The organism is Nocardioides ginkgobilobae (assembly GCF_054781275.1).
In genome coordinates this window covers 1-55,878 of sequence record NZ_BAAGUS010000011.1, presented here as the reverse complement: position 1 = coordinate 55,878, position 55,878 = coordinate 1, and the positions used below count along the sequence as shown (strand labels likewise).

57 protein-coding genes, 1 tRNA gene, 1 rRNA gene and 1 riboswitch are annotated in these 55,878 nt (G+C 73.9%); of the genes, 11 read left to right on the top strand and 48 right to left on the bottom strand.

What is annotated here, in order from left to right; all coding sequences use genetic code 11:
- The first annotated feature begins 15 nt into the window (after positions 1-15).
- From ACYVID_RS11685 to ACYVID_RS11665, 5 genes are all read left to right on the top strand, one after another.
- A complete protein-coding gene (locus ACYVID_RS11685) occupies positions 16-1,218 on the top strand; it encodes an exonuclease SbcCD subunit D (RefSeq protein ID WP_460737183.1) in 1,203 nt (400 codons plus the stop codon).
- A complete protein-coding gene (locus ACYVID_RS11680) occupies positions 1,215-4,394 on the top strand; it encodes an AAA family ATPase (RefSeq protein WP_460737181.1) in 3,180 nt (1,059 codons plus the stop codon). Before ACYVID_RS11685 ends, ACYVID_RS11680 begins: the two co-directional genes overlap by 4 nt.
- 22 nt (positions 4,395-4,416) lie before the next feature.
- Complete coding sequence (locus ACYVID_RS11675; protein WP_460737179.1) at positions 4,417-5,958, top strand: TldD/PmbA family protein; 1,542 nt, start codon at positions 4,417-4,419, stop codon at positions 5,956-5,958.
- A gap of 8 nt (positions 5,959-5,966) precedes the next feature.
- The gene (locus ACYVID_RS11670) at positions 5,967-7,355 is read left to right on the top strand and encodes a metallopeptidase TldD-related protein (protein ID WP_460737177.1); all 1,389 of its coding nucleotides are present in this window, start codon (positions 5,967-5,969) and stop codon (positions 7,353-7,355) included.
- 128 nt (positions 7,356-7,483) lie between these two features.
- Positions 7,484-8,098 (top strand): hypothetical protein, encoded by a 615-nt coding sequence (locus tag ACYVID_RS11665; RefSeq protein WP_460737175.1) that lies wholly within the window; start codon positions 7,484-7,486, stop codon positions 8,096-8,098.
- A 78-nt stretch (positions 8,099-8,176) separates the two neighbouring features.
- Here ACYVID_RS11665 and gcvP read toward each other — a convergent pair whose 3' ends face one another.
- The 14 genes from gcvP to ACYVID_RS11595 all read right to left on the bottom strand — a co-directional run bounded on the left by gcvP (position 8,177) and on the right by ACYVID_RS11595 (position 21,109).
- Complete coding sequence (gene gcvP / locus ACYVID_RS11660) at positions 8,177-11,029, bottom strand: aminomethyl-transferring glycine dehydrogenase (RefSeq protein ID WP_460737173.1); 2,853 nt, start codon at positions 11,027-11,029, stop codon at positions 8,177-8,179.
- A gap of 70 nt (positions 11,030-11,099) precedes the next feature.
- A riboswitch (glycine riboswitch) is annotated at positions 11,100-11,201 on the bottom strand.
- Between the two features lie 122 nt (positions 11,202-11,323).
- A complete protein-coding gene (locus ACYVID_RS11655; protein WP_460737171.1) occupies positions 11,324-11,926 on the bottom strand; it encodes a MerR family transcriptional regulator in 603 nt (200 codons plus the stop codon).
- Between the two features lie 227 nt (positions 11,927-12,153).
- The gene (locus ACYVID_RS11650) at positions 12,154-12,627 is read right to left on the bottom strand and encodes a bifunctional nuclease family protein (protein ID WP_300642751.1); all 474 of its coding nucleotides are present in this window, start codon (positions 12,625-12,627) and stop codon (positions 12,154-12,156) included.
- A gap of 56 nt (positions 12,628-12,683) precedes the next feature.
- Positions 12,684-13,379, bottom strand: a complete 696-nt coding sequence (ftsR, locus tag ACYVID_RS11645) for a transcriptional regulator FtsR (RefSeq protein WP_300642753.1) — start codon at positions 13,377-13,379, stop codon at positions 12,684-12,686.
- Between the two features lie 47 nt (positions 13,380-13,426).
- On the bottom strand, positions 13,427-13,948 hold the full coding sequence (locus ACYVID_RS11640; protein ID WP_300642754.1) for an FHA domain-containing protein: 522 nt from the start codon (positions 13,946-13,948) through the stop codon (positions 13,427-13,429).
- 157 nt (positions 13,949-14,105) lie between these two features.
- Complete coding sequence (gcvH, locus tag ACYVID_RS11635; RefSeq protein ID WP_300642756.1) at positions 14,106-14,489, bottom strand: glycine cleavage system protein GcvH; 384 nt, start codon at positions 14,487-14,489, stop codon at positions 14,106-14,108.
- 66 nt (positions 14,490-14,555) lie between these two features.
- Positions 14,556-15,344 (bottom strand): DUF881 domain-containing protein, encoded by a 789-nt coding sequence (locus ACYVID_RS11630; RefSeq protein ID WP_460737168.1) that lies wholly within the window; start codon positions 15,342-15,344, stop codon positions 14,556-14,558.
- Positions 15,337-15,669, bottom strand: coding sequence for a small basic family protein (locus ACYVID_RS11625; RefSeq protein ID WP_460737166.1), 333 nt, complete (start codon positions 15,667-15,669; stop codon positions 15,337-15,339). Before ACYVID_RS11625 ends, ACYVID_RS11630 begins: the two co-directional genes overlap by 8 nt.
- Positions 15,666-16,574: a DUF881 domain-containing protein gene (locus tag ACYVID_RS11620; protein ID WP_460737164.1), complete on the bottom strand. Its 909-nt coding sequence runs from the start codon at positions 16,572-16,574 to the stop codon at positions 15,666-15,668. The genes ACYVID_RS11625 and ACYVID_RS11620 overlap by 4 nt, the downstream gene beginning before the upstream one ends.
- A 3-nt stretch (positions 16,575-16,577) precedes the next feature.
- Positions 16,578-17,192 (bottom strand): CDP-alcohol phosphatidyltransferase family protein, encoded by a 615-nt coding sequence (locus tag ACYVID_RS11615; RefSeq protein WP_460737160.1) that lies wholly within the window; start codon positions 17,190-17,192, stop codon positions 16,578-16,580.
- A gap of 10 nt (positions 17,193-17,202) precedes the next feature.
- Positions 17,203-18,306, bottom strand: coding sequence for a hemolysin family protein (locus ACYVID_RS11610; protein ID WP_460737158.1), 1,104 nt, complete (start codon positions 18,304-18,306; stop codon positions 17,203-17,205).
- Entirely contained in the window at positions 18,299-19,660 is a 1,362-nt protein-coding gene (locus tag ACYVID_RS11605) for a hemolysin family protein (protein WP_460737156.1), read from the bottom strand. The genes ACYVID_RS11610 and ACYVID_RS11605 overlap by 8 nt, the downstream gene beginning before the upstream one ends.
- A 205-nt stretch (positions 19,661-19,865) precedes the next feature.
- Positions 19,866-20,345 (bottom strand): hypothetical protein, encoded by a 480-nt coding sequence (locus ACYVID_RS11600; RefSeq protein WP_460737155.1) that lies wholly within the window; start codon positions 20,343-20,345, stop codon positions 19,866-19,868.
- A gap of 5 nt (positions 20,346-20,350) precedes the next feature.
- Positions 20,351-21,109: a spermidine synthase gene (locus ACYVID_RS11595; protein ID WP_460737153.1), complete on the bottom strand. Its 759-nt coding sequence runs from the start codon at positions 21,107-21,109 to the stop codon at positions 20,351-20,353.
- An 87-nt stretch (positions 21,110-21,196) separates the two neighbouring features.
- Here ACYVID_RS11595 and ACYVID_RS11590 point away from each other — a divergent pair, with 87 nt between their 5' ends.
- Together ACYVID_RS11590 and ACYVID_RS11585 are read left to right on the top strand one after the other, a co-directional pair.
- Positions 21,197-22,207, top strand: a complete 1,011-nt coding sequence (locus ACYVID_RS11590; RefSeq protein WP_460737151.1) for a hypothetical protein — start codon at positions 21,197-21,199, stop codon at positions 22,205-22,207.
- A gap of 35 nt (positions 22,208-22,242) precedes the next feature.
- Positions 22,243-22,530, top strand: coding sequence for a DUF1330 domain-containing protein (locus ACYVID_RS11585; protein ID WP_460737149.1), 288 nt, complete (start codon positions 22,243-22,245; stop codon positions 22,528-22,530).
- Here the strand turns inward: ACYVID_RS11585 and ACYVID_RS11580 are convergent.
- Positions 22,527-23,792: an oxidoreductase gene (locus ACYVID_RS11580; protein WP_460737147.1), complete on the bottom strand. Its 1,266-nt coding sequence runs from the start codon at positions 23,790-23,792 to the stop codon at positions 22,527-22,529. The genes ACYVID_RS11585 and ACYVID_RS11580 overlap by 4 nt on opposite strands.
- Positions 23,793-23,883: 91 nt before the next feature.
- Positions 23,884-24,129 (bottom strand): hypothetical protein, encoded by a 246-nt coding sequence (locus ACYVID_RS11575; protein ID WP_460737145.1) that lies wholly within the window; start codon positions 24,127-24,129, stop codon positions 23,884-23,886.
- Positions 24,130-24,392: 263 nt separating this feature from the next.
- Between ACYVID_RS11575 and ACYVID_RS11570 the strand changes: the two genes are divergently transcribed.
- Positions 24,393-25,124 carry a YwiC-like family protein gene (locus tag ACYVID_RS11570; protein WP_460737143.1) on the top strand — a complete coding sequence of 244 codons (732 nt, stop codon included), beginning with the start codon at positions 24,393-24,395 and terminating at the stop codon, positions 25,122-25,124.
- Between the two features lie 303 nt (positions 25,125-25,427).
- Here the strand turns inward: ACYVID_RS11570 and ACYVID_RS11565 are convergent, their stop codons facing one another.
- Together ACYVID_RS11565 and ACYVID_RS11560 are read right to left on the bottom strand one after the other, a co-directional pair.
- Positions 25,428-26,765 (bottom strand): lipase family protein, encoded by a 1,338-nt coding sequence (locus tag ACYVID_RS11565; protein WP_460737141.1) that lies wholly within the window; start codon positions 26,763-26,765, stop codon positions 25,428-25,430.
- A 9-nt stretch (positions 26,766-26,774) separates the two neighbouring features.
- Positions 26,775-27,008, bottom strand: a complete 234-nt coding sequence (locus ACYVID_RS11560; protein WP_460737139.1) for an FAD-binding protein — start codon at positions 27,006-27,008, stop codon at positions 26,775-26,777.
- Between ACYVID_RS11560 and ACYVID_RS11555 the strand changes: the two genes are divergently transcribed.
- Entirely contained in the window at positions 26,995-27,312 is a 318-nt protein-coding gene (locus ACYVID_RS11555) for a hypothetical protein (protein ID WP_460737137.1), read from the top strand. The genes ACYVID_RS11560 and ACYVID_RS11555 overlap by 14 nt on opposite strands.
- An 86-nt stretch (positions 27,313-27,398) precedes the next feature.
- Here ACYVID_RS11555 and ACYVID_RS11550 read toward each other — a convergent pair whose 3' ends face one another.
- The 3 genes from ACYVID_RS11550 to ACYVID_RS11540 form a co-directional block, all read right to left on the bottom strand.
- Positions 27,399-27,809, bottom strand: a complete 411-nt coding sequence (locus ACYVID_RS11550) for an FAD-binding protein (RefSeq protein WP_460737135.1) — start codon at positions 27,807-27,809, stop codon at positions 27,399-27,401.
- Positions 27,806-28,303, bottom strand: a complete 498-nt coding sequence (locus ACYVID_RS11545) for an FAD-binding protein (protein WP_460737133.1) — start codon at positions 28,301-28,303, stop codon at positions 27,806-27,808. Before ACYVID_RS11545 ends, ACYVID_RS11550 begins: the two co-directional genes overlap by 4 nt.
- 59 nt (positions 28,304-28,362) lie before the next feature.
- Positions 28,363-28,436, bottom strand: a tRNA-Pro gene (locus ACYVID_RS11540).
- A 113-nt stretch (positions 28,437-28,549) separates the two neighbouring features.
- Here ACYVID_RS11540 and ACYVID_RS11535 point away from each other — a divergent pair.
- Positions 28,550-29,281 carry a group I intron-associated PD-(D/E)XK endonuclease gene (locus ACYVID_RS11535; protein WP_460737131.1) on the top strand — a complete coding sequence of 244 codons (732 nt, stop codon included), beginning with the start codon at positions 28,550-28,552 and terminating at the stop codon, positions 29,279-29,281.
- Between the two features lie 79 nt (positions 29,282-29,360).
- Here the strand turns inward: ACYVID_RS11535 and ACYVID_RS11530 are convergent, their stop codons facing one another.
- The 25 genes from ACYVID_RS11530 to ACYVID_RS11410 all read right to left on the bottom strand — a co-directional run bounded on the left by ACYVID_RS11530 (position 29,361) and on the right by ACYVID_RS11410 (position 54,170).
- Complete coding sequence (locus tag ACYVID_RS11530) at positions 29,361-30,653, bottom strand: methyl-accepting chemotaxis protein (RefSeq protein WP_460737129.1); 1,293 nt, start codon at positions 30,651-30,653, stop codon at positions 29,361-29,363.
- On the bottom strand, positions 30,650-31,192 hold the full coding sequence (locus ACYVID_RS11525; protein WP_460737127.1) for a PAS domain-containing protein: 543 nt from the start codon (positions 31,190-31,192) through the stop codon (positions 30,650-30,652). Before ACYVID_RS11525 ends, ACYVID_RS11530 begins: the two co-directional genes overlap by 4 nt.
- A 145-nt stretch (positions 31,193-31,337) precedes the next feature.
- A complete protein-coding gene (gene der / locus ACYVID_RS11520; protein WP_460737125.1) occupies positions 31,338-32,702 on the bottom strand; it encodes a ribosome biogenesis GTPase Der in 1,365 nt (454 codons plus the stop codon).
- The gene (locus tag ACYVID_RS11515; RefSeq protein WP_460737123.1) at positions 32,699-33,583 is read right to left on the bottom strand and encodes a lysophospholipid acyltransferase family protein; all 885 of its coding nucleotides are present in this window, start codon (positions 33,581-33,583) and stop codon (positions 32,699-32,701) included. Before ACYVID_RS11515 ends, der begins: the two co-directional genes overlap by 4 nt.
- A complete protein-coding gene (gene cmk, locus ACYVID_RS11510; protein ID WP_460737121.1) occupies positions 33,580-34,275 on the bottom strand; it encodes a (d)CMP kinase in 696 nt (231 codons plus the stop codon). The genes ACYVID_RS11515 and cmk overlap by 4 nt, the downstream gene beginning before the upstream one ends.
- Before the next feature lie 11 nt (positions 34,276-34,286).
- Positions 34,287-35,408 carry a prephenate dehydrogenase gene (locus ACYVID_RS11505; RefSeq protein WP_460737119.1) on the bottom strand — a complete coding sequence of 374 codons (1,122 nt, stop codon included), beginning with the start codon at positions 35,406-35,408 and terminating at the stop codon, positions 34,287-34,289.
- Positions 35,401-35,790, bottom strand: coding sequence for a chorismate mutase (aroH, locus tag ACYVID_RS11500; RefSeq protein ID WP_460737117.1), 390 nt, complete (start codon positions 35,788-35,790; stop codon positions 35,401-35,403). Before aroH ends, ACYVID_RS11505 begins: the two co-directional genes overlap by 8 nt.
- Before the next feature lie 92 nt (positions 35,791-35,882).
- Positions 35,883-36,653 (bottom strand): pseudouridine synthase, encoded by a 771-nt coding sequence (locus ACYVID_RS11495; RefSeq protein WP_460737115.1) that lies wholly within the window; start codon positions 36,651-36,653, stop codon positions 35,883-35,885.
- Entirely contained in the window at positions 36,650-37,324 is a 675-nt protein-coding gene (gene scpB / locus ACYVID_RS11490) for an SMC-Scp complex subunit ScpB (RefSeq protein ID WP_460737113.1), read from the bottom strand. Before scpB ends, ACYVID_RS11495 begins: the two co-directional genes overlap by 4 nt.
- Positions 37,317-38,249: a segregation and condensation protein A gene (locus tag ACYVID_RS11485; protein ID WP_460737111.1), complete on the bottom strand. Its 933-nt coding sequence runs from the start codon at positions 38,247-38,249 to the stop codon at positions 37,317-37,319. Before ACYVID_RS11485 ends, scpB begins: the two co-directional genes overlap by 8 nt.
- A complete protein-coding gene (locus ACYVID_RS11480; RefSeq protein WP_460737109.1) occupies positions 38,246-38,614 on the bottom strand; it encodes a hypothetical protein in 369 nt (122 codons plus the stop codon). Before ACYVID_RS11480 ends, ACYVID_RS11485 begins: the two co-directional genes overlap by 4 nt.
- Complete coding sequence (locus tag ACYVID_RS11475; RefSeq protein WP_460737329.1) at positions 38,599-39,489, bottom strand: ParA family protein; 891 nt, start codon at positions 39,487-39,489, stop codon at positions 38,599-38,601. The genes ACYVID_RS11480 and ACYVID_RS11475 overlap by 16 nt, the downstream gene beginning before the upstream one ends.
- Before the next feature lie 104 nt (positions 39,490-39,593).
- A complete protein-coding gene (locus ACYVID_RS11470; RefSeq protein ID WP_460737107.1) occupies positions 39,594-39,923 on the bottom strand; it encodes a GNAT family N-acetyltransferase in 330 nt (109 codons plus the stop codon).
- 19 nt (positions 39,924-39,942) lie between these two features.
- The gene (locus ACYVID_RS11465; protein WP_460737105.1) at positions 39,943-41,118 is read right to left on the bottom strand and encodes a CDP-glycerol glycerophosphotransferase family protein; all 1,176 of its coding nucleotides are present in this window, start codon (positions 41,116-41,118) and stop codon (positions 39,943-39,945) included.
- Positions 41,119-41,149: 31 nt separating this feature from the next.
- Positions 41,150-43,753 (bottom strand): DEAD/DEAH box helicase, encoded by a 2,604-nt coding sequence (locus ACYVID_RS11460; RefSeq protein WP_460737103.1) that lies wholly within the window; start codon positions 43,751-43,753, stop codon positions 41,150-41,152.
- A 48-nt stretch (positions 43,754-43,801) separates the two neighbouring features.
- A complete protein-coding gene (locus tag ACYVID_RS11455; protein WP_460737327.1) occupies positions 43,802-44,731 on the bottom strand; it encodes a site-specific tyrosine recombinase XerD in 930 nt (309 codons plus the stop codon).
- 65 nt (positions 44,732-44,796) lie between these two features.
- Positions 44,797-45,912 (bottom strand): alanine dehydrogenase, encoded by a 1,116-nt coding sequence (gene ald / locus ACYVID_RS11450; protein ID WP_460737101.1) that lies wholly within the window; start codon positions 45,910-45,912, stop codon positions 44,797-44,799.
- Positions 45,913-45,949: 37 nt separating this feature from the next.
- The gene (locus ACYVID_RS11445) at positions 45,950-46,828 is read right to left on the bottom strand and encodes an MBL fold metallo-hydrolase (RefSeq protein ID WP_460737099.1); all 879 of its coding nucleotides are present in this window, start codon (positions 46,826-46,828) and stop codon (positions 45,950-45,952) included.
- Positions 46,829-46,859: 31 nt separating this feature from the next.
- The gene (locus ACYVID_RS11440; RefSeq protein WP_460737097.1) at positions 46,860-47,504 is read right to left on the bottom strand and encodes an NUDIX domain-containing protein; all 645 of its coding nucleotides are present in this window, start codon (positions 47,502-47,504) and stop codon (positions 46,860-46,862) included.
- A 7-nt stretch (positions 47,505-47,511) separates the two neighbouring features.
- Positions 47,512-49,203, bottom strand: a complete 1,692-nt coding sequence (locus tag ACYVID_RS11435; protein WP_460737096.1) for a CTP synthase — start codon at positions 49,201-49,203, stop codon at positions 47,512-47,514.
- Positions 49,204-49,286: 83 nt separating this feature from the next.
- Complete coding sequence (gene recN, locus ACYVID_RS11430) at positions 49,287-51,041, bottom strand: DNA repair protein RecN (RefSeq protein ID WP_460737095.1); 1,755 nt, start codon at positions 51,039-51,041, stop codon at positions 49,287-49,289.
- A complete protein-coding gene (locus tag ACYVID_RS11425) occupies positions 51,038-52,024 on the bottom strand; it encodes an NAD kinase (protein ID WP_460737094.1) in 987 nt (328 codons plus the stop codon). Before ACYVID_RS11425 ends, recN begins: the two co-directional genes overlap by 4 nt.
- Positions 52,021-52,863: a TlyA family RNA methyltransferase gene (locus ACYVID_RS11420; RefSeq protein WP_460737092.1), complete on the bottom strand. Its 843-nt coding sequence runs from the start codon at positions 52,861-52,863 to the stop codon at positions 52,021-52,023. The genes ACYVID_RS11425 and ACYVID_RS11420 overlap by 4 nt, the downstream gene beginning before the upstream one ends.
- Before the next feature lie 7 nt (positions 52,864-52,870).
- On the bottom strand, positions 52,871-53,146 hold the full coding sequence (locus tag ACYVID_RS11415; RefSeq protein WP_460737090.1) for a hypothetical protein: 276 nt from the start codon (positions 53,144-53,146) through the stop codon (positions 52,871-52,873).
- Between the two features lie 10 nt (positions 53,147-53,156).
- Entirely contained in the window at positions 53,157-54,170 is a 1,014-nt protein-coding gene (locus ACYVID_RS11410) for an HAD-IIA family hydrolase (protein ID WP_460737088.1), read from the bottom strand.
- A 22-nt stretch (positions 54,171-54,192) separates the two neighbouring features.
- On the opposite strand from ACYVID_RS11410, the gene ACYVID_RS11405 reads away from it, so the two are divergent.
- Positions 54,193-55,227: a DUF1015 family protein gene (locus ACYVID_RS11405; protein WP_460737086.1), complete on the top strand. Its 1,035-nt coding sequence runs from the start codon at positions 54,193-54,195 to the stop codon at positions 55,225-55,227.
- On the opposite strand, the gene ACYVID_RS11400 is transcribed toward ACYVID_RS11405, so the two are convergent.
- Both ACYVID_RS11400 and rrf read right to left on the bottom strand, forming a co-directional pair.
- Positions 55,202-55,531, bottom strand: a complete 330-nt coding sequence (locus ACYVID_RS11400) for a single-stranded DNA-binding protein (protein ID WP_460737325.1) — start codon at positions 55,529-55,531, stop codon at positions 55,202-55,204. The two genes, ACYVID_RS11405 and ACYVID_RS11400, sit on opposite strands and share 26 nt — an antisense overlap.
- 224 nt (positions 55,532-55,755) lie before the next feature.
- Positions 55,756-55,872: ribosomal RNA gene (rrf, locus tag ACYVID_RS11395) — 5S ribosomal RNA — on the bottom strand.
- Positions 55,873-55,878 lie beyond the last annotated feature (6 nt).

Sequence of the window (55,878 nt, the reverse complement as noted above, 5' to 3'; positions counted from 1 at the left end):
TCCTACGGTCGTCCCATGCGCCTGCTGCACACCTCCGACTGGCACCTGGGCCGGTCCTTCCACCGCGAGGGGATGCTGGCGCACCAGGCGGGCTTCGTCGACCACCTGCTCGAGGTCGTGGAGTCCGAGCAGGTCGACGTCGTGCTGGTCGCCGGCGACGTCTACGACCGTGCGCTGCCGCCGGTCGACGCGGTCGCGCTGGCCGACGAGACGCTCTCCCGACTGGCCGCCTCCCGGGCCCGCGTGGTGGTCACCAGCGGCAACCACGACTCCGCACGACGCCTCGGGTTCAGCTCCCGGCTGATCGACGCCGCCGGCGTCCACCTGCGCACCGACCCGGCCGGCGTCGGCACCCCGGTGCTGCTCGAGGACGAGCACGGCCCCGTGGCCTTCCACGGCCTGCCCTACCTCGACCCCGAGGCGGTCCGCGAGCCGTGGGGCCTGGCCGAGCGCTCCCACGAGGCGGCGCTGGGCGAGGCCATGCGGCGGGTCCGCGCCGACCTCGCGGGGCGCCCCGGCACCCGCTCGGTGGTGCTGGCGCACGCCTTCGTCGGCGGCACCGGCCGCCCCGACGAGCAGCGGGACATGGCCAGCGACTCCGAGCGCGACATCTCCGTCGGCGGGGTCTCCCTGGTCCCGCTGCCCACCTTCGACGGCATCGACTACGTCGCGCTGGGCCACCTGCACGGTCGCCACGTCCTGGCCGAGCACGTGCGCTACTCCGGCTCCCCCCTGGCCTACTCCTTCTCCGAAGCCGACCACCTCAAGGGCTCCTGGCTGGTCGACCTCGACGCCAGGGGCGGGGTGCACGTCGAGCTGGTCGAGGCCCCGGTGCCCCGCCGGCTGGCACGCCTGCGGGGCACCCTGGAGGAGCTGCTGGGCGACCCCCGGCACACCGAGCACGAGGACTCCTGGCTCCAGGTCACCCTCACCGACACCGAGCGCCCCGCGCAGGCCATGGAGCGCCTGCGTCGACGCTTCCCGCACACCCTGGTGCTGGGCTTCGAGGCGGCGCTCCCCGTGGTGGGCGGGCTGCCCGCCGCCCGCACGACCGGGCGCACCGACCTCGACGTGGTCACCGACTTCGTCACGACCCTCCGGGGCCGGGGTCCCTCCGAGGCCGAGACCGCCCTGCTCCGCGAAGCCGTCGACGCCTGCTGCGAGGACGACGACCTCGCCGCCGAGCTCCGCTCCGAGCGCCGGGTGGAGGCCGGGTGAGGCTGCACCAGCTGGAGGTCACCGCCTTCGGTCCCTTCGCCGGCACCGTCGAGGTCGACCTGGACCGGCTCTCCGAGGGCGGCCTGTTCCTGCTCACCGGCGCCACGGGCGCCGGCAAGACCAGCATCCTCGACGCCATCTGCTTCGCGCTGTACGGCGACGTGCCCGGTGACCGGGGCAAGGCCAAGAGCCTGCGCTCGGACCACGCGGCACCCGGCGTACGCCCTCGGGTCGAGCTGGAGCTGAGCGTCGGCGGCCGCCGGTTGCGGCTCGTCCGGTCGCCGTCGTGGGACCGGCCCAAGAAGAAGGGCACCGGCTGGACGACCGAGCAGGCCTCGGTCGTCGTCTCCGAGCGCGTCGGCACCCCCGACGGCCCCGAGTGGCGCACGCTTTCGACCCGGCTCGACGAGGCCGGGCAGCTCGTGGGCGACCTGCTGGGCATGACCCGCACCCAGTTCACCCAGGTGGCGATGCTGCCGCAGGGGCAGTTCCAGGCGTTCCTGCGCGCCCGCTCCGAGGAGCGGCACGCCCTTCTGCAGCAGCTCTTCCGCACCGGCCGCTTCGAGGACGTCGAGGCCTGGCTCAAGGAGCGGCGCCGCGCCCTGCGCCAGGAGTCCACCCAGGTCGAGGAGCAGCTGGCCGACCTCGCCAGCCGGGTCAGCGAGACCGCGGGCCTCCCCGCACCCGGGCCCGACGAGTGGGCCGCGCAGCTCCTGCCCTGGGCGAGCGACGCCCGCGCCGACGTCGCCGCCTCGCTCGCGAGCACGACCGAGCAGGTCGCCGCTGCGGCCCACGCCGAGGAGCAGGCCCGCGAGCAGCTCGCCGTCGCCCGGGCCGCCGAGGAGCGGCACCGCCGTCGCGCAGCCGCCGCCGCCGAGCACGCCCGGTTGCTCGAGCGCGCCGAGCAGCACGCCGACGACGTGGCGTCGCTGGACGCCGCCCGCCGCGCCGCACCGGTCGGGGTCGCGGCCGCTCGCCGCGACGAGGCACGGCACGAGGTCCAGCGGTGGGCGCGACGGGCCGCGACCCTGCACGAGGGGCCGCTCGCCCCGGTGCCGGCCCTCCGCTCGGCCTCGACGGGTGCCCTCGCCCGCCTCGAGGACTCCCTCGGCAGCGCGCTGGGGTCCGTGCGAGCCGCCCTCCCCCGGTTGACGCTCCTGCAGCGCACCGAGGCCCGGCTCCCCGCGCTGTCGGCCGCGTGCACCGCTGCCGAGGAGCGGCTCGCCGACTGCGAGGCCACCGGCGCCGGTCTCCCCGACCGCATCACCAGCGCCCGCGAGCGCCTCTCGACCCTGCGCGAGGCCGCGGCCACCCTGCCGGTCCACCAGGCCGCGCGCACGGCCCTGCTCGAGCGGCGCGACGCGGCGCTCGAGGTGCGCCGCGTCGAGCGCGACCTGGAGGTGGCCCGGCTGGCCCACCTGGAGGCCCGCGAGCGCGCCGCCACCTCGCACGAGCACCTCCTGGCCGTCCGCGAGGCCCGGATCGAGTCGATGGCCGCCGAGCTCGCCGGGTCGCTGGCCGTCGGGGCGTGCTGCCCGGTCTGCGGCTCGGCCGAGCACCCGGCCAAGGCCCAGGCCGCGCCGGGCGACCCCGACGCCGCCCGCGAGCGGGACGCGCAGCGGCGCCTCGACGACGACAAGTCCGCCGAGCACCTGCGGGCCATGGACGTCCGCGACCTCGAGACCCGACGCACGCTCCTGCTGGAGCGGGCCGACGGCGTGGACCCGGCCGACGCCACCGAGCAGCTGGCGGTCCTCGACGAGCTCGTCACCGAGGCCGGCCGCGCCCGCGACGCGGTCACCGCGGCCGCCGAGGCGCTCGACCGGCTCGAGCAGCAGCTGGCCGAGCACGGCCAGACCCTCGAGCACGCCCGGGCCGCCCTCTCCGAGGCCCGCGAGCAGCACCGCGCCGCCGAGGGCGAGGTCGCGCGGCTGGACTCCGAGCTCCGCGAGACCGCCCTCGCCGCCCTCCGGGCGCTCGCCGACGACGGCACCGAGGTCGTCGACCTCGTCGAGGAGGCACGGCCGACCGACCCACCTGATGCCGAGGAGCCCGACCTCCTCGACCTCCTGCTCGCCGCCGAGCCCTCGCCGGCCCGCTCGCAGGTCGCCGGTGCCCTCGACGTCGACCTCGACGCGGCGTACGCCGAGGGGCACCCGGACCTGCCTGCGCTCGAGACCGCGCTGGCCGAGCGGCAGCGCGCCGTGCGCGACCTGGTCGCCGTGCTGGTGGCGCGCGCCGCCGCGGACGAGGCTCTTGCCGGCGCCGAGGCCCAGCTCGTGGACGTGCTCGCTCGGGCCGGGTTCTCCGCCCTCGACGACGCGCTCGAGGCCGTCCTGCCCAACCCCGACCTGGCGCGCCTCGAGGAGGCGGTGCAGCACCACCGCACCCGGCTCGCGGCCGTGACCGAGGTCCTCGCCGACGACCAGCCGGAGCACACCGAGGATGCGACGGTCCCGGCCGACCTCGCCTCCCTGGAGCGCACCCATGCCGACGCGCTCACCGCCCTGAGCCGCACCCGCGCGGCCGCGACCGGCCTCACGGAGCGCACCGGGCGGCTCACCGCCCTGCTGGGCGAGCTCGAGCGCACGCTGGAGGCCTGGCAGCCGCTCCGCGAGCGGCTGGTGCTGGTCTCCCAGCTCGCCGCGTTCGTCGAGGGGCGCTCGTCCGACAACAGCCTGCAGATGCGGCTCTCGGCGTACGTCCTGGCCTGGCGGCTCTCCCAGGTGGTGGCCGCGGCCAACGAGCGGCTCGCGGGCATGACCGACCGCCGCTACGCCCTCGAGCACACCGGGCGCCGCGGCGCCGGTGAGACCCGCGGCGGCCTGAGCCTGCGCGTGCGCGACGACTGGTCCGGGGAGAGCCGCGACCCCGTCACGCTCTCCGGCGGCGAGACCTTCGTGGTCTCGCTGGCCCTCGCCCTCGGCCTGGCCGACGTGATCAGCCAGGAGGCCGGCGGCACCGAGCTCGACACGCTGTTCGTCGACGAGGGCTTCGGCTCGCTCGACGCCGACACGCTCGAGGACGTCATGGACACCCTCGACTCCCTGCGCGAGGGCGGCCGGGTGGTCGGCGTGGTCAGCCACGTCGCCGACATGCGGGACCGCATCCCGGTCCAGCTGCACGTGGCCAAGGGACGCTCCGGCTCGACGGTCGTCCTGCGCCACGGCGTGTAGTCGCGCGTGTAGGTTGCCGCCCATGAGCCGACCCGAGGTCGATCCCTCGTTCCTCGCGCTCCCGTTCCGCCACCTCGGCGAGGTATCCCTCGCCCGGGCCGTGGAGCTGGGCGTGACCCATGCCGACTTCCGCTTCGAGCGGGTGCGCTCCCAGCACCTGCGGGCCCGCGACGGGGTGCTGCAGTCCGCCAGCGACGTCGAGGACCTCGGGTTCGCCGTGCGCGTGGTGCACCGCGGTGCCTGGGGCTTCGCCTCCGGCGTGGTGCTGACCCCCGAGGAGGCGCGCCGGGTCGCCGAGGCCGCGGTCTCGGTCGCCGAGGTCGCCGCCGCGATGACGACCACGCCCGTGCGGATCGCCCCCGAGCCGACGTACGACGACGTCACCTGGGTCTCCTCCTACGCGGTCAACCCGTTCGACGTCCCGACCGCCGAGAAGGCCGCCGTCCTCACCGGCTGGACCGACCGGCTGCGCACCGGCGCGGCTGTCGACCACGCGACCGCCTTCGTCATGGCCGTGCAGGAGAACAAGTACTACGCCGACACCGCCGGCACCCGCACGACCCAGCAGCGGGTGCGGATGCAGCCCGGCTTCGAGGCGATGGGCACCGGCGCCGACACCTTCGACTCGATGGCCTCGATCGCCCCGCCGGTCGGCCGCGGGTGGGAGTACGTCGCGGGCAGTGCCGCCGACGGCGCCTGGGACTGGGACGCCGAGATCGAGGAGGTGCCCGAGCTGCTCGCCGAGAAGCTCAAGGCGCCCAGCGTCGAGGCCGGCACCTACGACCTGGTCATCCACCCCTCCAACCTGTGGCTGACCATCCACGAGTCCATCGGCCACGCCACGGAGCTGGACCGTGCCCTGGGCTACGAGGCCAACTACGCCGGCACGTCCTTCGCGACCTACGACAAGCTCGGCACCCTGCAGTACGGCTCGCCGGTGATGAACGTGACCGGCGACCGCACCGTGGAGCACGGCCTGGCCACGGTCGGCTACGACGACGAGGGCGTGCAGACCCAGGCGTGGGACATCGTCAAGGACGGCGTGCTCGTGGGCTACCAGCTCGACCGGCCGATGGGCGCGATGAAGCCCGAGCTGGCCGGCCCCGAGCACCCCGAGGGCCGCTCCAACGGCTGCGCCTACGCCGACTCCTCCGGCCACATCCCGATCCAGCGGATGGCCAACGTCTCGCTGCAGCCGGCCCCCGACGGGCCCGGCACCGAGGAGCTCATCGGCCGGGTCGAGCGCGGGCTGTACGTCGTCGGCGACAAGTCGTGGTCGATCGACATGCAGCGCTTCAACTTCCAGTTCACCGGGCAGCGCTTCTTCGCCATCCGCGACGGCGAGCTCGCCGGCCAGGTCCGCGACGTCGCCTACCAGGCGACCACGACCGACTTCTGGGGCTCGATGGAGGCCGTCGGCGGCCCGCAGACGTGGGAGCTGGGTGGTGCCTTCAACTGCGGCAAGGCCCAGCCGGGCCAGGTCGCGGCAGTCAGCCACGGCTGCCCCACCGCGCTCTTCCGTGGCGTGCGCATCCTCAACACGACCCAGGAGGGCAGCCAATGAGTCGGCCAGTGACCATCTCCCCCCAGAGCCTGGTCGAGCAGGGCCTGCACGCCACGACCGCCGACGACTGCATGGTCGTGGTCACCAACGGCACCGACGCCAACCTCCGCTGGGCCAACAACACCCTGACCACCAACGGCGTCATGCACGGCGTCGATGTCGCGGTCATCAGCTTCGTGCGCGGGCCCGAGGGCACCAGCGTCGGCACGGTCTCCGGCAGCGCGGCCACGCAGGCCCAGGTGACCGAGCTGGTCCGCGCCGCGGACGCCGCAGCCCGGGCCGGCTCCCCCGCCGAGGACGCGGCCGACCTGGTCCGCGACCGGGTCAGCCCCGACTGGGACGAACCCCCCGCCGCCACCGACATCCACGTCTTCGACACCTTCGCGCCCGCCCTGGGTGAGGCCTTCGGCCGCGCCGGTGCGGCTGGTCGGGTGCTCTACGGCTTCGTCGAGCACCGGGTCAGCACCACCTACCTCGGCTCGACCACGGGGCTGCGGCTGCGCCACGTCCAGCCGACCGGTCACTACGCCTGCACCGGCAAGGACGCCGCCCTCACCCAGTCCGCCTGGGTCGGCGGCGCGACCCGCGACTTCGCCGACGTCGACGCCCTGGCCCTCGAGGCCGAGCTCGAGCAGCGGCTCGGCTGGGGCGCGCGCCGCGTCGACCTGCCGGCTGGCCGCTACGACACGATCCTGCCGCCCACCTCGGTGGCCGACCTGATGATCGACGCCTACTGGTACGCCGGCGCCCGTGCCGCGCACGAGGGCCAGTCGGTCTACTCCCGCCGCGGCGGGGGCACCCGGATCGGCGAACGGATCGCCGCGCCGGGCGTGCGACTGCACTCCGACCCGGCGTACCCCGGCCTGGAGTCCGCGCCCTTCGCGGTGACCGGCTCCTCCGACGACGAGCGCTCGGTCTTCGACAACGGGCTCGAGCTGGGCCCCACCGACTGGATCCGCGACGGCGAGCTGACCTCGCTGATCCAGACCCGACAGACCGCCGCGATGACCGGCCAGCCGCTGACGCCGTACGTCGACAACCTGGTGCTCGAGGTCGAGGGCGGTTCCGGGGACGTGATGGACCTCGTGCGCGGCACCGAGCGCGGGCTGCTGGTGACCTGCCTGTGGTACATCCGCGAGGTCGACCCGCAGTCGCTGCTGCTGACCGGGCTGACCCGCGACGGGGTCTACCTGGTCGAGGGCGGCGAGATCACCGGGCTGGTCAACAACTTCCGGTGGAACGAGAGCCCGGTCGACCTGCTGCGGCGCTTCAGCCACGCGGGCGCGACCGTGCCGAGCTTCAGCCGCGAGTGGGGCGACGACTACTTCAACCGCACCGCCACCCCAGCGCTGCGGGTGCCGGACTTCAACATGTCCAGCGTCTCCCAGGCGCAGTAGCCGCACCCCACCCGCTGGTCCAGACCACCTCGGGACCGTGCAACCGGACCCCCGGGTGGGGCGTATCCCCCGTGACAGCACACCAGGCGCCGGCGATCCCGGCACCGCCAGCACGGGAGAGACCCACCATGTCCAGCAGCACCACCATCCGCCGCACGCGAGGCACCCTCGGCGCGATCCTCGGTCTGACCGCCACCGCGGTGACCGGGCTCGCCCTGGCCCTGCCCACCGGGGCGACGGCGACCGCCTCGGAGCCGGGCGACCCGACCCCGACTCCGACCGGTACGCCCACCAGCGAGCCCACCGAGCCGACCAGCGAGACCACCCAGGAGAAGGGCGTCCTCATCGAGTGCGCCGGCACCTGGAGGGACCAGCCGGTCACGGTGTCGGTCTACGAGAACCGCACCTACGGCAACGAGCTCCTCGTCGCCGTCGGGGCCGAGGACGCCGAGTCGTTCTGGATCACCAACCCGGAGGGCCGGATGGTCCGTCGCGGCGAGCTCCAGCAGGAGGGCCGGATGGACGGCAGGCGGGTCGTCCTCGCCGGTCAGGTCGTCCGCGACGGCGAGCCCGTCGAGGTCCACGAGGAGCGCGAGGACGCCGGTCAGCACATCGTCGTCGACGGCGTGCACACGCCGCTCGCGGCCGACCTCGTCCTCACCTGGAAGAAGCGCAACGCCGACCTCGACTGCGACAACGCGTTCCGCTACGACCTCACGGTCACCAAGACACCGATCGCCTGATCGGCCGGGCAGCAGCGGCAGTACGCAGGACGGGCCCGTCCCCGCGATCGTGGGGACGGGCCCGTCCGGCGTCGTGCGCTACTCGGCGAACGCCTCCAGCGGCGGGCACGAGCACTGCAGGTTGCGGTCGCCGTAGGCCTGGTCGATCCGGGCGACCGGCGGCCAGTACTTGTCCGGGTCGATGCCGGTCGGGAAGACGCCGAGCTCGCGGGAGTAGGGCCGGTCCCACTCGCCCACGAGCGCACGCGAGGTGTGGGGAGCGCGCCGCAGCGGCGAGTCCTCCGGGGTCCACTCCCCCGCCGCCACCCGGTCGATCTCGCCCTTGATGGCGATCATCGCGTCGCAGAACCGGTCGATCTCGGCCAGGTCCTCGGACTCGGTCGGCTCGACCATGAGCGTGCCGGCCACCGGGAAGGACATGGTCGGGGCGTGGAAGCCGTAGTCGACCAGCCGCTTGGCGACGTCGTCGACGGTGACGCCGGTGTCCTTGGTGATCTCGCGGACGTCGAGGATGCACTCGTGGGCCACCAGACCGTTGTGCCCGCGGTAGAGCACCGGGAAGTGCTCGCCGAGCCGCACGGCGACGTAGTTGGCGGCCAGCACCGCCGTCGCGGTCGCGCGGATCAGCCCCTCGGCCCCCATCAGCCGCACGTAGGCCCACGAGATCGGCAGGATGCCGGCCGAGCCGTAGGGCGCCGCGGAGATCGGGCCGATGCCCTCGCGCCGCGCCGGGTCCGGGTGCATGCCGTGCGTCGGCAGGTACGGCGCGAGGTGCTCGCGCACCGCCACCGGACCGACCCCGGGGCCGCCGCCGCCGTGCGGGATGCAGAAGGTCTTGTGCAGGTTGAGGTGCGAGACGTCCCCGCCGAACTCACCGGGACGGGCCCACCCGACGAGGGCGTTGAGGTTGGCGCCGTCGACGTAGACCTGGCCACCGTGGTCGTGCACGATCTTGCACAGCTCGGTGATCCCCTCCTCGTAGGCGCCGTGGGTCGAGGGGTAGGTCACCATGATCGCGGCGAGGGTGTCCGCGTGCTCCTCGCAGCGGGTGCGCAGGTCGTCGAGGTCGACCGAGCCGTCCTCGTTGGACCTCACCACGACCACGCGCATGCCGGCCATGACCGCCGAGGCGGCGTTGGTGCCGTGCGCGGACCCGGGGATCAGGCACACGTCGCGCTGGGTGTCGCCGTTGCCGCGGTGGTAGCCGCGGATCGCCAGCAGCCCCGCGAGCTCGCCCTGGGACCCGGCGTTGGGCTGGATCGAGACCCGGTCGTAGCCGGTGACCTCGGCCAGCCAGCCCTCCAGGGTCGAGACCAGCTCGTGGTAGCCCTCGGCGTCCTCGGCCGGGACGAAGGGGTGCAGGTCGGCGAAGCCGGGCAGGCTCACCGGCTCCATCTCCACGGTGGCGTTGAGCTTCATCGTGCACGAGCCCAGCGGGATCATCCCGCGGTCCAGCGCGTAGTCGCGCCCGGAGAGCCGGCGCAGGTAGCGCAGCATCTGGGTCTCGGAGCGGTAGGCGTGGAAGGTCTCGTGGCTGAGGTAGTCGGTCGTGCGTACCAGCGCGGCCGGCAGTGCGTCGGCCACCTCGTCGGCGCCCGCTGCCGGGTCCGTGACCCCGAAGGCGCTCAGCACCGCGACCAGCGTCTCCTCGGTGCTCACCTCCGAGAAGGACAGCCCCACGGTGTCTTCGTCGACGCGCAGCACCTGCAGCCCCTGCTGGCGGGCCGCGACCACGACCTCGTCTGCGCGGCCCGGCACCGAGACCCGGATGGTGTCGAAGAAGGCGCCGGTGGGCACCTCCAGCCCGGCCGCGCGCAGCGCGGCGGCCGCGCGCACCGCGAGCCCGTGGGTCTGCTGCGCGATGGCGCGCAGCCCCTCGGGACCGTGGTGGACGGCGTACATCCCGGCGACGACGGCGAGCAGCACCTGCGCGGTGCAGATGTTGGAGGTCGCCTTGTCGCGGCGGATGTGCTGCTCGCGGGTCTGCAGCGCCAGCCGGTACGCCGGGCGGCCCTCGGCGTCGATCGAGACGCCGACCAGGCGACCCGGCAGGTGCCGCTCCAGTCCCTCGGACACCGACATGAACCCGGCGTGCGGGCCGCCGTGGAACAGCGGGACGCCGAAGCGCTGCGAGGAGCCGACGGCGACGTCGGCGCCGAGCGTGCCGGGCGACTCCAGGACCGTGAGCGCCAGTAGGTCGCAGGCCAGCACGGCCAGTCCGCCGCGCTCGTGCGCGGCCTCGATCGCCGGACGCGGGTCGCGGACCTCGCCGGAGGCGGCCGGGTACTGCACCAGCACGCCGCAGACCTGCTCCAGCCCGTCGGGCAGCCCGGCGGAGACGTCGGCCACGACGACCTCGATCCCCATCGCCTCGGCCCGGGTGCGCACGACCTCGATGGTCTGCGGCAGCGCGTCGGCGTCCACGACGAAGGGCGCGTCGGCCTTGCCCCCCCTGATCCTGGGGAGTGCGCGGCGCACGAGCGTCATCGCCTCGGCCGCGGCGGTGCCCTCGTCGAGCAGCGAGGCGTTGGCGGTCGGCAGACCGGTGAGGTCGCCGATGACGGTCTGGAAGTTGATGAGAGCCTCGAGCCGGCCCTGCGAGATCTCCGGCTGGTACGGCGTGTAGGCGGTGTACCAGGCCGGGTCCTCCAGCACGTTGCGGCGGATGACCGGCGGCGTCGTGGTGCCGTGGTAGCCCAGGCCGATCATCGGCTCGGCGGGGCGGTTGCGCGCCGCGAGGTCGCGCAGCTCACGGGCGACCTGGGTCTCGGTGGCCGCCTCGGGCAGCGAGAGCGCGGCCGCGGAGCGGATGCCGCCCGGGACCGCGGCGCTCATCAGCGCCTCGAGGGAGTCGAAGCCGACCGCGGCGAGCATCGCCTCGACCTCAGCGGGACGGGGGCCGATGTGGCGGTCGGCGAAGGCTGCGCTCATGGGTGAAGGGCTCCTGGGGATGGGCGTCCGGGTTCCCTCCCCCTCTGTCACGCACGCGCTCCAGAGTCGCCTGTCCTGCGCGGTCCGGGTGCCTGAGAGGTTCCGGGGAGGAATTGCCCCTTCGGCGCCCCCTGCCCGACGGGCAGCAGGAGGACTCTCCCGCGCGGGATGGTCAGCTGCGGTGAATCTACCAGTGGCGCAGGCCCGGGACGCAGCGATCCCGTGCCGCCGGGCGGCACGGGATCGGTGTCGGAGGTGCGGGGGCCGGACCGTGTGGTCCGGTGGTGGGCAGGCTCAGCCGGCGGAGCGGGCTGCCCGACGCGCGGCCAGCTCGTCGTTGGCGCTGGGCTCGGCGGCCGCGTCCTCGCTGGTGCGCTCGGAGGGCAGCTCGGCGAGGGTGCCCTCGATCTCACGCCAGACACCGCCGATCGCGATGCCGAAGACGCCCTGGCCGCCCTGGAGCAGGTCGATGACCTCGTCGTTGGAGGTGCACTCGTAGACCGAGGCGCCGTCGCTCATGAGGGTCACGCGGGTCAGGTCGTCGGTGCCGCGCTCGCGCAGGTGCGAGACGGCGGTGCGGATCTGCTGAAGCGAGATGCCGGCGTCCAGCAGCCGCTTGACGACCTTGAGGATCAGGATGTCGCGGAAGGAGTAGAGCCGCTGCGAGCCCGATCCCTTGGCGCCGCGCACGGTCGGCTCGACCAGGCCGGTGCGGGCCCAGTAGTCGAGCTGGCGGTAGGTGATGCCGGCGGCGTTGCACGCGGTGGGGCCGCGGTAGCCGAGGTCGCTCGGCAGGGGCGAGACGTCGTCGGTGAAGAGCAGTCCCTGCTCGTCGGCGGCCTCGGCCGCACGTTCCACGTCGACGCTGTCGCGCAGTTCCTGCTCGTGCTCGTTCACGCGGTCCTCCGGGGGTCTACTCCGTTGGGCGTAGCTCCGGGGAAGGTGCCGACGGTCCGGGGTGAACCACGGCGGTGGAGTTACAACGAAGACAGTTCAAGGTAGGCGGTGCCAGCACCCCGGTCAAAGAACTCACCGGCGTGTCGAACCCTCAACCTGAGCCTGAGACTTTCTCGCCGAGCCGCCCGGTCCTTCCGGAAGAACGGGGCGGCTGGGCGGCACTCGGGTCAGTCGGAGGGGGCCTCGAAGTCCTCGGGGGTGACGTGGTCGAGGAACTCGCGGAACTTCTCGACCTCGTCCTCCTGCTCCGCCGGCACGGCCAGGCCGGCCTCGTCGAGGACCTCCTCGGCGCAGACGATCCGGGAGCCGGTGCGCAGCGCCAGGGCGATGGAGTCGGAGGGGCGCGCGGAGACCTCGGTGCCCGAGGCGAGCACGAGGGTGGCGAAGAAGACGCCGTCGCGCACGTCGGTGATCCGCACCTCGTCGAGGGTGTTGCCGGTGGCCTCGAGCACGTCCTTGAGCAGGTCGTGGGTCAGCGGCCGCGGCGGGGTCACGCCCTGCTGGGCGAAGGCGATGGCCGTGGCCTCCACGGCACCGATCCAGATCGGGAGGTACCGGTCACCGGCCACCTCGCGCAGGAGCACGATCGGCTGGTTCGAGGGCATCTCGACCCTGACTCCCATGACGTCGACCTCGCGCATGGCACCACCCTACGCGCACGTCCACGACGTACGGCGGGGACGGGCCGTGACCTCGATCAGCGCGACAGGCCGGACTTGACCAGCGTCGCGTGCAGCCGCACCGACAGGGCGGCGATCTCCGAGGCGGCCTCGGCCACCCGGGCGCTCGCGGCGGCGTCGCGGCTGCGCTGCAGCGGCGCGACGGCCTGCTGGACCAGGCCGACCTCGCGGTCGGCGGCGGCCTTGTAGGCGCGCAGGTGGCGTGGCTCGATGCCGTAGTCGGCCAGTTCGCGGGCGGTGCGCACGACCACCAGGGCGTCGGTGTCGTAGTGCCCGGTGCCCGGGCGCGGACCCACGAGGCCGAACTGCTCCAGCTGCGCGAGCAGCTCCTCGCCGACCTCGGCGACCTTGAGGAGCTCCTTGCGCGAGAGCCTCAGGTCGTCGGTGCGCCGGAAGGACTCCGGGCTCGGCGTGCCGTCGGCAGCGAGCGCCACCGTGGGCACCGTCGGCACGACCGGCTCGATCGGCGGCGGCTCCAGGCCGCGGTCGATCGCGTCGAGGTGCTCCCCGATGACCTTGAGAGGGAGGTAGTGGTCGCGCTGCATCCGCAGCACGTAGCGCAGCCGCGCCACGTCGGCATCGGAGAACTTGCGGTAGCCCGCGGGCGTGCGCTCGGGCTTGATCAGCCCCTTGTCCTCGAGGAAGCGGATCTTCGGGATGGTGACGCCCGGGAAGTCGGGGCGCAGCTGCTCGAGCACCTGCCCGATGTTCATCCGGGCAGTGCTCGACCCGAGCGGGGCGGTCGAGCCGGTCACCACGCTCAGCCCTGGACCTCGTGGCCGGAGAAGAAGACGAGGCGGTACTTGCCGACCTGCACCTCGTCGCCGTCCTTGAGCTGCACGGTGTCGATCCGGTCGCGGTTGACGTAGGTGCCGTTGAGGCTGCCCACGTCGGAGACGGTGAAGGTCGAGCCGTCGCGCTTGAACTCCGCGTGCCGGCGCGAGACGGTCACGTCGTCGAGGAAGATCTCGCTGTCGGGATGGCGACCCGCCGTCACCGTGTCGGTGTCGAGCAGGAAGCGGTTGCCCGACCCGGGCCCGCGCTGCACCACCAGCAGGGCGTGGCCCACCGGGAGCGCGTCCACGGCGGCGGCGTCGACCGGGTTGAGCTGGCGGTCCGAGGTCTCCACCCGCGCGTCGCCGGCCGCGATCGAGATCGTCGCGGTGGTCTCACCGCGCGAGGCCTCGGGGGCGGGGTCGGCGGTGACGAGCCGGGTCCCGCACTGGGAGCAGAAGCGGGCGTCGTCGGGGTTCTGCCGGCCACAGGCGGTGCAGAACGGCATCGGGGTCTCCTCGTGCTGCGCTGGACGATCCGGTCGCGGAACCCTCACCGCCGGGTGGAGAGTGAGGGTTCCGCCGAACCTACCAGTGATGGAGGGTCGGGCAACCCCGGACCGGGGAACCCGCTCGGGTGGGGCGAGGGCTGGTCGACAGGTGGGTTCAGCCCTCGAGGGAGGCCTGGTAGGCCGCCGCGTCCATGAGCCCCTCACCCACCTCGCCGGCGGGGACGACCTCGAAGAGCCAGCCGCCGCCGTACGGGTCGTCGTTGACGAGCTCGGGGGTCGCGTCGAGCGCCTCGTTGCGGGCCACGACCTCACCGGTGACCGGCGCGTAGACGTCGGAGACCGACTTGGTCGACTCCAGCTCGCCGCAGGTGCTGCCGGCGGTGACGCTCTCCCCCACCTCCGGCAGGGAGACGTAGACGATGTCGCCGAGGGCGTCCTGGGCGTAGTGGGTGATGCCGATGCGCACCGCGCCCTCGTGCTCGCCCGGGGTGCGGACCCACTCGTGCTCCGCGGTGTACTGCAGGTCGTCGGGGTACAAGGTGTCTCCTCCAGGTCGGGCTGTCCGGCGGGTCAGGCAGGTCGGGTGAGGCTACTGCGACGGGGGCTACTGCGGGTCCGCGGGCTGGGCGAACTCCGGCTCGACGGGCTCGCGCACCGACTCGATGTCGAGGGAGGGCAGCGTGACGACCTCCACCTCGGCACCGTCGTCCTGCAGGTCCAGGCGGGGGCCGTCGCCGGGGAACGACATGGCCCCGCTGAGCGCGACAGGGTCGCCGATCACGTCCACGACGTACGGCGCTGCCAGCTGCTGCCCGTCGACCACGAGACCGCCCTCGGCGTCGGTGAAGGAGGTCTGCGCGACGACCCGGACGGTGCCGTTGATCTGCATCGCCTCGGCCGAGGCGATCCGCAGGCCCTGGACCATGTTGAGCATCGTGTCGGCGCGGACCCGGCCGGTCACCTCGGTGATGGTGATCCGGATGCCCGGGCCGGTCACGGGCACCAGGCCGGCCAGGATGCTCAGGCTGTCGGCCTCGCTGGTCGCCTGCTCCAGCGCGACCCGTTCGGCGTCGGTGTCGGAGACCAGCTCGTCGCGGGCGGTCTCGAGCCGGGTGATCTCGGCGCGCGCGCGGCGCGAGGCGCCGGCCAGGCCGGACAGGACGTTGACCAGGTCCTGCTCCCGGTAGCCGGCGTAGGTGTCGTCGTCCTCGACGGTCTGCACCTGCACGATGGCGGCGAAGGCCACGACCGCCAGCAGGACCGCGACGACGACCTGGCTGCGGGAGGGCCGCAGCAGCGCCCGGCGCAGGCGCGCACGCCCGGTCTCCTCCGCGGGCACCGGGTCCTGGCCCGACCCGGGGCCCGGGCTCGTCGGCGTCGTCGGCTCAGGCATGGAACAGGTGCCGTCTGATCGCGGCGACGTTGGAGAAGATCCGGATGCCGAGCACGACGATGACGCCGGTCGAGAGCTGGCCGCCGACGCCGAGCTGGTCGCCCAGCCACACGATGGCCGAGGCGATCACGACGTTGGAGACGAAGGAGACGACGAAGACCTTGTCGTCGAAGATCCCGTCGAGGTAGGCACGCAGCCCGCCGAAGACCGCGTCGAGCGCGGCGACCACCGCGATCGGCAGGTAGGGCTCGAGGGACAGCGGCACGTCGGGCTGGAGCACCAGCCCCAGCACGATCCCGACGAGCAGGCCCAGTGCGGCGATCACGGGGTGTCTCCCTCGGGGTCTCGGGGGCTGCCCTGCACGAGCAGCTCGGCGTGGCGCAGCGTCCGGGGCGCGGCCGCCGGCAGGACCAGCTCCTCGACGGGGACCATCTCGAAGCCGAACCCGAAGCGGGTGACCAGGTCTGCGACCGCCAGGCCGCTCGGGCTGGCCAGCAGGTCTGCCTGGAGGGTACGCCGGTTGCCGACCACCGAGAGCACGTAGGGGGATCGCAGCGGCTGGCTGTTCACGTTGACGACGGTGCCGGAGTTCTCGATCGCGGTGCGGACCGTGAGGCGCTGGCCGTTGATGCTGATGGCCTCCGCGCCGGCCTGCCACAGCCCGTTGACCAGCAGCTGCAGGTCGGTGTCGCGGATCAGCTCACCACCCGCGGGGGCGTCGGTGATCGTGACCCGCGCGCCCTCCCCGCGCACGCCGATGAAGCCGGTGCGGACCTGGAGCCGCCGCAGCCGTCCCTCGGCGGTCAGCCGGTTGCCGGTGACGGTGGCCAGCAGCTGCTCGCCGTCCTCGACCTCGCCGCGCAGCTCCTGGATCCGGTCCTGGAGGGCGGTGACGGTGTCGCGGCGCTCGACGACGCGCTCGACCAGCACCACGCGGCTGGACTGCGCCTCGTCGGCGCCCCGGGCCGTCTGCACGGCTGCGGTGGCGACGAGCACGCCGAACACGGCGACCACGACGGCCGCGGTGCGGTGGGCCCGGGCGCCACGCGGCGGTTCCTCCCCCGCGGCGGCCCGACGCCGGGCCACGTGGACGTAGTCCTCGTCCAGGGACTGCTGGGTCAGCAGGTCCAGCAACGGGGTGGCCGCGCGGCTGCGCGCGTCGTCCACCGTGCCGGGGGCGCGCTGCTGCCGCGTCGCGGGCCCTGCGGGGGGCCGGTCGCTGCCCGGCACGGCTCAGGCCGCCGTACCGGACTGGCGCGCGCGGCGCGGCGTGGTCATGAGCAGCTTGCGCACCTGCCAGGCGTAGAGCACCCCGGCCCACCAGTAGAGGCCGACGCCCCAGATGGCGAAGGCCCAGCCGAAGACCTGCGCGAGGTCGGCCACCACGCCCTCCCCGTCACCGAGCAGCAGCAGCGGGAAGGCGTAGAGCAGGTTGAAGGTCGCGGCCTTGCCGAGGAAGTGGACTGGCAGGGCGCTGTAGCCGCGGGTGCGCAGCAGCGGGACCAGCAGCCACATGAGGGCGTCGCGCAGCGGCAGCGAGACCGCGAGCCACCACGGGATGACCTCGCGCAGGGCGAGGCCGACGACCACGGCCAGGATGTAGAGCCGGTCGGCCACCGGGTCGAGCACCTGGCCCAGCACCGAGGTCTGGCCCCAGCGACGCGCCAGCCACCCGTCGAGCCAGTCGGTGACACCGGAGACCACGAGCAGGCCCAGGGCCCAGCCGTCGGCCTCCGGTCCGAGCACCAGCCACAGGAAGACCGGGATGAGCGCGAGCCGGACGGCGCTGAGCAGGTTGGGCAGGGTCCACACCCCGGCGTCCGCCTGCCGCGCCGCGCTCTCCGTCACGCCCCGGACCCTAGGGCATGGGACCCGACGCGGACTGCGCGGCGGGCCCGGTCGGCGCAGGTGCGTCGGTCGGCTCGTCGTGGTGCGCGGCGTCGCGGATCTCGCCGACCAGCTCCTCGATGACGTCCTCGAGGGTGGCCAGCCCGACCGTCACCCCGTCGGGCCGCACGACGCGGGCCATGTGGGCACCCCGGCGCTGCAGCTGCTCGAGCACGTCGTGGAGCAGGTCGCCGGGCGAGACCGGTGCGAACGGACGCACCCACTTGTCCTCGACCGGGCGCAGCCGTCGCTCCTCGTCGGGCTCCAGCACGTCCTTGATGTGGAGGTAGCCGACCAGCTCGCCGGTGTCGGAGGCGACCGGGAAGCGGCTGAAGCCCGTCGCCGCGCACAGCGCCTCGACGTCCGCGGCGCTGGAGCCGCGGGTGACGGTGGTGAGCGACCCGGCCTCGAGCAGCACCGCGTCGACGGTCTTCTCGGTGAACCCGAGCGCACCGGCGAGACGGTCGTACTCGTCGTCCTGCAGCAGGCCCTCGCCGCGCGACTCCTCGACCAGCGCCGCGACCTCCTCACGGGTGTACGCCGAGGACAGCTCGTCCTTGGGCTCCACGCCCAGCAGCCGCAGCGTGCGGTTGGCGATCGCGTTGAGCGAGACGATGAGCGGGCGCAGCACGGTGACGACCGCCAGCAGCGGCGGGCCGAGCACGAGGGCGGCCCGGTCGGGGCCGGCGATGGCGATGTTCTTGGGCACCATCTCCCCCAGCACCACGTGCAGGAAGACCACGATGGTCAGCGCGACGACGAAGGCGACCGGGTGCAGCAGCGACTCGCTGACCCCGGCCCGCTCGAAGAGGGGCTCGAGCAGGTGCGCCACGGCAGGCTCGCCGACGGCACCGAGACCCACCGAGCAGATCGTGATGCCCAGCTGCGCGCCGGCCATCATGAGGGAGACGTTCTCCATCGCCGTCAGCGTGGTGCGGGCGATCCGGGAGCCCGACTGGGCCAGCGGCTCGATCTGGGAGCGCCGGGCGGAGACGAGCGCGAACTCCGCCCCCACGAAGAAGGCGTTGGCCGCCAGCAGCAGGACGGCGACGAGCAGGGCGGTGAGGTCACTCATCGCGCCCACCCCCCGTCGAGGCGGGACCGAGCAGGCGCAGCGAGACGCGGTCGACGCGCAGGCCGTCCATGTGCTCGACGGTGAGGCTGGCCAGCTGCTCGCGGACCTCCTCGGGGTCGCTGCGGTCGGGCACCGGGACCTCGGCGACGTCGCCGCTCTCCGGGACCTTGCCGAGCGCGCGCATCACGAGCCCGCCGACGGTGTCGTAGGCCTCGTCCTCGGGCAGCTCGATGCCGGTGAGGTCCTCGACCTCGTCGGGTCGCAGCATCCCCGACAGCGTCCAGCTGCCGTCGAGGCGCTGCCGGCCCCGGGCGCCGAGCCGGTCGTGCTCGTCGGCGATGTCGCCGACGATCTCCTCGATCACGTCCTCGAGGGTCACGATGCCGGCGTGCCCGCCGTACTCGTCGAGCACGACGGCCATCTGGAAGCCGTCCTCGCGCAGCAGCGCCAGTAGCGGGTCCAGACGCAGGGAGTCCGGCACCACGATCGGCTTGACCATGAGGTGCTTGACCTTGGTGGTGGCGCGCTCGTGCAGCGGCAGCGCCACCGCGTGCTTGACGTGGACGGTGCCGGCGACGTTGTCGTCCTCGTCGAGGACCGGGAAGCGCGAGTGGCCGCTGGAGCGGGTCAGGTCGATGACCGCCTGGGCCCGGTCGTTGAGCTCCAGCGAGAGCGTGCGCACGCGCGGGGTCATGATCTCGCCCGCGGTGCGGGTGCCGAACTCCACCGAGCGCTCCATCAGCTCGGCGGTGTCGGCGTCCAGGGTGCCCTCGTCGGCCGAGCGCGCGATCAGCGAGGCGAGCTCGGAGGAGCTCCGCGCCGAGCGCAGCTCCTCCTGGGGCTCGATGCCCAGGCGGCGCACGATCTTGTTCGCGGAGCCGTTGAGGAGGCGGATCGGGTAGGTGTTGACCGCGGTGAAGAAGCGCATCGGGCCCTGCGTGGCCCGCGCGGTGGCCAGCGGCACGGCGATGGCGAAGTTCTTGGGCACCAGCTCGCCGAAGAGGATGGTCAGGATGGTGCTGATCACCAGGGCGAGCGCCAGCCCGACCGGGGAGACCGCACCGTCGGGCACGCCTGCGGCGGTCAGCGGGTCGCGCAGCAGCTCGGAGATCGCGGGCTCGGCGAGGAACCCGATGCCGAGGTTGGTCACCGTGATGCCGACCTGGGCGCCGGAGAGCTGGGTCGACAGCGAGCGCAGCGCCCGCTGGACACCGAGCGCACCCTGGTCGCCCTCGGCGACGAGCTGGTCGACCTTGTTGCGGTCGACGGCCACGAGCGAGAACTCCGCGGCCACGAAGATGCCGCACGCCACCACGAGGAGCAGCGCGACGAGCAGGAGCAGGAGGGGGGTCATGGTCGCTCTCCCCTCGCCGGTGCCACCTCAGCGCCGCGACGGGCAGATCGAGGGGCGGGGGGCGGGGAGAGCGGGCGACTTTGGGAGCCGTCCATCAGCGGAGCTCTGGGTCCTTTGCGTCAGGGGGGTGCGGGCGCCGACCGGTGGCCGACGCCCGCCCAGTGTAGGGGGCGGCAGGGCACCGCCCACCGCCCCCGCAGCCGGGCTACTCGCCCAGCGTGATGTCGCACTCCTGCTCGGCGTGCTCGGAGATGGCGTCGGAGGCCTCGTTGAACTCCGGGCTGTCGAGCTCCTCGAGCGTGGTGTCCAGCTGCTCGAGCTTCTCCATGTCGACGCCCTCGGGGATCTCCCCGGTCATGACGTCGCCGAGCTCGTTGAGCTCCAGGCCGGCGTCGGCGAAGGCGTCCTCGATCTGCTGGACACCCTCGTTCATGGTGGCCCACTCGTCGGCGACCTCCTCGGGGGCCTCCTCCGAGAGCGTCTCGAACGCCTCGAAGGCGGTGCTGAAGGCACCGGGGTCGCCCGCCTCGAGCGCGTCGATGTCCTCCTTCGCGGTGGACAGGGTGTCGCAGTAGGCCTCGACATCGTCGCCTCCGCTGCAGCCGGTGAGTGCGAGGGAGGCGGTGAGCAGGCCGGCTCCCAGGAGCGCGGCGGGTCGGGTCAGGCGTCGGTTCGTCGTCTTCACTCGGCTCAGCATGCCGTGTCCGGGTCCTCGAGGGGAGTCCCCCCGCCGAAGGACGCCGAGACTCCGTCGGCGTCCAGCACCCGGTACGGCGCCGCGCCGGTGCTCGAGCGGCTGCGCCAGGCCGCCACCGGGAGCGGTCGCCGGCTGGCCAGCAGCAGCACGTTCCCGGGCCGCCGGGCCCGCCTGGTGGCGGGCTCCATCCCCGCGGCCACGTGCGGCAGCACCGGGCGCAGCCCGGCCACCGCCGTGCGCACCAGCGGGAACGGGGCCTGGTCGGCGACGTTGAACAGCGCCGACCCGGTCGGGGCCAGCACCCGCGCCACCTCGGCCAGCGCCGGGGCGCTCAGCAGCTCCGGCGGCACCCGGCCACCGTCGTACGCGTCGAGGACGAGGAGGTCCGCGCGGGCATCGGGCAGGGCCGGCAGCCCGGTGCGGCCGTCGACCGGGCGGACCTTGATGCCGCTGCGCGGGGGCAGCGGCAGCTCGCGGCGCACCAGCTCGGTGAGCTCCTCGTCCGGCTCGAGCACGACCTGGGAGGAGCGCGGTCGGGTGGCGGCGACGTAGCGGGCCAGGGTCATGCCGGCGCCGCCGACGTGGACGACCCGCAGCGGGGTGCCCTCGGGTGCGAGCACGTCGACCAGGTCGCCGAGGCGGCGGACGTAGTCGAAGACGAGGCGTCGCGGGTCGTCCAGGTCGACGTGGGACTGCAGGTGCCCGTCGACGACCACCACGTGCCCACCGTCACCCGGCCTGATCTCGCGCATGCGGCCAACCTCCCACGCACCCCCTGCGCGACCAGGCATCATGGGGTGTCCGTCCACCGACGGACCCACGCGCGACGAAGAGCGAGCATGAGCGCCACCTCCCCTGCCGACCACCCCGGCACCCCCGCAGCCGACGGCGACTGGCAGGTGGAACCGCCCCTGCCCGCCGACCGGGGACTGGTGGCGCGCCTGCTGGAGGAGTGCGTGCGCGAGGACCACGCCCTCGCCGCCCTGGCCCCCGGTGTCGCCGACGGCACCCAGCGCGCCGGCGCCTGGCTCGCGAGCACCCGACCCGCGTGGTCCGGGGTCGTCGCGGAGCCCGGGCGGGCGCCCCGCCGCCTGCTGGGGTACGCCGACGTGCTGGCCACCCCCGGCCCGACCCCCCGTCACCGGGTGCGGCTCGTGCTGCTGGCCGCAGCCGCCGACGGCACCCCGGTGGCCGGGCTGCTCCGCGCCGCTGCCGAGGAGGCCGTCGCCACGCTCGACGTCGCAGCAACCGCAGCCGCTCCCCTCCTCGACCCGGAGGAGGCACCGCCCACCCGTTTCGCGGTACCGGTGCCCGTGCGCCGACGCCCCGTCGCCGCCCTCGCCGGTGCCGCCGCGATCGCGCTCGGCGGCGTGGCGGCCGTGCTCGCCGTGCAGGTCGGGGTGGGGCCGCTGGGTGGGGTCCTGCCCTTCCTCGCCCCGGACGACCCGTCACCGGTCTCGGGCACCGCACCCGAGAGCGACCCCGACGACCCGACGACGCCCGCTCCGGCCCAGCCCGTGGCCGGTGCCGGTGCCCCCATCGCCCCGCTCCCGGCGCCCGCGACCGACGGCGGCCCCGGCGCCTCCGACGGCACCGACCCGAGTGGCCCCCAGGGTCCGGCGACTCCCCCGCCCGGGCCGCCGCCCGTCCCTCCGGGCGACCAGCCCGGCCTGACCTCCTCGCTCCTCGACCCCGTCGTCGCCACGGTCGTCGCGGTCGTGGACGGAGCCACCGGTGAGGCGCTCGCCCCTGTCACCTCGCTCGTCGAGGGCACCGCCGACGGCGCCACCGACCTGCTCGACCAGACCGTCGACGGCGTGCTCGGCCTGCTGCCGCAGCCTGCCCGCTGACGCCCAGGTTCCCCCGGGCCGGGCAGGATGGCCCCATGAGTGCCTACTGGGTCAGCAGCTACCTCGAGATCACCGACGAGGCGAAGCTGCGTGCGTACGCCGAGCTCGCCGGCCCCGCGATCATCTCGGCCGGGGGACGGTTCCTGGCCCGGGGCCTGCCCGAGGCGACGTACGAGGCCGGACGCGCGGAGCGCTGCGTGGTCATCGAGTTCGCCGACGTCGCCACCGCCGTGGCCTGCCACGACTCCGCGGCCTACCAGGAGGCGCTGGCCGCCCTGGGCGACGGCGCGGTGCGCGACCTGCGGATCGTCCCCGGCGCCTAGGAGCGCCCGGCCGAGGCGACCATCCGGGCCCGACGGCGTCGCCCGCCGATGCCGCGCACGGCCTCGCCGGAGACGAAGCGCGACGCGGCGCTGATCGCCCGCAGCCCGGGGTCGGGCTCCAGGCCGCGGCCCATCCGGGCGATCTGCGTCTCGTACCACTCCGACTCCCCCGCCAGGCCGGCGACGGTCGGCAGCGTGTAGCGCGGGAGCGGACGACCGGGCTCGCCGGCGAGCAGGCGCGCGGTGAGGTCGGGCTCGATCGCCAGCGGGCGACCGAGGCCGACCAGGTCGACACCGCCGTCGGCGAGGAGCGCCTGCATCGCCTCGCGGGTGCGGATGCCTCCGGTGAGCATCAGCGCCACCGAGCCGGCGCTCTCGCGGACCCGGCGGGCGAAGCCGGCGAAGTAGGCCTCCTTGTGGCTCCCGGCGCCGGCGGCGTCGTCGCCACCGAGCCCCTCGACCTCCCCGAAGAGTGCCGGGTTCTCGTAGGTGCCGCCGGAGATCTCGATCAGGTCGACACCCTCCTCGACCAGCAGCCGCACGACCTGCTCGGCGTCGTCCTCGGTGAAGCCGCCGTGGCGGAAGTCCGAGGAGTTGAGCTTCACCGACACCGTGAACCCGTCGCCGGTGGCCGCGCGCACAGCGCGCACCGACTCCACCAGGGCACGAGAGCGACCAGCGAGGTCGCCGCCCCAGCGGTCGGTGCGCCGGTTGACGTACGGCGAGAGGAACTGAGCCAGCAGGTAGCCGTGCGCCGCGTGCACCTGCACGCCGTCCAGCCCGGCCTCCTCGCACCGGCGGGCGGCGGCACCGAAGGCCGCGACGATGGCCTCGACCTCGGCGTCGGTGAGGGCGCGCGGCTTGGCGAAGAGCCCCATCATCTTCACCGCCCCCGCCTCGGCGCTGGGCGCCACCGGCCGCGAGGCCACGAAGCGGTTGGTCTGGCGCCCCGGGTGGTTGAGCTGGGCGATGACCGGGCTGCCGGCGGCGGCCTCGCGGACCCGGGCCAACCGCGCGACGTCGAGGTGCTCGTCGGCCACGACGTTGCGGCTGCGCTCCAGGAAGCGCCGGTCGACCATGAGGTTGCCGGTGACGAGCAGACCACCGGCGGCACCCGCGGCCCACCGGCGGTAGAGCTGCTCCAGGGCCGGCGTGGGCTGGTTGTCGGCGTCGGCGAGGTTCTCGGTCATCGGCGCCTTGGCGATGCGGTGCGGCAGCACCAGTCCGCTGGGCAGGGTCAGGGGCGCGTCGAGGGTGGCCACGACGGGAGGGTAGACCGGCGGTGGTCGAGGCCCGCGGGACGACGGCGCACGTGGACGCCCGACCGGACGCGCCGACCGGGACCGGGCCGGGTCAGTCGGTGCTGACCCCCCGGTCGTCGAGGTAGGAGCGCAGCACCGAGGTGCGCGGGCTGCTGGCCCGGCTCATCTGCTCCCCGTCGCAGCTCACGAGCGCCACCTCGATCCAGTCCTCACGCAGCTCGAGCACCTCCCAGTGCCCGCCGGCGGCCTCCCAGCGCTCCAGCACCGATACCAGGCCGCCGGGCGGGCCGGTCTCCGGCCTGCTGTGACCCTCGCGTGCGGCGTACCCCTGCGACATCCCGACCTCCTTGGTGCTGTAGCGCTCCCGGCCCGTCCTCCACCCTGTCACCCAGCCCCCAGCCACACACGGGACCTAGGACCCGGATCCGCCGGGACTCGTGCCCCTGCCCCTCACGCCCGCGACGTACGACGCTGGGCGCGACCGGCTCGCGGCATGGACGCGGCCGGGACGAGACGTGGGGAGAGCCGATGTCGACGACCGTCCACCCCGACCGCCCGGGGCGAGCCGCACCGTCGCGCCCGCCCCGGCCGGGGCCGCTCGTGCCCGACCAGCACGGGGCGTGGGCGTTCCTGGCGCTCCCGGTGTCCCTGGCCGCGCCCGTCCTGTCGTGGCACCCGGCGCTGGTGCCCGTGGTCCTGGCCTGGGTGGCGGCGTACCCCGCAGCCTGGGCGCTCACCGGTCGGCTCACCGCCCCGCGCCCGCAGCGCTTCGACCGGGCGCTGCGGCTGTGGGTGCCGCTCGCCAGCGTGGCTGCGGCCACCTCGGTGGCCTGGCGCCCCTGGCTGGTCTGGGTCGGTGTGCTCCTCGGCCTCGGGTACGCCGTCTCGCTGACCTACGCCCGGGCCCGGCGCGAGCGTGCGCTCGGCAACGACCTGGTGCTCATCGCCCAGTGCACCCTCATGGTCCCGGTGCTGGTCGCTGTCGGGAGCGCCGGCGGGACGCTGCCGCCCTGGTCGGCGGCCGACAGCACCGTCGGGCTGCTCACCGCCGTCTGCGCGCTGGCGCTGGTCGGCTCGACGCTGCACGTGAAGTCGCTGATCCGCGAGCGCCGCCGACCCGGCTTCGCCCGGGCCTCGCGGTGGTTCTCGCTGGCCTGCCTGGCCGCAGCGGCCGGGCTCGCCCTCACGGGGACCCCGTGGCCGCTCGTGCCGGCCGCGCTCGCAGCCCTGCGCGCCCACCTGCTGCGGGACCCCTCGTTGCGACCCGGCCGGATCGGCATGGCTGAGCTCGGCGTGCTGGTGGTGCTGGCCGGCTGCGCCTGGTGGGCCTGACCGTGCAGCCCCAGCCCCAGCCCCGTCCCGCACCCACCGCACGGCCTGCTGGCCCGGACGCCCGCACGCAGGTACCCCCGGCTCACCCGACGCCGGTACCTGGTCGCCACCGTCGTGGTCGCCGGGCTCGGCTGGGCCGCGGCGTCCGCCCCGGCCGCACTGTCCGGCGACGGCTCCGGCGGTCGGCCCGGGAGTGTCGGTCACGCGCGCCCATCTGGTGGTGCCCGCCGCCGGGTGGACGGCTGACCGTCGGGCGGTCCGGCTGGCGGCCCGGCCGGCGAGCGGCCCGGCGCCCGCCAGGGGTCAGGCGCGCCCCAGCACGGTGCGCGCCGCGGCGGCGCCCAGGGCGACGAAGCCCGGCCACGACGAGGGCCGCAGGGCCAGCGAGAGGTGGTCCCGGGTGCCTGTCGAGCGGGCCCCGGAGGCGCTTGCCCGGTTGTCCTCGAAACGTCGCGCGAGCCAGTCCAGCATGACCGGGAAGCCCAGCAGCATCAGGCTGATGTGCTCGCTGGCACCGTCGCGCAGGTAGAGCACGTCTGCACCGCGAGCGACGTAGCGCCCGACCTGGCTGTCCACGTCGTCGACGTCGATGATCTGGTCCCGCCGCGACTGGACCACCAGCAGCGGGCACGTCGGGGCGTGGTGCCCCAGCCGCAGGTCGTCGAAGACGTGCAGGACCTCCGGCAGCGCCAGGACGTCGGCGAGCGGGGAGTCGAGGTATTCGTCGAAGTCGTCGAGCGCGTAGCGCAGGCACGCCTCGGTCGTCGTCAGCTCCTCGAGCCGGTCCAGGCGCTGCTTGCCCTCGCTGGAGGCGTGCTCGCGCACCACCTCGGCCAGACCCGGGTAGACGTGCCGCAGCCCGGCCACCACCAGGGCGGGGAGCCCGGCGAAGAGGCCGCCGTTGAGCTTGATGAACGCCTCGCCCGGGTCACCCACCGGTGAACCGAGCACCGCCCCGACGATCGGCAGCTCGGGGGCGTACGTCGGGGCCATCTCGGCCGCCCAGGCGGTGGCCATGCCGCCGCCGGAGTAGCCGAACATGCCCACGGGCAGGTCCTCGGGCAGCTCCAGCTCCGGTAGGGCCCGGGCGGCGCGCACGCCGTCCAGCACCCGGTGGCCCGGCTCCCGCGGAGCCGCGAACGTGCCCAGCAGGCCCTCGTGGTCGCAGGCGCTGACGGCGTACCCGAGGTCGAGCAGCCGTGCGATGAGCAGGATCTCGAACTGCGGCAGCGCGCCCCACGCCCGGGCGCCGGCCCGCAGCGCGTAGGACGGGAAGCACCGGTCCGAAACCGCGTCGATGGCGCACTGGTAGGCGACCAACGCGGTCGGCACCGCTCCCTGGCGACGCATCACCGTCGTGACCGCCACCTCGGGCTCACCGTGCAGGTCGGTGCTGCGGTAGGCGACCTGCCACGCCTCGATCCGCTGCTGCGGCACCAGGCCCAGCAGCGCGACCCGCACGCGACGGCTGCGGATGACCGCGCCGGGCGCCAACTGCGCCAGCCCGGGCGGCGTGGCGAGGAAGTCGTCCTCGTGGGGACGCCGCGGCGCCTGTGCACGGGCGTCCTGCGTGCCGCCGGCACCGGGACCGGGAGCAGGCGAGCGCGAGGCCCGCACCGGGCGGGCGGATCGAGGGGTCACGGGCCGACGCTAGGCGATGTGGTCGGCGGCCGCGCGACCGGCGGTGCGACCTGAGAACAGGCAGCCGCCGAGGAAGGTGCCCTCCAGCGCGTTGTAGCCGTGCATGCCACCGCCGCCGAACCCGCTGACCGCGCCGGCGGCGTACAGCCCGGCGATCGGGGTGCCGGCACCGTCGAGGACCCGGCCGGCGAGGTCGGTGTGCAGGCCGCCGAGCGTCTTGCGGGTCAGGATGTTGAGCCACATCGATGAGCGGGCCGGCTGCGGGGTCCAGGAGGCGGTGCGGGGAGGCGACCCGGATGAGCCTGTCGCCGCGGTAGCTGCGGGCGCCGCGGATCGCGGTGACCTGGGCGTCCTTGGTGAAGTCATTGTCCAGCTCGCGGTCGCGTGCCTCGATGGTGCGGCGGAGCCGGTCCTCCTCGATGAGGGGACGGTCGGTCAGCTCGTTCATGCCGGCGACGAGCTCGGCGAGGGTGTCGGCGACGACGAAGTCCTCGCCGTGCTGCTTGAACGCCTCGACCGGGCCCGGGGCGCCGGGTCTGACCCGTGAGAGCAGGAGCTTGAGGTCCTTGCCGGTCAGGTCGGGGTTCTGCTCCGATCCCGAGAGGGCGAACTCCTTCTCGATGATCTTCTGGGTCAGCACGAACCAGGAGTGGTCGTAGCCGGTGGCCATGAGGTGCCCCAGCGTGCCGAGGGTGTCGAAGCCGGGGAAGTACGGCGCGGGGAGCCGGTTGCCCTCGGCGTCGAGCCACAGCGACGACGGGCCGGGCAGGATGCGGATGCCGTGGTTGTCCCAGATCGGGTCCCAGTTGCGCAGTCCCTCGGTGTAGTGCCACAGATCGGGTCCCAGTTGCGCAGTCCCTCGGTGTAGTGCCACATGCGGTCGGGGTTGATGACCGCTCCGCCCGCTGCCGCGGTGATCTCCAGCATCCGCCCGTCCACGTGGGCCGGCACCCCGGACACCATGCGCTCGGGAGGGGTGCCGAGCCTCTCGGGCCACGCCTTGCGCACCAGCTCGTGGTTGCCGCCGATGCCGCCCGAGGTCACCAGGACGGCCTGGGCGGCGTACTCGACTCGCCGACCTCCACGCGCGAGGACGCCACGCCCCGGGCGACGTCGGAGGGCTCCGGGAGCGCCCCCCGCACCCCCGTGACGGCGCCTGCGTCGGTGCCCAGCGCGTCGACGCGGTGGCGGAAGCACAGCCGGATGCGCCCCGCGGCGGCGTGCTCGCGGACCCGGCGCTCGAAGGGCGCCACCACGCCGGGGCCGGTGCCCCAGGTCAGGTGGAACCGCGGGACCGAGTTGCCGTGCCCGTCGGCGCGACCGTCACCGCGCTCCGCCCACCCCACGACGGGGAAGAACCGGTGCCCCATCTGCCGCAGCCACGAGCGCTTCTCCCCGGCGGCGAAGTCGAGGTACGCCGTGGCCCAGCGACGTGGCCAGTGGTCCTCGGGGCGGTCGAACTGCGCGGAACCGAACCAGTCCTGCGTGGCCAGCTCCAGCGAGTCCTTGACCCGGGACGCCGTGCGTGACGCAGGCACCGGACGAGCAAGAGGCCGCCCCCGCAGCGGGGACGGCCTCTCGTCTCGATCGTGTCCGGTCGGGCTGACAGGATTTGAACCTGCGACCCCCTGACCCCCAGTCAGGTGCGCTACCAAGCTGCGCCACAGCCCGAACGCCGCTCGGTCGGATCGCGACGTCACGGCGCGTGAACACTACAACAGGGCAGTCGCCCGCTCTGAATTGGGGCACTCCACAATGTCGGCGGGTGCCCGTAGCTTCAGTCCATGCCCCGAGCGCCTCGTTACACCGCCGAGCAGCTCGCCGTTGCGGTGGCCGAATCGGGTTCGTGGAGGGGTGTCCTGCGTCATCTGGGTCTGGCGAGCACCTCGTCCTCCGCCATCCGCACCGCGCGCCGACAGGCTGAGGGCGCCGGTCTCGACTACTCGCACTTCGTTCGGCCACGCCGCGTGACGGACACGCACCTGAGGAGTGCCCTCGATGATGCCAACAGCTGGTCAGAGGTGTCGGCCCGGTTGGGGCTGGGTGCCGACTCCGAGCGTCGTTTGAAGGCCCACGCCCAACGGCTCGGCATCGACACGGCGCACCTGCTCACCGACTCACTCACGACAGGAACAGGACGTCCGGCCTCGCAACCGGAGCTCAACAACCTGCGTCATGCTGCTCCGCTGCTCGCGGCAGCCTCGCTGAGGATGCGCGGCCACCACGTCAGCTGGCCGTTGGAACCGGCCCGCTACGACCTGCTCGCCGACCTGGGGGGTGAGATCGTCAGGGTCCAGGTCAAGACGACCACGCACCAGCAGCAGGGTCGGTGGACGGTGTGGCTCAGCAGCACCTCTCCGACCCGCACAGTCTACGCGGACGACGAGGTGGACGCGTTCTACGTGATCGACGGCGACATGACCCACTACTGGTTACCTCTGGAGCGAGTGGCCGGATACCAGGCCGTCGCGCTGACCGCCTACAGCGACTGTGTCTTGGATTCCTCGCCGGCCTGAGGCCGCAGCGCGGCCCCCGCCCCGGAATCGGGGGCGGGGGCCGCGCTGGTGGACGGATCCAGCCGCTGCGGGAGCCCGGTCAGCGGATGCGGGCCAGGAAGTCGGCGACCTCCGTGCGCAGCTGCGAGGACAGCTTGGCCAGCTCCAGCGACGCCGTCGTCATCTGCCCGGCACCGCTGCTGGTCGCCTGGGTGGCGTCCCCGATGGCGCCGATGTCGTCGGTGACCTGACCGACCGCGGCAGCGGCCCGGGTGGTGGTCTCGCTGAGCTCGCCGGCCGCCTGGCGCTGCTCGGAGACGGTGCGGGCGATCTCCTCGAGGTTGTCGCCCATCCCCCGCACCGAGCCGGTGATGGTGTCGATGGCCCCGACCACGGCGTCGGTGGCGCCCTGGATCTCCTTGACCTGCGCCTCGATCCGACCGGTGGCCTCCGCGGTCTGGGTGGCCAGCGACTTCACCTCCGAGGCGACGACCGCGAAGCCCTTGCCGGACTCTCCCGCCCGGGCGGCCTCGATGGTCGCGTTGAGCGCGAGCAGGCGGGTCTGGCTGGCCACCTGGTTGATCAGGTTGATGACCTCGCCGATCTCCTGGGAGGCGGCGGCCAGGCCCTGGACGGTGGCGGCGGTGGACTCCGCCTCGCCCACCGCGGCCACGCCCGCGGCGTTGGACTGGGCGGTCTGCTGCTCGATGGAGGAGATGGTGGCCGCGAGCTCCTCGACCGCGGCCGCGGCGACGGTCACGGCGTTGGAGGCGGTGTGGGAGCTCTCCGCCACCTGACCGGCACGCACGGCGGTGCCCTCGGCGGTGCCGGCGAGGTTGCTGGAGGCCGACTCCATCTCCACGGCGGCGGCGGCGACCTGGTCGGAGAGGCCCATCACGGCCTCCTCGAACGAGTCGGCCATCCGCAGCCGCTCGCTCCGCTCGTGGGCGAGGGTGTCGGCCGTGGCGGCCATCGCGTCGATCGCCTCGTTGATGGTGGAGGCGCCCTGGGCGAAGCTGCCCTTCATCCCGCGACGCAGGAACCGGCGGTAGAACCGCTGCGTGCTGGCGTAGCTCAGCGAGGCCGAGGACTCCCGCACGTAGGCGTCGGTGAGGTCCAGCAGGCCGTTCAGCGCGTCCCGGACCTCGCGGACCTCCGGCTCGTCCCCGAGGTGTGGGACCCGCGGCTCGAGGTCGCCGCCGGCGGCGGCCAGGCAGACGTCCCGCACGGCGAGCAGCACCCGCTCCAGCTGCTGCTCGCGGGCCGACGGCCCGCCGGCCTGCTCGGGTACGGCGGCCAGGGACTGCTCGAGCTCGGCGAGCCCGTCGTCGGTCGGCAGGCCGTCGGTGACGTGGGCGTCGTCCGCCTCGGTCGGCAGGGCGTCGATGCTCATGCCGCCACCTCCTGGGAGAGCGACCACACGAGCTCGTCGTAGGTCTGTCCGGCATCGGCGAGCATCTGCTCCAGCAGGGCGGTGCCCGCGGCGAGCGCCTCGGGCGTGGAGGGCGCGGACCGCTCGACGGCCCGCAGCTTGGCGTAGATGTCCGTGATGATCGCGAGGGCGTCCTTGTCCGCCGTACGCCGGTTCGAGTGGTAGCCGACGATCCGGCCGTCCGGGCCGATCGTGGGCGTGACGTGCGCGAGCACCCAGTAGTGCGTGCCGTCGGCGCTGAGGTTCACGACGTAGGCGAAGATCTCCTCGCCGCCGGAGATCCGCTCCCACAGCAGCCGGAACACCGAGCGCGGCATGTCGGGGTGGCGGATGATGTTGTGCGGCTGCCCGAGCAGCTCGGCCTCGGTGTAGCCGCTGATCTCGACGAACAGCGGGTTCACGTAGGTCAACCGACCCTGGGGGTCGGTCTTGGAGACGATGATCTGGTCGGGACGGAAGGTCTTCTCCCGACCGTTCGGGGTCACTGCGCGAGGCGGCACGTCGGGCTCCTGGTGCGAGGGGGTGTCCCCCGCCCCATCGACCCGCACCCGGCGTACCTGACCCCTCCCGGGACCGCCGGGACCTAGGCCCGGCGGCTCGGGACCAAGGTCCCGAGCCTCCACAGGCCCTGCGCAGGAGCCGTCCTCAGCGCTTGCGCTTCTCCCGCGGCCGCTGCTGCAGCACGATCGGCGTCCCGACGAACCCGAACTCCTCGCGCAGCCGGCGCTCGATGAACCGCTCGTAGGAGGCGTCGAGCCTGCCTGAGGTGAAGAGGATGAACGTGGGGGGTGCCGTGGTGGCCTGGGTCCCGAAGAGCACCTTGGGCTGCTTGCCGCTGCGCACCGGGTGCGGGTGCTCGGCGACGAGGCGGCCCAGGAAGGTGTTGAGCGCACCGGTGCCGATCCGGGTCTCCCAGCCCTCGAGGGCCTTGTCCAGCGCGGGCACCAGCCGGTCGATGTGCCACCCGGTCCGGGCGGTGACGTTGATCCGCGGCGCCCACTGCACCTGCACGAGCTCGCGCTCGATCTCGCGCTCGAGGTAGTAGCGCCGCTCCTCGTCGACCAGGTCCCACTTGTTGAAGGCGATCACCAGCGCGCGGCCGGCCTCGCGGACGGTCTGGAGGATGCGGACGTCCTGCTCGGCGATGTTCTGCTGGGCGTCGAGGACCAGCACGGCCACCTCGGCGCGGTCGATGGCCGTGGCCGTGCGCAGCGAGGCGTAGTACTCGTGCCCGCTGGCCTCCTTGACCCGCTTGCGGATGCCGGCGGTGTCGATGAAGCGCCAGGTGCGCCCGCCCAGCTCGACCAGCTCGTCGACCGGGTCGACGGTGGTGCCGGCGACGTTGTCGACGACGACCCGCTCCTCGCCGGCGAGCTTGTTGAGCAGGGAGGACTTGCCGACGTTGGGACGGCCCACGATCGCGACGCGCCGCGGTCCCCCGACCTCGGGGTCGGACTCGGGCGGGGGCTCGGGCAGGGCCGCGAGGATCGCGTCGAGCATGTCGCCCGAGCCGCGACCGTGCAGGGCCGATACCGGCCAGGGCTCCCCCAGCCCGAGGTTCCACAGCGCGTAGGCCTCGGCCTCGGTCCGGGCGTCGTCGACCTTGTTGGCGGCCAGCACGACCGGCTTGTCCGCGGCGCGCAGGATCTTCACGACCGCCTCGTCGGCGTCGGTGATGCCCACTGTCGCGTCGACCACGAAGAGGACCGCGTCGGCCAGGGAGATCGCGATCTCGGCCTGGGCGGCGATCCGCTGGGCCATGCCCTTGGCGTCGGGGTCCCAGCCGCCGGTGTCGACGACGGTGAAGGCGCGTCCGTTCCAGGTGGCGTCGTAGGGCACCCGGTCGCGGGTCACGCCGGGCACGTCCTCCACGACCGCCTCGCGGCGGCCGATGATCCGGTTGACCAGGGTGGACTTGCCGACGTTGGGGCGGCCGACGATGGCCAGCACCGGCACCCTCGGGGCGCCCTCCGGGGTCGCGTCGAGGGACTGGTCGGGCTGGTCGGTCATGGTGCTCCTGGCTCGTGTCGAGCGGCCTCGTGGCCGTCGGTGTGGATGGTGCTCCCCGGTGTCGGCGGGAGCGTGGTGGACGGCGGGGTGGACGGCCTGATGATCGGCCTGGTGGACGGGGGCGGCTCGGTGCGCGTGCGCGGCGCCCCGACCCCGGTGGCGGGGTCGGGCTCGAGGTCCCCGAGCGGCAGCGGGCCCGGCAGGATGCCGCCGGTCTCCCGGCGCGCGGCGTCGAGCTCGGCGCGCATGTGCTCCCAGAGGGAACGCGAGAGCTCGCCCACCTGTTCCCGCGTGCGCGGCCACGGCTGGTGGGGTACGTCGACGGGACGCCCGACCACGAGGTGCAGCGTGGCCCCGCGGCGCGGCAGCGAGCCGCTGGAGCCGCCGGGCTCGCGAGTGCCGAACATCGAGACCGGCACGACCGGCGCACCCGCCGCGAGCGCGAAGTAGGCGGTCCCGCGGTGGAAGCGCTCGAGCTCCCCGGAGCCGCGCCGACCCTCGGGGAAGATCCCGACCACGCCGCCGTCGCGCAGCACGCGCAGGCACGAGCGGACCGCAGCGACGTCGGTGCGGAACCGGTCCAGCGGGACCTGGCCGGAGCGGAGCAGGAACCCGCCGAGCCGCCCCTCGAACATCTCGGACTTGGTCAGGGCGTGCACGGGCCGGGGGGCGAAGATCGCCAGCAGCGGCCCGTCGATGACGCCGGCGTGGTTGGCCGCGAGCACGACCGGTCCGGCGGCGGGCACCCGCTCGGCGTGGTGGACCACGACCCGGTAGCGCCGCCGGATGATCCAGCGGGCGAGCGGCCGCAGGGGGTGCAGCAGGTAGCGCGGCGGGTGCGCCGTGCGGTCGGTGCGCGGGAGCGCGACGTGGTCGCTCACGCGTCCACCTCGACCGCCCGGACCAGGGCCACGACCTCCTCGATGACCTCGTCGAGCGTGAGGTGGGTGGTGTCCAGGTGCGCGGCCCCGTCGACCTGCGTGAGCGGGGAGGCGGCGCGACCGGAGTCGATGGCGTCGCGGCTGCGCAGGACGGCCTCGACGGCGGCGGCGTCCGAGCCACCTTCCTCGGCGGCGCGGCGCGCAGCCCGGGCGGCGGGGTCGGCGGTGAGGAACACCTTGACCTGCGCCTGCGGCCACACCGTGCTGGCGATGTCGCGTCCCTCCACGACGATCCCCTGCGGCGCAGTGGAGATGGCGGCGCGCTGCAGGGCCACCAGCCGCTCGCGGACCTCCGGGACGGTGGCGACCGGCGAGACCGAGCCGGTCACGGCCTCGCCGCGGATCGGCCCGGCGACGTCGGTGCCGTCGACGTGGATGGTCGGCGCGGCCGGGTCGGTGCCGGAGGTGATCGTCGGCTCGCCGCAGCGGGCGGCGACGGCAGCGGGGTCGTGGACGTCCACGCCGTGCTCGAGCATCCACCAGGTCATCGCGCGGTACATCGCGCCGGTGTCGAGGTAGGCCAGGCCCAGCCTCGAGGCCACCCCGCGGCAGGTGCTCGACTTGCCGGAGCCGGAGGTGCCGTCGACGGCCACCACGAGGCCCGGGGTCGAGGGCTGCTGCAGGTCGTCCACGGGGCGGCAGCCTACCGGTGGGTCTCCCAACCGCGTGACTCCAGAGAGCCGAGCAGGTGGTCGGCCCGGGTGTCCTCGACCACCAGCTCCACCAGGCCCACGGGTCGGCCGGGGTCGTGGTCGATCCGGATGTCCTCGACGTTGACCTCGCTGGCCACGGCGTCGGCCAGCAGCCGGGCCAGCTCGCCGGGGTGGTCGGGCACCGAGACCCACACCGAGCGCATCGGCCGGGCGGGACCGCCGTGCTTGGCCGGGATCACCCGGGTGCCCGCGACACCGCTGGCGAGCACGTCCTCCAGCGCGGACCGGTCACCGGCCCCGACGGCGGCGATCACCGCGTCCAGCTGCTCGCGCACCTCGCCCAGCAGGTCGAGCACGGCGTCGGCGTTGGCGCCGACGATCTGGCTGTAGAGCCGCGGGTCGCCCGCAGCCACGCGGGTGACGTCGCGCACGCCCTGGCCCGACAGCGCCAGGTGGTTCTCCGGACCGGCGGCCAGCCGCGCAGCCGCGAGCACCGAGAGCAGGTGCGGCACGTGGCTCGTGCGCGCCACGGCGCGGTCGTGCTCCTGCGGGGTCAGCCACACCGGCACCGCACCGCACAGCCGTACCAGGTCCTCCACGACCTCGACGGCCGCGGGGTCGCTCTCGGGGTGCGGGGTGATCGCCCAGGGCCGGCCGTCGAACAGCGAGGCGGACGCCGCCAGCGGCCCGGACCGCTCGCTGCCCGCCATCGGGTGCCCGCCGACGTACGACGCCGCGCCGGCCTGCTCGCGGACCGACTGCCACGGGCCGGTCTTCACGCTGCCCACGTCGGTGACCACGGCACCGGGGTGGGCGGCCAGCGCCGCCCGCACCGCCTCGCCCACGTGGTCGGGCGGCACGGCCACGACGACCAGCTGCGGCCGGTCCCCCGGCTCGAGGGGGCGACCGGCACCCATGCCGGAGGCGGTGCGCACGTGCTCGGAGGAGACGTCGCTGAGCAGCACCTCCAGGCCGGAGCGGCGGCAGGCCAGGCCCACCGAGGTCCCGAGCAGACCGGCACCGACGACGAGGACCGGGCCGGTCAGCCAGTCACCGCGCTGACCGGCGGGCAGCCGACCGGGGCGCTCAGCGGGCCCGGAGGTCTCAGGCATCGCCGTCGGGCAGCGACCGCACCCGGGTCAGGTCCGAGCGCAGCGCCGCGGCGCCGTGGAGGTAGACGTGGGTGATGTCCGCGCGCGGCCGGTCGGTCTCGACGTGGGCCAGCATCCGCACCACGCGGGGCATCGAGCCCTCGATCTCCAGCTCGCGCGCGCACAGCAGCGGCACCTCGCCGAAGCCGAGCCGGCGGGCGGCGTAGGCCGGGAACTCCGAGACCAGGTCGGAGGTGGCGGTGAAGACCACGGAGATGAAGTCGTCGACCTCCAGGCCGTTCGCGGTCATCACGTCGGTGACCATCTCCGCGACCCGCTCGAGCATGTGGTCGCGCACGTCCTCCTCGAGCTGGGTCGCCCCTCGGATCGCCCGGACCGCCACGTGCTGCTCCCTCTGTCCTCGTCGTACCTGGTGGTGCCTGGTGGTGCCTGGTGGTGCTGCGGTTGCGCGGGTCAGGCTACTGACCCCGTTGCTCACATCTGCGCGCTGTCCAGCAGCTGCCCGAGCTCGTCGAGGGTCAGCTCGCGCATCTCCCCGACCCCCAGTCGGCCCAGCTCGACCGGACCGATCCGGGTCCGGGTCAGCCGCAGCACGGGGTGGCCGACGTGGTCGAGCAGGCGCCGCACGATCCGGTTGCGCCCCTCGTGGATCACCAGCTCCACGACCGTGCGACCGGGGTGGTTGCGCCCGTGCCCACCCGCGACGACCTTGATGCTGCTGACCTGGACCGGCCCGTCCTCGAGCTCCACGCCCTCGCGCAGCTGCTTGAGGGTGCGCGGGAAGACCTCGCCCTCGACCTCGGCGACGTAGGTCTTGTCGACCTCGTAGGAAGGGTGCGCCATCCGCTGGGCGAAGTCGCCGTCGTTGGTCAGCAGCAGCAGGCCGGAGGTGTCGGTGTCGAGCCGACCGACGTGGAAGAGCCGCTCGGGCCGGTCGGCGACCACGTCGCCCAGGCACCGCCGTCCCTCGGGGTCCGACATCGTCGAGACCACGCCGCGGGGCTTGTTGAGCACGAGGTAGACGTGCGCGGAGACCGGCGGCAGTCGGCGCCCCTGGACCCTGATCACCGCGCGCGTCGGGTCGACCTTGGTGCCGAGCCGGGTCACGACCTCGCCGTCGACCTCGACCTCGCCGGCCAGCATCAGCTCCTCGCACTTGCGCCGCGAGGCCACGTTGGACATCGCCAGCAGCTTCTGCAGCCGGATCAGGCCGTCCTCGTCGACGGGGACCTGCGAGTCGCTCATGCCTGCTCCTCGCCCACCGGCTCCGAGGGCGCGGCGGGCTCCTGGCCGGCCGGGCCCGGGGCGGACTGGGCCGCGAGCGCACCCAGCTCCTCCTCCATGTCCTGCAGGTCAGGGAGGTACGGCGCCAGCTCGGGCAGCTCATCGAGGCCGGTGACCCCGATCCGCTCCAGGAAGTAGCTGGTCGTGCGGTAGAGGTGCGCACCGGTCTCGGGGTCGCTCCCCGCCTCCTCGACCAGCCCGCGGGTGAGCAGGGTGCGCATGACGCCGTCGACGTTGACGCCGCGGATCGCCGAGACCCGGGCCCGCGAGACCGGTTGGCGGTAGGCGACCACCGCCAAGGTCTCCAGCGCCGCCTGGGTCAGCCGGGCCTGCTGGCCGTCGAGGACGAACCGCTCCACCACGTGGGCGTAGTCCTCGCGGGTGTAGTAGCGCCACCCACCCGCGACGTTGCGCAGCTCGAAGCCGCGGTCGGCCTCGTCGTACTCCTCGGCGAGCAGCTGGAGCGCGGCCACGACGTCCTCGACCGGGTGCCCGACGGCGGTGGCCAGGCTCACCGCGTCCAGCGGCTGGTCGGCGACCATCAGCACCGCCTCCAGCGAGGGGCGCAGTGCCGCCACGGGCACGTCGAGCATCTCCTCGGTCGTCTCGTCGGTGTGGGTGGCCTCACTCATCGGGGTCCTCCTGGGGCTGGTCGGCATCGCGGCGAGCGGGCAGGTCGGTCGGGGCTGCGGCCTGCTCGGCAGCCTCGAGGGCGTCGGTGGGCGCACCGTCGAACTCGTCGGTGACCAGGTCGTCGACGTCGGCGTCCTCCTCGCCGGTCCAGCGCACGGTGAGCTCGCCGAGGGGCGTCACCTGGTCGAAGGCGACGGCCCCCTCGCGGAAGAGCTCCAGCAGCGACAGGAAGCGCGCCACGGTGGTGAGGGTGTCCGGGGAGTCGCCGCACAGGGCGCGGAAGGTGAGCGTGCCCGAGCGGCGCAGCCGGTCGACGACGATGCCCGCCTGCTCGCGCACGGACACCGCGGGGGCGTGGATGTGGTGCGTGGGCAGCTCGAGCACCGGCTTGGGCGCCATCGCCTTGGCGGCCAGCGCGGCGAACTGCTCCAGGCCGATCCCGATGAGGACCTCGGGCAGCAGGGTCGCGAAGCGCTCCTCCAGGCCGACGGCCCGCGGGTGGCGCCGCGACTCCCCCGCCAGCCGCTGCTCGAGCACCGCGGCGACCTGCTTGAACGCCTTGTACTGCAGCAGCCGGGCGAAGAGCAGGTCGCGGGCCTCCAGCAGGGCGAGGTCCTCCTCGTCCTCCACGTCGCCCTGGGGCAGCAGCCGGGCCGCCTTGAGGTCCAGCAGGGTGGCGGCGACGAGCAGGAAGGAGGTGGTCTCCTCGAGGTCGTCGACCGAGGTGCCGGACCGCCCCAGCGCCTTGACGTGGGCGATGAACTCGTCGGTCACCCGCGAGAGCGACACCTCGGTGATGTCGAGCTTGTGCTTGGAGATCAGCTGCAGCAGCAGGTCGAAGGGACCCTCGAAGTTGTCCAGGCGCAGCGAGAAGCCCGCGGGCGCCTCCGCGACGGCGACGTCGTCGGCGGCGGCCGGGCTCACTCCTGGTCCACCGTCAGGCGGGCCACCAGGTCGCTGGCCTCGCCGCGCTCCTCGAAGTCCCCGAGCACCAGCCCGAGCGCCTCGCGCACCAGCCGCCCCCGGTCGATGGCCAGGCCGTGCTCGCTGCGCAGCCGCAGCCGCGCCTGCTCGATGGCCAGCAGCTCGGCGCTGGTGACGTAGACGGTCATCTTCTCGTCGTGCCGCACCCGCCCGCTGGGCTTCCTCGGACCGGCGGTCGCCGCCGGGGTCTCAACCGGGGCCCGCGCAGCACCGGTCGGCTCGTCGGAGACGGCCGGCGGGGTCGGCTGCTCGGCGGTGGGCCGGAACAGGTCGTCGGCAGCGGGCATGCTCACCCGTCGAGGCACCGGGCGAGCACCTCCTTCGCGAGCTGGCGGTAGGAGTCGGCGCCGGCCGAGGACGAGGCGTAGGTCGTGATGGGCTCGCCGGCCACCGTGGAGTCGGAGAACTTCACCGTGCGGCGGATGACAGTGTGGAAGACCTTGTCCCCCCACGCCTGGACCAGCCGCTCCATCACCTCGCGCGAGTGCAGGGTGCGACCATCGAACATGGTGCCGAGGACGCCGTCGATCTCGAGCTTGGGGTTGAGCCGCTCGCGCACCTTGTCGATGGTGGTCTTGAGCAGCGCCACCCCGCGCAGCGCGAAGTACTCGCACTCCAGCGGCACGATGACGCCGTCGGCGGCGGTCAGCGCGTTGACCGTCAGCAGGCCCAGGGAGGGCTGGCAGTCGATCAGGATGACGTCGTAATCGGCGATCGCCGGGGCGAGCACCCGCTGCAGGGTCTGCTCGCGGGCCACCTCGTGGACGAGCTGCACCTCGGCGGCGGAGAGGTCGATGTTGGAGGGCAGCAGGTCCATGCCCGGCACGCCGGTCGGCACCACGACCTCCTCGAGCGCGACGTCGCGCTCCATGAGCAGGTTGTAGACCGTCAGCTCCATCTCGTGCGGGTTGAGGCCCAGGCCCACCGACAGCGAGCCCTGCGGGTCGAAGTCGACCAGCAGCACCCTGCGGCCCAGCTCGGCGAGCGCGGCCCCCAGGTTGATGGTCGTCGTCGTCTTGCCGACGCCGCCCTTCTGGTTGCACATCGCCACCACCCGCGCCGGCCCGTGCTGGGTCAGCGGCGCCGGCTCCGGGAGCACCGGCATCGGGCGACCGGTCGGACCCATGGTCGGCTTCTCGTCGGGACGGTCGAAGGGCAGCGGGTCGGTCACAGGGGCCATCCCACCATCGGTCACGACGCTCTCCTCATCCGGCCCCCATGTCGACAAAGCGCCCGGCGCCGCGCGGGGGCGACCCGCGCACTCTAGGTGCCGGGCGGAGGCCGCTACAAGCGGTTCGCCGCACCCCCGTCGGGAACCTCCAGCAGCCCGGCCAGCTCGGGGTGCTGCTCGATGTGCCGGGCCACGAACCAGCACTGCGGCACCACCTGCCGCCCGCCCTCCGCCCGCACGTGCTCCAGCGCGGCCGCGACGACCTGCGAGGCCACCCCCCGCCCGCCGTACGCCGGGTGCGTGACCGTGTGCGGGAAGACGACCCGCGGCGGGTCCTGGAGCAGCACGTAGTCGGCGTAGCCGGCCTCCTCGCCGTCGACGTACGCCGCCCAGCGCGACCGCTCGGGCTCGTGCCGGACCTCCACCGGGGACTGCTCGCTCATGCGCGCCACCCTAGGTCGCTCAGGCCGTGATGCCGACCGACCCGCGCGCAGAGCGCTCGACGCCCTGGAGCCGGTCGCGCAGCGCGATCAGCTCGCCGACGACCGCGAGGAAGCGCGTCGTGGACTCCCCCACCGCGACGTCGTCGAAGTAGTGGTGCCGCATGGCCACCCGGGCCAGGTGGTGCTCGTCGTGCTCGAGGCGGTCGGCCAGCAGGTCGGCCAGGCCCGCGACGTCCGCGGGCTCGACGACGTCGGCGCACCGGCTGACCGGGACCTCCTCGCGCAGCCGCTCGGCGTCGGCGTGCTTGTCGGTGATGAGCAGCGGCTTCTCGTTGCGCAGGTACAGCCAGTCCAGGCCCACCGAGGAGACGTCGGTGACCAGGGCGTCGCAGTCGGGCATCACGGCGAGGATGTCGGCACTCGTCAGGGCCACGTGCCCGGCCTCGGGGTCGGTCAGGGCGGCGGCGGTCACCAGCGTCGTGATGGCGCGATGACCCTCGCGCACCTCCTCACGGGTGCTGGTGACCACCTTGGGGTGCGGCTTGTAGACCAGGCGCACGTCGGGCAGCGACAGCACGGCCTCCGCGATGGCCGCGCCCATGACGTCGACGGAGGTGTAGTCGTTGTAGTCGGCGTCGCCCTCCCAGGTGGGCGCGTAGAGGACGGTGCGGCGGGTCGACGGCGCCAGGACCCGCTCGCGCGGGACGTCGAGCTGCGGGCGCCCCACCCGGACCAGCCGGGTCGCGTCGAGCTCCATCAGCGCAGCCAAGTGCCGCTGCACCGCCGCCTCCCCGGCGACGAGCACCCGGTCGTAGGCCTTGGCGTTGTTGCTGGCCATCGACTGCTTGTCGCTCTCGCCGTGGTTGACGTGCACGTGCAGCATCCGCGGGTCCAGCAACGACTGGAAGTTGAGCATCGAGTTGTTGCAGTAGAGCGCGACCCCGGCATCCAGGCGCTCGTAGAGCGCGCGCAGCTCCTGGAACTCCGGCGCCAGCAGCACCGGGAGGTGGGTGCGCTCCTGGAGATGGGCTGCGACGGCGGGGTCCCGCACGACCAGGCCGACCGGGTGGACCTCGTCGAGCACCTCCAGCACCGGCAGCCACTGCACGAGCTGGTAGACCCGCGTCGGGTCGTCGCCGAAGTACGCGACGACGGAGACCCTCGCGATGTCGGGCACGGCTGCTACCTCTGGCACCGCGGGATCGTACGTCGTCGGGCGGGCCCGCTCACAGCCGGCGGAACGCCGTCGTCGGCATGACCAGCTCGCCCACCTCGTCGGTGGCGTCGAGGTCGGCGACCGCCTCCACGACCCAGTCGTGGTCGCCTGCCGGGTCGTGGACCGTCTGGCGCACGCGCAACACCCGGGCGCCGGTCTCCTCGTCGGTGCCCGGCTCGCTCACCAGCAGCTCCGGGGACCGCGCGTCGGGGCCCATGTCGACCGCGTCGTGGTCGGCGTAGTAGGCCTCGATCGCCTCGTCCCAGGCCGAGCGGGTCATCAGCACCTCGCGCGGGGGCTCGGTGCGGTCGGCGGCGGCCCGCTCGAGGGCCATGAGCCCGTCGAGGTCGTCGCGGGCCACCAGCTCGACGCGGCGGAACATCGCGTTGCGGACCATGACCTCGAAGGCCCGACCCTGCTGGGAGAGCGGCCGCGGCGGGGGCGGCGGGGCGTGCGCCGAGGTGAGCTCGGAACCGAGGCGGGCCAACGCCCCCTCGGGGTCGGTGAGCGCCTCCCACTCGTCCAGGAGCGAGGAGTCGGTCTGGCGGATCGTCTCGCCCAGCCACTCCACCAGCAGGTCCAGCTCCTCGGTACGGTGCTGCTCGGGCACCGTCTGCCGCAGCGTGCGGTAGGCGTCGGTGAGGTAGCGCAGCACCAGTCCCTCCGAGCGCGCCAGCTGGTAGCGCGAGACCAGGTCGGTGAAGGAGAGCCCCTGCTCCCACATCTCCCGGACCACCGACTTCGGGTCGAGCAGGTCCTCGGGCAGCCAGGGGTGCGCGCGACGGTAGACCTCGTACGTCGCCCCGAGCAGCTCCGCGAGCGGCTGCGGCCAGGTGATCTCCTCGACCAGCGCCATCCGCTCGTCGTAGTCGACGCCGTCCATCTTCATCTCGGCGATCGCCGCGCCGCGCGCCGCCCACTGCTGGGCCAGCAGCACCTGGCGGGGAGCCTCGAGCACCGCCTCCACCACCGAGACCACGTCGAGGGTGTGGGTCTCCGAGTCCGGGTCGAGCACCTCCAGCGCCTCCAGGGCGAAGTGCGCGAGCGGCTGGTTGAGGGCGAAGTCCTCGGGCAGGTCCACGCCCAGGACGTAGCGGCGACCGTGCTCGTCGGGCTCCTCGAGCCGCTCGACGACCCCGGATGTCAGCAGCGAGCGGGTCAGTCGCAGGGCACGGCGTGCCAGTCGCAGCTGTTGGCGGCGCGGCTCGTGGTTCTCCATGAGCAGGCGGCGCATGACCGGGAAGGCGTCCTCCTCGCGCGAGAGGACGTTGAGCAGCATCGAGTTGTCGACCCGCATCCGGGGCACCAGCGGTTCCGGCTCCCCGGCGACCAGCTTCTCGAACGTCGCCTCGGTCCACACGACCGTGCCCTCGGGCGGCTTGCGCAGCTGCGCCTTGGACTTCTTCTTCCCCGCCGCGACCCGCTCGGCCGCCTTGGCCTTGGCCTTCTCGTTCTCGATGACGTGCTCGGGTGCCTGCACCACGACGAAGCCGGCGGTGTCGAAGCCGGCACGACCGGCGCGACCGGCGATCTGCAGGAACTCCCGGGTGCGCAGCACCCGCATGCGGTTGCCGTCGAACTTCGCCAGGCCCGTGAACAGCACCGTGCGGATCGGGACGTTGATGCCCACGCCGAGGGTGTCGGTGCCGCAGATGACCTGCAGCAGCCCGGCCTGCGCCAGCTGCTCCACCAGCCGCCGGTAGCGCGGCAGCATCCCCGCGTGGTGCACGCCGATCCCCTTGCGCAGCAGCTTGCCGAGGGTCTTGCCGAAGCCCGCCGCGAAGCGCACCCCGGCCATCCGCTCGGCCAGCTGCTCCTTGCGCTCGCGCGAGGTGCCCGACGCGACCCAGCTCGCGTTGAGCAGCGAGGTCGCGTGCTCGACGGCGTCCTTCTGCGTGAAGTGCACGACGTAGACCGGCGCCTGCCCGGTCGTCACCAGCTCCTCCAGCTTCTCGGCCAGCGGCTCCAGCGACCAGGTGAAGGTCAGGGGCACCGGACGCTCGGCCTGGTCGACCAGCACCGTCTCCCGGCCCGTGCGCGCGGTGAGGTCCTCGCGCAGCTCACGGGTGTCACCGAGGGTGGCCGACATCAGCAGGACCTGCGCGTCGGGCAGCTCCAGCAGCGGCACCTGCCACGCCCACCCGCGGTCCGGCTCGCCGTAGTAGTGGAACTCGTCCATCACGACCAGGCCCACGTCGGCGGCCCGGCCCTCGCGCAGGGCGAGGTTGGCCAGGATCTCGGCCGTGCAGCAGATGATCGGGGCGTCGGGGTTCACCGAGGCGTCGCCGGTCAGCATCCCGACGTCGTCGGCGCCGAAGACCTCGCACAGGTCGAAGAACTTCTCGCTCACCAGCGCCTTGATCGGCGCGGTGTAGAAGCTCACCCGGTCCGTGGCGAGCGCCGCGGCGTGCGCCGCGAGGGCGACCAGCGACTTGCCCGAACCGGTCGGGGTCGCGAGCACGACGTTGCTGCCCGCGAGCAGCTCGATCACGGCCTCGTCCTGGTGGGGGTAGAGCTCCAGGCCGCGCCCGGCGGCGTACGACGTCACCGCCGCGTAGACCTCGTCGGCGGACGCCCCCGGGGCCGGCCAGCCGTGGCTCGGTGCGCTGCTCACGCGCCCACGCTCGCACCACCGCCGAGCGAGCGGCGAATCACCGGCAGGTCACCGGGCGCGCGGGTGCGCGGTCGCGAAGACCTCGCGCAGGTTGTCGACGGTCACCAGCGTGTAGACCTGCGTCGTGGTCACCGAGGCGTGGCCGAGCAGCTCCTGCACGACGCGCACGTCGGCACCGCCGTCGAGCAGGTGGGTGGCGAAGGAGTGGCGCAGCGTGTGCGGGGAGACCTCCCGGGTGATCCCGGCCCGCTCCGCGGCGCGGGTCAGCACCGTCCACGCCGACTGCCGCGAGAGCCGCCCACCGCGGGCGTTGAGGAACAGCGCGCCGGCCCGCGCGCCGGTCGAGCCCCTCGGGCCCGCCGCCGCCAGCTCGGGGCGGCCCCGCACGAGGTAGGCGTCGACCGCCTCCAGGGCGTAGGACCCGACCGGCACCAGCCGCTGCTTGCCGCCCTTGCCGCGCAGCAGCACCGTGCCCTGCCCGGTCGCGGGGTCGACATCGAGGTCGTCCACGTCCAGCCCGACAGCCTCGGAGATCCGCGCCCCGGTGCCGTAGAGCACCTCCAGCAGCGCCCGGTCCCGCAGCGCCAGCACGGTGCCCGGCGAGCCCGCCGCCTCGAGGATCGCCTCCACGTCGGAGAGAGGCAGCGCCTTCGGCAGCCGCTTCGCCGGCTGCGGAGGCCGTACGCCGGCAGCCGGGTCGTGCCCGACCAGCCCGTCGGCCACGGCGAACCGGTGGAACCCGCGCACCGCGACCACGGTGCGCGCCGCGGAGGTCGAGGAGAGCGGGGGGTGCTCGCCGTCGCCCTCCCGCAGCCGCACGAGGAACCCGGTCACCACCGGCTCGTCGATGCCGGCGAGGTCCTCGATCCCCTGCTCGGCCAGCCAGCCGAGGTAGCGCCGCAGGTCGCGTCGGTACGAGGACAGGGTGTTGGCAGCGACGCCACGCTCGACCACGAGGTGGTCGAGGTAGGTCCGCACGGCGCGCTCCACCGGCCGGACGCCGGTGGTCGGGTCCGGCGGGCTGGTCGTGCCGGCGGGTGCGCTCACGCCAGGACGGTCGCCGGGTCCACCGCGTCGATGCCGACGGCCTGACCGACCGGCACGTTGGTGAGCGTGCCGTCGTGGGTGTTCAGGCCCTTGGCCAGGGCGGCGTCGTCGGCCAGCGCCTGCCTCCAGCCCTTGTTGGCCAGCGCGACGACGTAGGGCAGCGTCGCGTTGGTGAGGGCGTAGGTCGAGGTCGTCGGCACCGCGCCGGGCATGTTGGCCACGCAGTAGAAGGTCGACTGGTGGACCTGGTAGGTCGGGTCGGAGTGGGTCGTGGCCCGGGTGTCCTCGAAGCAGCCGCCCTGGTCGACGGCGATGTCGACGAGCACCGAGCCCGGCTTCATCTGCGAGACCAGCTCGTTGCTGACCAGCTTCGGCGCGGCCGCGCCGGGGATCAGCACCGCGCCGATGACCATGTCGGCCTCGCGGACGTGCTGTTCGACGGCCAGCTTGGAAGAGGCCAGGCCGTGCACCTGGTTGTTGTAGCGCCAGAACGACATGCGCAGCTTGTCCAGGTCGGTGTCGAGCAGGGTGACGTCGGCGCCCATGCCGAGGGCGATGTTGGCGGCGTTCTGGCCCGAGACGCCGGCCCCGATGATGACGACCTTGGCGTTGGCGACGCCGCCGACGCCGCCGAGCAGCACCCCGCGGCCACCCTGGGCCTTGAGCAGCGCGTGCGCCCCGACCTGCGGCGCCAGGCAGCCGGCCACCTCCGACATGGGGTAGAGCAGCGGCAGCGAGCCGTTGGCCAGCTGGACGGTCTCGTAGGCGATGCCGGTGACCTTGCGGGCCAGCAGCTCCTCGGTCAGCGGCTTGTCGGCGGCCAGGTGGAGGTAGGTGAAGAGGGTCTGGCCCTCGCGCATGCGGTGGTACTCCTCGGCCACCGGCTCCTTGACCTTGAGCACCGTCTCCGCGGTGCCCCACACGTCGTCGGCCGTCGGGAGGATCCGTGCACCGGCGGCGACGTACTCCTCGTCGGTGACCTGGGAGCCGAGCCCGGCGCCGGTCTCGATGACCACCTCGTGGCCGTGCGCGACCAGCTCGTGCACCCCGATCGGCGTGATGGCCACGCGGTACTCGTGGTCCTTGACTTCCTTCGGGACGCCGACCTTCACAGGGATCTCCTTCTCTACGGTCCGGACTCCCGGGACCCTACCGGCGCCGGCCGTCCTGCGCCGGGAGCGAGACCTCGAGACCTTCGTGCGCCGCGACCACCTCCACGCGACCGGCGGCGCGCTCGCGGGCGAGCGCCAGCACCTCGTCGACCTGGTCGTCGGTGCGCCACGGGTCGTGGTGGAAGAGCACGAGGGTGCGCACCCCCGCCTCGACGGCCAGCTCGACGTCGTACTCCACGCTCGCGTGGCCCAGGAACGCCACGTCGGGGAACTGCGAGGCCAGGTGCTGGGCGTCGGTCACCAACAGGTCGGCGTCACGGGCCAGCGCCAGCGCCGACTCGTGCCGCTCCCCCAGCCCGTCGGGCCCGGGGCCGACGCTGGTCGGGCTGTGGTCGGAGAGGTAGGCCAGGGTCGTGCCGCCGTGGCTGACGCGGTAGCCGAAGGTGCGCCCGCCCTTGTGCGGGATCTGCCGCGCGGTCACCTCGAAGCCCTCCAGCTCCCGGGTGCCCTCGACGATCTCGTCGAAGGTCCAGCCGCCGCCGAGCTCGCGCGGCTCCACCGGGAAGTGCGGCGGCGAGAAGCAGCGGGCGAGCGTCGCGTGCGCGTCACCGGGTCGCCCCGGCTCCTGCTGCGGGATCAGCACGTCGACCCGGCTGCCGTGGGCGTTGCCGCTGCGGAAGAAGGGGATGCCGTGGGTGTGGTCCCAGTGCAGGTGCCCGATGAGCAGGGTCCCGTGGAACGGGGTGGCGCCGAGCAGGTCGGTGACCCGCATCAGCCCCGTGCCGCCGTCCAGCAGCAGGGTCGGTCGCTCCCCGTCGTGGGCGAGCGCGACGCACGAGGTGTGCCCCCCGTAGCGCACGAAGTCGGGGCCGGGTGCCGGCGTGGAGCCCCGCACACCGCAGAAGGTGACCCTCATCGGGCGCCCTCGTCTCGACCGGGTCGCGCGCTCACGGGGACATCAGACCACGAGCCTGGGCGGCGAGCACCGCGATCACCACGGGGGCGTCCTGCACGTCGCCGCGCAGCACCGCCGCGTGCAGGTCGCCGAAGGGCACCCAGCCCGTGCGCATGAGCGCCTCCTCGTGCTGGGGCTCGAAGTCGCCGCGGCCCACGCGGGTCAGCCCGCGCGCGAGGTAGATGTGGGCGATCTCGGCCGAGATGCCGGGCGAGGCGTACGTCGTCACCAGGTGCGTCCACTCGCTCGCCTCGTAGCCGGTCTCCTCGACCAGCTCCCGGCGCGCCACGTCCAGCGGCGACTCCTCCGGGCCGCCGTCCAGCAGGCCGGCGGGGATCTCCACGAAGGTCCGCTCGGCCGCGTGGCGGTACTGCCACAGGCACAGCACCCGGTCCCGGTCGTCGACGGCCAGGACGACCGCGGCGCCCGGGTGCTCGAGCACCAGGCGTCGGAACGGCTCGCCGGAGCCGTCGGGCAGGGTGATCCGGTCCTCGCGCAGGGCCACGACCCAGGCGTCGCGGTGCAGGTGCCGCGACTCCCGCACCGGCCACCGGTCGGCCCGGTCACGCACCTCGGGCTGCTGGTCGGGCTGCTGGTCGGGCTGCTCCCCCGCGCCGTCAGGAGCCCCGGCGCTCACCGGGTGCTCACTCCTCGTCGGCCGGCTCGCGGCGCAGGCCCGACTCGTCGATCGGGATCCGCAGCTCCCGCTGGCGAGCGATCGCGGCGCCCACCAGCCCCTTGAACAGCGGGTGCGGCCGGGTCGGGCGCGAGCGCAGCTCGGGGTGGGCCTGGGTGGCGATGTAGTACGGGTGCACCTCGCGCGGGAGCTCGACGTACTCCACGAGGGAGTCGTCGGGCGAGGTCCCCGAGAAGACCAGACCGGCGTTCTCGAGCCGCTCGCGGTAGGCGTTGTTGACCTCGTAGCGGTGGCGGTGCCGCTCGGAGACGACCTCCTCGCCGTAGACCTCGCGGGCGATCGTGCCGGGCTTCAGGTGCGCGGGGTACATCCCGAGCCGCATCGTGCCGCCGAGGTCGCCGGCGCCCTCCACGAACGCCTTCTGCTCGGCCATGGTCGCGATGACCGGCTCCGGGGTGTCGGGGTCGAACTCCGTGGAGTCGGCCTTGTCCAGGCCCAGGACGTTGCGGGAGTACTCGATGACCATGCTCTGCAGGCCCAGGCACAGCCCGAGCGTGGGGATGCCGTGGGTGCGGGCGTAGGTGAGCGCGCCGAGCTTGCCCTCGAGGCCACGGATGCCGAAGCCACCGGGCACGCAGATGGCGTCGACGTCCTGCAGAAGCCGTGCCGCGCCGGCCGGGGTCGCGCACTCGTCGGAGGCGATCCACTCGATCTCGACCTTCGCGTGGTGGGCGAAGCCGCCGGCGCGCAGCGCCTCGACCACCGAGAGGTAGGCGTCGGGCAGGTCGACGTACTTGCCGACCAGCGCGACCCGCACCTCCTCCTCGGGGTGGTGCACCCGGCGCAGCAGGTCGTCCCACTCGCGCCAGTCCACGTCGCGGAAGGGCAGGTCGAGCTTGCGGACGACGTAGGCGTCCAGTCCCTCGCGGTGCAGCACCTTGGGGATGTCGTAGATCGACGGCGCGTCGGCCGCGGTGACCACGGCCTCGCGGTCGACGTCGCACATGTCGGCGATCTTGCGCTTGATGCCCTCGGGCAGCTCGCGGTCGGCGCGGCACACGATCGCGTCGGGCTGGATGCCGACCTGGCGCAGGGCGGCGACCGAGTGCTGGGTCGGCTTGGTCTTCAGCTCCTTCGAGGGCCCGATGTAGGGCACGAGGGAGACGTGGACGAAGAAGCAGTTCTCGCGCCCGATCGTCTGGCGCACCTGGCGCGCGGCCTCGAGGAACGGCAGCGACTCGATGTCGCCCACGGTGCCGCCGATCTCGGTGATGACCACGTCGACGTCGTCGCCGTGCATCGCCAGGATCCGCTCGCTGATCTCGTTGGTGATGTGCGGGATCACCTGGACGGTCTCGCCGAGGTAGTCGCCGCGGCGCTCCTTGGCGATCACGTTGGAGTAGACCTGCCCGGTCGTGACGTTGGCCCGACCCGAGAGGTCCACGTCGAGGAAGCGCTCGTAGTGGCCGACGTCCAGGTCGGTCTCCGACCCGTCGTTGGTCACGAAGACCTCGCCGTGCTGGAACGGGTTCATCGTCCCAGGATCGACGTTGAGGTAGGGGTCGAGCTTCTGCATCGTCACCGAGAGACCGCGCGAGCGGAGCAGGCGACCCAGGCTGGAGGCGGTGAGTCCCTTCCCGAGCGAGGAGGCGACGCCCCCGGTCACGAACACGTGCTTGGTCGGGGCTGAATTCCTCACGGAACTCCATCCTAGGTCATCTGCTGCGGATCGCTTCCTCGCCACGCGCCCCGGTCCGGACAGGGCCGGCCCGGCAGGCGGGCTCAGCCGGCCCGGGCGGCCCGGGCCACCTCGAGCAGCTCGCGGGCGTGGGCGATGGCGGTGTCGGACCCCGACAGCCCGGCCATCATCCGCGAGAGCTCGTGCTCGCGCGCCTCGTCGTCGAGCAGGGTCAGCCCCGAGCTGGTGATCGTGCCGTCGTGGGACTTCTGCACCACGACGTGCCGGTCGGCGTACGCCGCCACCTGCGGCAGGTGGGTCACCACCAGCACCTGCGAGGTGCGGGCCAGCTCCGCGAGCCGACGGCCGACCTCGACCGCGGCGGCTCCGCCCACGCCCGCGTCGACCTCGTCGAAGACGAAGGTCGGCACCGGGCTGGTCCCGGCCAGCGCCACCTCGACGGCCAGCATGACCCGTGACAGCTCGCCTCCCGAGGCGCCCTTGTCCAGGGGCCGCGGGTCCGAGCCGGTGTTGGCGGCGAGCAGCAGCTCCACCTCGTCCAGGCCGCTCGGCGCGAAGCGCCACCAGCCCCCGTCCACGAGCAGCGGCACGCCGGGGGCGTCGGGGTCCGCCGGCGCCTCGGCCTCGTGCCGGCGCAGGGCGACGGTGAGGCGGGCGTGCGGCATCGCCAGCAGCGCCAGCTCCGCGGTCACCTGCTCCCCCAGCCGCCCGGCCGCCTCGGCGCGACGCGCCGTGAGGGCGCTCCCGGCCTCGGCCAGCGCCGCACGCAGGGTCGCGCGCTCGGCCCGCAGCTGCTCGATCCGGTCGTCGGTGCCGTCGAGCTCGACCAGCCGCAGCGCCGAGCGCTCGGCCCACGCGAGGACCTCCTCGACGCTCTCGCCGTACTTGCGGGTCAGGCGCCCGAGCGCGGCACGTCGCTCGGAGACCCCGGCCAGCCGGGCCGGGTCGGTGTCGATCCTGGCGGCGTACGACGCCACGTCGGTGGCCAGGTCGCTCAGCACGTAGCCGAGCTCGGCGAGCCGGTCCGCGAGGGCGGCGGCCTCCGGGTCGTGCTCGCGCACCCCGTCCAGGAGCGCCCGGGCGGCGCCGACCGTCGCCAGGGCGTCGGGGCGGCCGTGCTCGCTGCTCAGTGCCTCGCGGGCCTGCTCGGCGGCGGTGCGCAGCGTGTCGGCGAAGCCGAGGCGGGTCTCCTCGGCGGCCAGGCGCTGCTCCTCCCCCGGCTCGGGGGCGGTGGCCTCGACCTCCTCCAGCCCCAGGCGCAGCAGGTCGGCCTCCTGCGCCCGCTCGCGGGCGTGGGTGACGACCTCCTCCAGCTCGGACTCGACCGCGCGCAGCCGGTCGAAGAGCTCGCGGTAGGCACGGGCGGCCTCGGCCACCGGCTCGCCGCCGAACCTGTCCAGGGCCTCGCGCTGGGCCCGGGGGCGCAGCAGCCGGTGCTGGTCGGACTGTCCGTGGACCGCGACGAGCGGCTCGCTGATGCTTGCCAGCGTGGCCACGGGCACCGAGGCCCCGCCCACGAAGGCCCGCGAGCGACCCTCGGCCGCGACGTTGCGGGCGAGCACGACCCGCTCGTCCTCGACGGTGCCGCCGACCTCCTCGACCGCTCCGGCGAGGTCGGGCAGCCGGTCGGTGACCACGACGCCCTCCACGCGCGCGGTGCGGGCGCCGGTGCGGACCGCACCGCTGTCGGCGCGACCACCCAGGAGCAGGCCCAGGGCCGTCACGACCATCGTCTTGCCGGCACCGGTCTCACCGGTGATGACCGTGAGTCCGGGACCGAGCTCGAGGGTGGAGCAGTCGATGACCCCCAGCGACTGGATCCGGATCTCCTCGATCACGCGGGACCTCCTGCCTCGCTGCGACGCCGCCGCTCGGCCGAGCCGCGCCAGCCCTCCACGGGCAGGCCGAACTTGGCGACCAACCGGTCGGTGAACGGCGCCTCCTGCAACCGCACGAGGCGCACCGGGCGCTCGCCGCGGCGGACCTCGATCCGCGCGCCGGGAGGCAGGTCGACGGCCCGTCGCCCGTCGGCCCACAGCACGCCGGAGCCCTCGGTGTTGGCCAGCACCTCGACGGCCAGCACCGAGGTCGGGGCGACCACGAGCGGTCGGGCGAACAGGGCGTGCGCGGAGATCGGCACGAGGAGCAGGGCATCGACGGTGGGCCAGACGATCGGCCCGCCGGCGCTGAAGTTGTACGCCGTGGAGCCGGTCGGCGTGGAGCACACGACGCCGTCGCAGCCCCAGCGCGACAGCGGCCTGCCGTCGACCTCGATGACGACCTCGAGCATCCGCTCGCGGGCCGCCTTCTCCACGCTGGCCTCGTTGAGCGCGAAGGTGGAGGTCACCACGTCCCCGTCGCGCAGGACACGCACGTCGAGGGTGGTGCGCTCCTCGATGGTGTAGCGACGTGACACCACTGCGCCGATGACGGTCTCGACGTCGTCGTGCTCGGCCTCGGCCAGGAAGCCGACGTGGCCGAGGTTGACGCCGAGGACCGGGGTGCCGGTCTCGTGCGTGAGCTCGGCCGCGCGCAGGATCGAGCCGTCCCCGCCCAGCACGAGCGCCAGCTCGCAGCCCTCCCCGGCTCGCCCGTCCTCAGGGGCGGGCTCGACGAACAGGCCCGGGTCGCCGGCGCTGATGCCGAGGTCGTCCATCTCCGCGGTGGGGATCCGCACCACGATCCCGTGGCCGGACAGCTCGCGGCAGCAGGCGAGGGCGACCTCCCGTGCGTCCTCGCGTCCGGTGTGGGTCAGCAGGAGCACCCGACGCTGCGGGTCCGGGGTGTCCTGACCCGGTCGGTCGGCAGGTGCGTCGCTCACGGCGCCAGCCTCTCACCCGCGGCCTCGGCCAGCGGGTCGCTCCCCCGCACCAGGTCCTCGACCTGCGCGGAGGTGACACCGGCGGGCCCCTGCCGCAGCCAGAGGAAGAACTCGACGTTGCCCGAGGGCCCGGGCAGCGGGCTCGTGGTCGCGGCGACGGCGCCCCAGCCCCGCTGCTCGGCGGCCCGGGCGACCCCCAGGACCGCCTCGGCCCGCAGCTCGGGGTCGCGGACGACCCCGCCCTTGCCGACCCGGTCCTTGCCGACCTCGAACTGCGGCTTGACCATCAGCGCCAGGTCCCCCTCGGGACGGGTCACGCCGATGAGGGCGTCCAGCACCAGGCCGAGTGAGATGAAGGAGAGGTCCCCGACCACCACGTCGACGGGCTCCCCGACCAGCTCGGGGGTCAGCTCGCGGATGTTGGTGCGGTCGTGCACCACCACCCGATCGTCGTTGCGCAGGGACCAGGCCAGCTGGCCGTAGCCGACGTCGACCGCCAGCACACGGGCCGCCCCGCGGCGCAGCAGCACGTCGGTGAACCCGCCCGTGGAGGCGCCCGCGTCCAGGCAGACGCGGCCGGAGACGTCGAGGCCGACGGTGGCGAAGGCGTCCAGCGCCCCGGCCAGCTTGTGCCCGCCGCGGGAGACGTAGTCGGGCCGGGAGGCGTCCTCGCGCACCACGATGGCCACGTCGGTGGTCACCCCGGTGGCGGCCTTGCGCGCGAGCGCACCTGACACCGTGACCCGCCCGGCGCCGATCAGCTCGCCGGCGTGCTCGCGGGAGCGGGCCAGCCCCCGGCGGACCAGCTCCTGGTCCAGGCGCAGCCGTCGCGGCGGCACGTCGCGGTCAGTCCTGCCCGGCCGGGGCGGACTGAGGGCTCGGGGCGGACTGAGGGCTCGGGGCGGCCGGTGCGGTCGGGGCTGACCGAGCCGGAGCCGTCGGGGCGGCCGGGACGGGCGCAGGTGCGTCGGGGTCGGCGTCGAGGGCGCGGCGCAGCCGCTCCTGCGCAGCCGTGAAGACCTCCGCGTGCTCGGCCAGCGGCCGCTCGGCGAGCGACTCCACGGAGGCGATCACCGCGTCCACGGCCGCCACGCCGGTCCGCACCTCTCCTTGCCCGTCCATGCCGGGGAGGCTATCGCGGCCCACCGACGCCGGGCGGGACGAGGTCGTCGACGCCGACCACCGCACCCGTCCGGTCGAGGTGGTCCCACGCGGCGCAGGCCACGGCGCGCCACCAGTCGTCCTCCGCGCCGTCGCCGTCCACGACCACCCGGGCACCGTCGGCGACCGTCGCGCGCCACCCGCCGCAGGTCCAGCCCTCGCCCTCCCGGCCGACCTCCGGGTGCGGGCGCAGCAGCCCGCCGAGGTCCGCAGCGAGGTACGTCGGCCGCTCGTGCCTGCGGGCCTCGACCAGCTCGGCCAGGCCGGTCACGCCCGTCCGCACCAGCAGGGACGGCAGCCCGAGGGCGACGGCGCCCTCGATGTCGGTGTCCAGCCGGTCGCCCACCATGAGCGGACGTTCACCGCCGACGCGGCGCACGGTCTCCTCCAGCAACGGCCGCGCCGGCTTGCCCGCCACCACGGGGTCCACGCCGGAGAAGCGGCTGAGCGTCTCCACCAGCACGCCGTGCCCCGGCGCCGTGCCGTACGGCGTCGGGATGCTCAGGTCGGTGTTGCTGGCCACCCACCACAGGCCGTCGCGGATCCGGACGGCCGCGCGCATGACGTCGCGCCACAGCACGTCGGGCCCGTACCCGGTGACGACGGCCTCGGCCTCGTCCTCCACCCCGACCGGCTCCAGGCCCTCCTCCTCGAGCGCGCGGCGCAGCCCGTCGGCTCCGAGCATCACCACCCGGGCGCCCGGTGCCAGCTGCTGGGCCAGCACGCGCGCCGCTGCCTGGGCCGAGGTCACGACGTCACCCGGGTCCGCCCGGACGCCGAGCTCCTCGAGGTGCGACGCCACCGTCTCGGGTGTCCGGGAGGCGTTGTTGGTGATGAACGCCGGCCTGGCCCCCCGCTGGCGGGCTGCCTCGATGGCGTCCGCGGCCCGCGGCACGGCCGCCCCACCCACGTAGACCACACCGTCCAGGTCGAGCATCACGAGGTCGTGCGCGTCGCACAGGTCGCGTTCGCTCCAGCCCAGCACCCGGGCAGCCTACGATGGCCTGATGGACGCGTCCGACCCGGTCGTGGCTCCCCCACCCCTCGCAGGGCCACTGCGCTTGCACCCCTTCCGACCGCGCGGGCGGCTCGACGCGGGCGCACCGGCCCTGCTGGTGCACGAGTGGACCGCCTCGGGCTACAGCGTGCGCGGCATCGTCGGCCTGCTCGACCTCACCGCCGGGGCCACCGACGCCCGCCACGGCGTGGTCCTGCCGCACGAGCGGGTCCACCCCGACCAGGTCGAGCAGCTCGCGCAGCGGATGACCCGTGGCCGCGTCGACCCGGCGCCCATCCTGTTGGTCCACCGGGGCACCGGCACGCTGCGCTCGCTGCTGCAGGAGGTCTGCTCCGAGCCCCCTCGACTGGTGCGCACGCTCCGTGAGCAGCGGCAGCGCTGGTGGACCGTGACCCGGCCCAGCGAGCTCGAGCTGGTCGCCGAGGAGCTGCGCAGCGCCTCCGCCCTGCTCGCCGACGGTCACCACCGGTACGCCGCCCACCGCCTGCTCCATGCCTCGGGGACGCCCGGGGCCGACCGTGCCCTCAGCGTGCTGGTCGACCACGACGACACCCCGTTGCACCTGGCCGCGGTGCACCGAGTGCTCACTGGCGACGTGCTGGCTGCTGCGGCGGAGCACGGATGGGCGATCTCCAGCTGGACACCGACCAACCCGCTGCTCTGCATCGCACCGGGGCGGGTCGTCACGTCGCACGGCACCGGGTCCCGGACCCTCACCCCGCCGCCGACCCCGGCCCCACCTGGCACGGGTCCCGGCGCGACCACCACGACCGGCAGCATGCCCGTGCTGGCCCTCGACCGCCTGATGGCCGGGCTCGACCTGCCGATGACCTACCACCACGAGGCCGAGGAGGCACTCGACGAGGCCAGGCGCCGCGGGGCCACGGCCCTGCTGCTCCCCGCCCCGACCCTCGACGAGGTGCTGGGCGTGGTGCGCCAGGGACGACTGCTCCCCGAGAAGGCGACGTCCTTCCAGCCCAAGCCCCGACCGGGCCTCCTCACGCGGCGTCTGCGCGACGTCTGAGCCGGCCCCGGCTCACCTCGACCTCGACGCGGCTGGCCGACGCCTGTCCGGCGCGGTAGAAGCGCCGCCGCACCGCACCCTCGACCTCCACCTGGTCCCCTTCCCGCCACGAGCCCATGGTCCGCTGCAGCCGGGGCGCCCACACGCTGCACTCGAGCACGTCCACGCTCTGCCTCGACGCGTGCCCCTCGGGACGACGGACGACCAGCCGGAACAGCAGCACCACGTCCCCGCTCGGCAGCTCCTTCGCCACAGGTGTCGATGACACCCGCCCCACCAGCCGTACCGCGTTGCAGTCCTCCACATCCTGGGTCACCTCTGACCACCTCCTGCGACCAGCCTCGTCGCCGGCGACGGCGAGCGCAGCCGGTCCCGGTGCGGATGTGGACGAACCCGGGACGGCCCGCCCTGTGGAGGCGCGACGGGCCGGAACGCGCGAGCGCCCGAGGGGGGCGATCGAACGCAGCCGGTCCGCAGGGAAATGACAGAAGCCCCACCTCGAAAGAGGTGGGGCTTCTGCGAAAGTATGTCCGGCGGCGTCCTACTCTCCCACGACCTCGCGATCGCAGTACCATCGGCGCTGAGAGGCTTAACTTCCGGGTTCGGGATGGGACCGGGTGTTTCCCTCTCGCTATGGCCGCCGTAACTCTT

What these genes read in the sequence shown, in the direction of transcription:
- ACYVID_RS11630 (WP_460737168.1), bottom strand. Translation starts at nt 15,344, where the DNA reads ATGCCTGAGCCGACGACGCCGACGAGCCCGGGCCCCGGGTCGGGCCAG.
- ACYVID_RS11685 (WP_460737183.1), top strand. Translation starts at nt 16, where the DNA reads ATGCGCCTGCTGCACACCTCCGACTGGCACCTGGGCCGGTCCTTCCAC.
- ACYVID_RS11560 (WP_460737139.1), bottom strand. Translation starts at nt 27,008, where the DNA reads ATGTGGCTCAACATCCTGACCCGCAAGACGCTCGGCGGCCTGCACACC.
- ACYVID_RS11590 (WP_460737151.1), top strand. Translation starts at nt 21,197, where the DNA reads ATGAGCGCCACCTCCCCTGCCGACCACCCCGGCACCCCCGCAGCCGAC.
- ftsR (WP_300642753.1), bottom strand. Translation starts at nt 13,379, where the DNA reads ATGAACATCGGGCAGGTGCTCGAGCAGCTGCGCCCCGACTTCCCGGGC.
- ACYVID_RS11405 (WP_460737086.1), top strand. Translation starts at nt 54,193, where the DNA reads ATGGACGCGTCCGACCCGGTCGTGGCTCCCCCACCCCTCGCAGGGCCA.
- ACYVID_RS11445 (WP_460737099.1), bottom strand. Translation starts at nt 46,828, where the DNA reads ATGAGGGTCACCTTCTGCGGTGTGCGGGGCTCCACGCCGGCACCCGGC.
- ACYVID_RS11585 (WP_460737149.1), top strand. Translation starts at nt 22,243, where the DNA reads ATGAGTGCCTACTGGGTCAGCAGCTACCTCGAGATCACCGACGAGGCG.
- ACYVID_RS11665 (WP_460737175.1), top strand. Translation starts at nt 7,484, where the DNA reads ATGTCCAGCAGCACCACCATCCGCCGCACGCGAGGCACCCTCGGCGCG.
- ACYVID_RS11640 (WP_300642754.1), bottom strand. Translation starts at nt 13,948, where the DNA reads ATGCCGTTCTGCACCGCCTGTGGCCGGCAGAACCCCGACGACGCCCGC.
- ACYVID_RS11495 (WP_460737115.1), bottom strand. Translation starts at nt 36,653, where the DNA reads ATGAGCGACTCGCAGGTCCCCGTCGACGAGGACGGCCTGATCCGGCTG.
- ACYVID_RS11555 (WP_460737137.1), top strand. Translation starts at nt 26,995, where the DNA reads ATGTTGAGCCACATCGATGAGCGGGCCGGCTGCGGGGTCCAGGAGGCG.
- gcvP (WP_460737173.1), bottom strand. Translation starts at nt 11,029, where the DNA reads ATGAGCGCAGCCTTCGCCGACCGCCACATCGGCCCCCGTCCCGCTGAG.
- ACYVID_RS11535 (WP_460737131.1), top strand. Translation starts at nt 28,550, where the DNA reads ATGCCCCGAGCGCCTCGTTACACCGCCGAGCAGCTCGCCGTTGCGGTG.
- ACYVID_RS11470 (WP_460737107.1), bottom strand. Translation starts at nt 39,923, where the DNA reads ATGAGCGAGCAGTCCCCGGTGGAGGTCCGGCACGAGCCCGAGCGGTCG.
- ACYVID_RS11415 (WP_460737090.1), bottom strand. Translation starts at nt 53,146, where the DNA reads ATGGACGGGCAAGGAGAGGTGCGGACCGGCGTGGCGGCCGTGGACGCG.
- ACYVID_RS11650 (WP_300642751.1), bottom strand. Translation starts at nt 12,627, where the DNA reads ATGCGCGAGGTCGACGTCATGGGAGTCAGGGTCGAGATGCCCTCGAAC.
- ACYVID_RS11595 (WP_460737153.1), bottom strand. Translation starts at nt 21,109, where the DNA reads ATGCGCGAGATCAGGCCGGGTGACGGTGGGCACGTGGTGGTCGTCGAC.
- ACYVID_RS11675 (WP_460737179.1), top strand. Translation starts at nt 4,417, where the DNA reads ATGAGCCGACCCGAGGTCGATCCCTCGTTCCTCGCGCTCCCGTTCCGC.
- ACYVID_RS11475 (WP_460737329.1), bottom strand. Translation starts at nt 39,489, where the DNA reads ATGGCCCCTGTGACCGACCCGCTGCCCTTCGACCGTCCCGACGAGAAG.
- ACYVID_RS11530 (WP_460737129.1), bottom strand. Translation starts at nt 30,653, where the DNA reads ATGAGCATCGACGCCCTGCCGACCGAGGCGGACGACGCCCACGTCACC.
- ACYVID_RS11605 (WP_460737156.1), bottom strand. Translation starts at nt 19,660, where the DNA reads ATGACCCCCCTCCTGCTCCTGCTCGTCGCGCTGCTCCTCGTGGTGGCG.
- ACYVID_RS11575 (WP_460737145.1), bottom strand. Translation starts at nt 24,129, where the DNA reads ATGTCGCAGGGGTACGCCGCACGCGAGGGTCACAGCAGGCCGGAGACC.
- scpB (WP_460737113.1), bottom strand. Translation starts at nt 37,324, where the DNA reads ATGAGTGAGGCCACCCACACCGACGAGACGACCGAGGAGATGCTCGAC.
- ACYVID_RS11610 (WP_460737158.1), bottom strand. Translation starts at nt 18,306, where the DNA reads ATGAGTGACCTCACCGCCCTGCTCGTCGCCGTCCTGCTGCTGGCGGCC.
- der (WP_460737125.1), bottom strand. Translation starts at nt 32,702, where the DNA reads ATGACCGACCAGCCCGACCAGTCCCTCGACGCGACCCCGGAGGGCGCC.
- ACYVID_RS11505 (WP_460737119.1), bottom strand. Translation starts at nt 35,408, where the DNA reads ATGCCTGAGACCTCCGGGCCCGCTGAGCGCCCCGGTCGGCTGCCCGCC.